36 protein-coding genes (1 of these 36 only partly in view) are annotated in these 49,023 nt (G+C 41.3%); 27 read left to right on the top strand and 9 right to left on the bottom strand.

The annotated features are described in order from the left end of the window. Both V7K79_RS15545 and V7K79_RS15540 read left to right on the top strand, forming a co-directional pair. Positions 1 to 674 (top strand): hypothetical protein (locus V7K79_RS15545; RefSeq protein ID WP_442938940.1); only part of this gene is annotated, 674 nt, incomplete at its 5' end. A 12-nt stretch (positions 675 to 686) separates the two neighbouring features. Beyond that, positions 687 to 1,241 (top strand): hypothetical protein, encoded by a 555-nt coding sequence (locus V7K79_RS15540; protein WP_335048889.1) that lies wholly within the window; start codon positions 687 to 689, stop codon positions 1,239 to 1,241. A 70-nt stretch (positions 1,242 to 1,311) separates the two neighbouring features. Here the strand turns inward: V7K79_RS15540 and glgX are convergent, their stop codons facing one another. After that, positions 1,312 to 3,438 carry a glycogen debranching protein GlgX gene (glgX, locus tag V7K79_RS15535; RefSeq protein ID WP_335048888.1) on the bottom strand — a complete coding sequence of 709 codons (2,127 nt, stop codon included), beginning with the start codon at positions 3,436 to 3,438 and terminating at the stop codon, positions 1,312 to 1,314. Positions 3,439 to 3,970: 532 nt separating this feature from the next. Between glgX and V7K79_RS15530 the strand changes: the two genes are divergently transcribed. The 6 genes from V7K79_RS15530 (at position 3,971) to V7K79_RS15505 (ending at position 8,051) form a co-directional block, all read left to right on the top strand. Beyond that, positions 3,971 to 6,067, top strand: coding sequence for a TonB-dependent receptor plug domain-containing protein (locus V7K79_RS15530; RefSeq protein WP_335048887.1), 2,097 nt, complete (start codon positions 3,971 to 3,973; stop codon positions 6,065 to 6,067). Between the two features lie 224 nt (positions 6,068 to 6,291). Beyond that, positions 6,292 to 6,588: a hypothetical protein gene (locus tag V7K79_RS15525; protein WP_335048886.1), complete on the top strand. Its 297-nt coding sequence runs from the start codon at positions 6,292 to 6,294 to the stop codon at positions 6,586 to 6,588. 107 nt (positions 6,589 to 6,695) lie between these two features. Further along, a complete protein-coding gene (locus V7K79_RS15520; protein ID WP_335048885.1) occupies positions 6,696 to 6,986 on the top strand; it encodes a divalent metal cation transporter in 291 nt (96 codons plus the stop codon). Positions 6,987 to 6,999: 13 nt separating this feature from the next. Continuing rightward, on the top strand, positions 7,000 to 7,329 hold the full coding sequence (locus tag V7K79_RS15515; RefSeq protein WP_335048884.1) for a divalent metal cation transporter: 330 nt from the start codon (positions 7,000 to 7,002) through the stop codon (positions 7,327 to 7,329). A gap of 3 nt (positions 7,330 to 7,332) precedes the next feature. Beyond that, complete coding sequence (locus V7K79_RS15510) at positions 7,333 to 7,713, top strand: hypothetical protein (RefSeq protein ID WP_335048883.1); 381 nt, start codon at positions 7,333 to 7,335, stop codon at positions 7,711 to 7,713. Then, complete coding sequence (locus V7K79_RS15505; protein WP_335048882.1) at positions 7,713 to 8,051, top strand: hypothetical protein; 339 nt, start codon at positions 7,713 to 7,715, stop codon at positions 8,049 to 8,051. Before V7K79_RS15510 ends, V7K79_RS15505 begins: the two co-directional genes overlap by 1 nt. A 229-nt stretch (positions 8,052 to 8,280) precedes the next feature. On the opposite strand, the gene V7K79_RS15500 is transcribed toward V7K79_RS15505, so the two are convergent. Next, entirely contained in the window at positions 8,281 to 9,297 is a 1,017-nt protein-coding gene (locus tag V7K79_RS15500; RefSeq protein WP_335048881.1) for a Vgb family protein, read from the bottom strand. Positions 9,298 to 9,580: 283 nt separating this feature from the next. Between V7K79_RS15500 and V7K79_RS15495 the strand changes: the two genes are divergently transcribed. The 3 genes from V7K79_RS15495 (at position 9,581) to V7K79_RS15485 (ending at position 18,989) form a co-directional block, all read left to right on the top strand. Next, positions 9,581 to 11,956: a glycoside hydrolase family 31 protein gene (locus tag V7K79_RS15495; protein ID WP_335048880.1), complete on the top strand. Its 2,376-nt coding sequence runs from the start codon at positions 9,581 to 9,583 to the stop codon at positions 11,954 to 11,956. Positions 11,957 to 12,201: 245 nt separating this feature from the next. Continuing rightward, positions 12,202 to 16,584: a PAS domain S-box protein gene (locus V7K79_RS15490; RefSeq protein ID WP_335048879.1), complete on the top strand. Its 4,383-nt coding sequence runs from the start codon at positions 12,202 to 12,204 to the stop codon at positions 16,582 to 16,584. 374 nt (positions 16,585 to 16,958) lie between these two features. Beyond that, positions 16,959 to 18,989 carry an FAD-dependent oxidoreductase gene (locus V7K79_RS15485; RefSeq protein WP_335048878.1) on the top strand — a complete coding sequence of 677 codons (2,031 nt, stop codon included), beginning with the start codon at positions 16,959 to 16,961 and terminating at the stop codon, positions 18,987 to 18,989. A 210-nt stretch (positions 18,990 to 19,199) separates the two neighbouring features. Here V7K79_RS15485 and V7K79_RS15480 read toward each other — a convergent pair whose 3' ends face one another. Next, positions 19,200 to 19,400: a hypothetical protein gene (locus V7K79_RS15480; protein WP_335048877.1), complete on the bottom strand. Its 201-nt coding sequence runs from the start codon at positions 19,398 to 19,400 to the stop codon at positions 19,200 to 19,202. Positions 19,401 to 19,458: 58 nt separating this feature from the next. Here V7K79_RS15480 and clpS point away from each other — a divergent pair, with 58 nt between their 5' ends. Both clpS and V7K79_RS15470 read left to right on the top strand, forming a co-directional pair. Next, positions 19,459 to 19,785 carry an ATP-dependent Clp protease adapter ClpS gene (clpS, locus tag V7K79_RS15475; protein WP_335048876.1) on the top strand — a complete coding sequence of 109 codons (327 nt, stop codon included), beginning with the start codon at positions 19,459 to 19,461 and terminating at the stop codon, positions 19,783 to 19,785. Positions 19,786 to 19,790: 5 nt separating this feature from the next. Further along, entirely contained in the window at positions 19,791 to 20,114 is a 324-nt protein-coding gene (locus V7K79_RS15470; protein WP_335048875.1) for a DUF2103 domain-containing protein, read from the top strand. Positions 20,115 to 20,134: 20 nt separating this feature from the next. Here the strand turns inward: V7K79_RS15470 and V7K79_RS15465 are convergent, their stop codons facing one another. Next, the gene (locus V7K79_RS15465; protein WP_335048874.1) at positions 20,135 to 20,455 is read right to left on the bottom strand and encodes a hypothetical protein; all 321 of its coding nucleotides are present in this window, start codon (positions 20,453 to 20,455) and stop codon (positions 20,135 to 20,137) included. A gap of 551 nt (positions 20,456 to 21,006) precedes the next feature. Here V7K79_RS15465 and grxC point away from each other — a divergent pair. Both grxC and gshB read left to right on the top strand, forming a co-directional pair. Continuing rightward, positions 21,007 to 21,279 (top strand): glutaredoxin 3, encoded by a 273-nt coding sequence (grxC, locus tag V7K79_RS15460; RefSeq protein ID WP_335048873.1) that lies wholly within the window; start codon positions 21,007 to 21,009, stop codon positions 21,277 to 21,279. Positions 21,280 to 21,511: 232 nt separating this feature from the next. After that, a complete protein-coding gene (gene gshB, locus V7K79_RS15455) occupies positions 21,512 to 22,486 on the top strand; it encodes a glutathione synthase (protein WP_335048872.1) in 975 nt (324 codons plus the stop codon). Positions 22,487 to 22,723: 237 nt separating this feature from the next. Here gshB and ftsZ read toward each other — a convergent pair whose 3' ends face one another. From ftsZ to V7K79_RS15440, 3 genes are all read right to left on the bottom strand, one after another. Then, complete coding sequence (ftsZ, locus tag V7K79_RS15450) at positions 22,724 to 24,040, bottom strand: cell division protein FtsZ (protein WP_335048871.1); 1,317 nt, start codon at positions 24,038 to 24,040, stop codon at positions 22,724 to 22,726. A 60-nt stretch (positions 24,041 to 24,100) separates the two neighbouring features. Then, positions 24,101 to 24,385 (bottom strand): hypothetical protein, encoded by a 285-nt coding sequence (locus V7K79_RS15445; protein ID WP_335048870.1) that lies wholly within the window; start codon positions 24,383 to 24,385, stop codon positions 24,101 to 24,103. Positions 24,386 to 25,216: 831 nt separating this feature from the next. Next, entirely contained in the window at positions 25,217 to 26,050 is an 834-nt protein-coding gene (locus tag V7K79_RS15440) for a cell division protein FtsQ/DivIB (protein ID WP_335048869.1), read from the bottom strand. 1,105 nt (positions 26,051 to 27,155) lie between these two features. On the opposite strand from V7K79_RS15440, the gene V7K79_RS15435 reads away from it, so the two are divergent. Further along, the gene (locus V7K79_RS15435; RefSeq protein ID WP_335048868.1) at positions 27,156 to 28,487 is read left to right on the top strand and encodes a P-loop NTPase fold protein; all 1,332 of its coding nucleotides are present in this window, start codon (positions 27,156 to 27,158) and stop codon (positions 28,485 to 28,487) included. 105 nt (positions 28,488 to 28,592) lie between these two features. Beyond that, a complete protein-coding gene (locus V7K79_RS15430; RefSeq protein ID WP_335048906.1) occupies positions 28,593 to 33,641 on the top strand; it encodes an nSTAND1 domain-containing NTPase in 5,049 nt (1,682 codons plus the stop codon). Positions 33,642 to 33,751: 110 nt separating this feature from the next. Here V7K79_RS15430 and V7K79_RS15425 read toward each other — a convergent pair whose 3' ends face one another. Next, positions 33,752 to 34,099 carry a hypothetical protein gene (locus V7K79_RS15425; protein ID WP_335048867.1) on the bottom strand — a complete coding sequence of 116 codons (348 nt, stop codon included), beginning with the start codon at positions 34,097 to 34,099 and terminating at the stop codon, positions 33,752 to 33,754. 780 nt (positions 34,100 to 34,879) lie between these two features. Between V7K79_RS15425 and V7K79_RS15420 the strand changes: the two genes are divergently transcribed. The 6 genes from V7K79_RS15420 (at position 34,880) to V7K79_RS15395 (ending at position 41,890) form a co-directional block, all read left to right on the top strand. Next, positions 34,880 to 35,716, top strand: a complete 837-nt coding sequence (locus V7K79_RS15420) for a photosystem II manganese-stabilizing polypeptide (protein ID WP_335048866.1) — start codon at positions 34,880 to 34,882, stop codon at positions 35,714 to 35,716. A gap of 750 nt (positions 35,717 to 36,466) precedes the next feature. Next, positions 36,467 to 37,243, top strand: a complete 777-nt coding sequence (locus V7K79_RS15415) for an RNA polymerase sigma factor SigF (RefSeq protein ID WP_335048865.1) — start codon at positions 36,467 to 36,469, stop codon at positions 37,241 to 37,243. A 159-nt stretch (positions 37,244 to 37,402) separates the two neighbouring features. Next, positions 37,403 to 38,401: a hypothetical protein gene (locus tag V7K79_RS15410; protein WP_335048864.1), complete on the top strand. Its 999-nt coding sequence runs from the start codon at positions 37,403 to 37,405 to the stop codon at positions 38,399 to 38,401. Positions 38,402 to 38,419: 18 nt separating this feature from the next. After that, complete coding sequence (locus V7K79_RS15405) at positions 38,420 to 38,671, top strand: hypothetical protein (RefSeq protein ID WP_335048863.1); 252 nt, start codon at positions 38,420 to 38,422, stop codon at positions 38,669 to 38,671. 378 nt (positions 38,672 to 39,049) lie between these two features. Continuing rightward, a complete protein-coding gene (glyA, locus tag V7K79_RS15400; protein WP_335048862.1) occupies positions 39,050 to 40,333 on the top strand; it encodes a serine hydroxymethyltransferase in 1,284 nt (427 codons plus the stop codon). A gap of 306 nt (positions 40,334 to 40,639) precedes the next feature. Continuing rightward, complete coding sequence (locus V7K79_RS15395) at positions 40,640 to 41,890, top strand: competence/damage-inducible protein A (protein WP_335048861.1); 1,251 nt, start codon at positions 40,640 to 40,642, stop codon at positions 41,888 to 41,890. 364 nt (positions 41,891 to 42,254) lie between these two features. On the opposite strand, the gene hmpF is transcribed toward V7K79_RS15395, so the two are convergent. Further along, complete coding sequence (hmpF, locus tag V7K79_RS15390) at positions 42,255 to 44,015, bottom strand: pilus motility taxis protein HmpF (RefSeq protein WP_335048860.1); 1,761 nt, start codon at positions 44,013 to 44,015, stop codon at positions 42,255 to 42,257. A gap of 383 nt (positions 44,016 to 44,398) precedes the next feature. Here hmpF and V7K79_RS15385 point away from each other — a divergent pair, with 383 nt between their 5' ends. From V7K79_RS15385 to V7K79_RS15370, 4 genes are all read left to right on the top strand, one after another. Further along, positions 44,399 to 45,577, top strand: coding sequence for a response regulator (locus tag V7K79_RS15385; RefSeq protein WP_335048859.1), 1,179 nt, complete (start codon positions 44,399 to 44,401; stop codon positions 45,575 to 45,577). Positions 45,578 to 45,934: 357 nt separating this feature from the next. Then, a complete protein-coding gene (locus V7K79_RS15380; RefSeq protein WP_069073698.1) occupies positions 45,935 to 46,300 on the top strand; it encodes a response regulator transcription factor in 366 nt (121 codons plus the stop codon). 13 nt (positions 46,301 to 46,313) lie between these two features. Then, entirely contained in the window at positions 46,314 to 46,844 is a 531-nt protein-coding gene (locus tag V7K79_RS15375; RefSeq protein WP_334839433.1) for a chemotaxis protein CheW, read from the top strand. Positions 46,845 to 46,858: 14 nt separating this feature from the next. Further along, a protein-coding gene (locus tag V7K79_RS15370; protein ID WP_335048858.1) for a methyl-accepting chemotaxis protein crosses the window boundary here: on the top strand, positions 46,859 to 49,023 show its 5' portion. Its footprint extends 781 nt past the window's final position; 2,165 of the gene's 2,946 nt are visible here — the first part of the coding sequence; it begins with the start codon at positions 46,859 to 46,861; its stop codon lies beyond the right edge, outside the window.

The raw sequence follows: 49,023 nt of genomic DNA, 5'->3' as shown, positions 1-49,023 counted from the left end.
ATGTTCACCAGCGAGAGATTCAAACTTGCCAACTCGAAGCTAATGAGCTAAAAGAACAAGTCACTCAAAATTATCGCTTCTATATTGATGAGCAAGAGAATCATCAAAAGACGCTCTACTTTTACAACGAAGAGAAAGCAAAAATATCCCAGCTAGTTCATGTTCACCAGCGAGAGATTCAAACTTGCCAACTCGAAGCTAATGAGCTAAAAGAACAAGTCACTCAAAATTATCGCTTCTATATTGATGAGCAACAAAGTCATCAACAAATACTCTGTCTCTACAATGAAGAAAAAGCTAGAGCAACTGAATTGCTTACCAAATATGATGCAGCCAACTCTGAACGAGAAATGTATTTGACTTTATACAATGAGGTTAAAGCAGAACTAAAACATGAGCGTCGTTCCAAAGCTAGTATTAAGGGATGGGAAACTCGCCGGAAAGCCGAGAATGAAAAACTGAAACGAGAAATTGCCCAGATGGTTGTGCTATTGCGTGACTCTTTAGCAAGTAAGGATGAAGCAGTAAACAGTCTTTACCTTGTAGCAGAGCGTATGGATAGAATTCAATCTCTAGTTGATTCAGTGGAAGAAGAAACAACTAACAATCCAATGGGGTTGGTACAAAAATTTAAACGCATCTGGCTGGCAATTAAAGACATACTTTCTGAATAAACAAGCATATCCATGAACAAAAAATCACTACCAACCACGCAAAAACAAGGTAAAGCGAGGCTGGGAGATCAAATTCGCAGTATTGCCGATCGCCTTAAACAAGAGACTGATGTACAGATACAAGCAACTTCTCGGATTTTAGGGGCTGCTGCTCAAATTGCCGAAAATCATGACCGACTTATTAATGAAGTAGTTGATATGGTTGAGTCAGACCTAAATGTAGAGAAACAGGTATATCAAAAGCATATTTACACTGTTGATATTCTAAAGCAACAGTTTAAAACATTACGGGATGCAAAGGCTTACTTTAATCTGAAAGTTACTAGTTGGGAATCATTAGCTAATAAATTAAATGCTGCATCTTCCCAAACAACGATAATTCAGAATAAACCTCAATCAAATCAGGGTTTGGCAGAAACTAATATAATAAATAGTGAATATAATTTTAATAATATTGAAAAATTTACAATTTTTTTAGAGCCTGATGTTGCAGAAATGTTTCCCAATTCGGAAGCAGTAAACGAAGCTCTGCGTTTTCTAATTAGAGTTACAATAAAAAATCGTTAAAGCATTTTATCATCTATATAGAAAAAAGATATTTTTATATATAGATGAGCATCTTTTTCTCCTCATACTGCTAACTAATTAGGCGTAACACCATTAGAGAGCGATCTGTAACTGGTACAGTTTGAGAGTTTGAAACTAATTTTCCCCGATCTAAAAAGCGAGGTTCATTAGTGTCAATTACTATCTCCCATACGTTGTCTTTAAAGTCATCGGGTAAAGCAAAATCAATTAACTCGTAGTGAGCGTTAAAAAACAGTAGAAAACTTTCATCAATAATCCGCTCACCACGATCCCCTGGAGTAGCAATTCCCTGCCCATTAAAAAAAATCTCCATTACTTTGGCATAGCTGATAAGCCACTGCTTCTCAGTCATTTCACTGCCATCAGAATTAAACCAAGCAATATCATTAATACCTAAACCGTAAATGGGGCGACCTTGAAACCACTTACGTCGTCGGAATACTGGATGCTGATGGCGAAAATTGATTAGTTCACGTGTAAAGTCTAATAAATCTGCGTTCGCTTTATGCAAATCCCAATGTCGCCAGGAAATTTCATTGTCTTGGCAGTAGACATTATTATTTCCCTTTTGACTACAGCCAATTTCATCCCCCTCTAATAGCATTGGGACACCTTGAGATAGCATTAGGGTTGCTAAAAAGTTTCGTCGTTGCCGTTCGCGCAAACGTATTACTTCTGGATCGTCGGTTTCACCTTCTGCACCACAATTCCAGGATCTATTATGGCTTTCACCATCTCTACTGTCTTCCCCGTTTGCCTCGTTATGCTTTTCGTTGTAGCTGACCAAATCATTCAACGTGAAACCATCATGAGCAGTTATGAAATTAATACTTGCATTTGGGTTGCGCCCATTTGTTTGATAGAGGTCAGGACTACCTGTGAAACAATAAGCAAATTGTCCTAAACTATCATCTGCACCACGCCAAAAATCTCTAACTGTATCCCGATATCTACCATTCCACTCAGACCAACGCAGTGGAAAATTCCCGACTTGATAGCCACCTTCTCCTAAGTCCCAAGGTTCAGCAATCAGCTTCACGTCTGCCAAGATTGGGTCTTGATGAATAATATCAAAGAAAGCTGATAGGTTATCTACTTCATATAATTCCCGCGCCAGTGCCGAGGCCAAATCAAAGCGGAAGCCATCTACATGCATTTCTATTACCCAATAGCGCAGGCTATCCATGATTAACTTCAGAACTTGAGCATGACGCACATTCAGAGAGTTACCGCAGCCTGTAAAGTCCGTGTAGTAGCGAGGGTCATCCTTTTCCAAACGGTAATATACAGAATTATCAATACCTCGCAAAGATAGCGTTGGCCCGAAATGATTTCCTTCGCCAGTATGGTTGTAAACTACATCTAATATCACTTCAATTCCGGCAAAATGTAGTGCCTTGACCATTTGCTTGAATTCGGTGACTTGTTCTCCCCCAGTTCCACTAGCACTGTAACTAGAAAAAGGAGCAAAATAATTGATGGAATCGTAGCCCCAGTAATTGCTTAATCCTTTTCCTTCTAAATGTCCCGGCTGAGATAGAAAGTGATGTACTGGCATCAACTCAACTGCTGTAATTCCTAATTGCAGTAAGTGTTGAATTGCAGCAGGATGCGCCAAACCAGCATAAGTGCCGCGCAACTCTTCTGGAATAGCTGGGTGTAGTTTAGTAAAACCTTTGACGTGAGTTTCATAAATAACAGTTTTATACCAAGGTGTAGCAAGCAGTTTATCGCCATCCCAATCAAAAGATTGATCGACCACAACACACTTGGGCATTATTTTGGCATTATCTAATTCAGAAAAAACTAAGTCTCTATCCTCAGCATCTAGAGAGTAACCAAAGAGAGAAGGATCGTTACTAAATTCACCGTCAATTGCCTTAGTATAGGGGTCAATTAATAGTTTGTTTGGATTAAATCGATGACCAACTTCCGGTGCCCACATTCCATGCACTCTAAACCCATACTTTTGACCTGGAGCAACTCCTGGTAAGTAACCATGCCAAACAAAATTGTTTTTTTCTGTCAAAGGCACACGGATTTCTTCGTCATCATTATCAAATAAACAAAGCTCTACCCCTGTAGCATTTTCCGAAAATAAAGCAAAGTTTGTCCCTTTCCCATCCCAAGTTGCACCTAAAGGATATACACTCCCTGGCCATAAATTTACATACATAAGTAAATCTTGAATAATTAGTTTTTCGACAAATATTATTGACTTCGACCTGTTTGAATAATTAGTTAAAATCTATTATTACTAACTATTCATTAAAATTACTAACATTACAATTTAACTTCTAAATAATATTATTTACTCTATCATTAGTAATAAAAATTTCTATTCCTTAAGTTGGAAAAATTAATGTAAATGACAACAGGCTGATTAAAACCGCTTTAAGTGTAACGCATAGCGCGATTTGCTTCGGTAAAGCGATGTCTATAGGAGCTAAAAAGCAAGGTTTAAAAATCCTTACTGTTGTGTCATCTTCACCGCAAGGCACGGCTCTTTACATGGCTCCAAATCATCCAGGTATCGAATTTCCTTCTGCGTTCTTCAAATGTATTTGCTTTAACAGTTTAACACATAGTGAATTGACAAATAGTTTCATCTGAACTGTGGAAATATGACGGCGTGTCTTTTGACACGATTTTACTATTACAGCAACAATGCTACGTGGTGACTGTTTTTACTTGGTGTGAAAAAGAACGTGAAAAATGATTTTTTGTTGCTAACAGTTGCTTTACCGAGTTTACTGATAGCGTCTCCTAGTTATGCGATTGAAAGTGAAATTGAGCAGATAAATACTAATAAATCAACCGAAGTCATTTTAGATATTCCGAGTTTGAGTGAAATTGAGCTACCTGTCACTAATGCTGAATTATTATCTCAACAATCTGTACCGATTGAAGTTAATTCCGAAAAAACTCAGCCAGAAACAGAACAAACTCCGAGTGATGATGCAGACATTACTATAGAAACGATCGCAGAACCAGATAATCTACCTCAATCTACTCCAACTTACGTCATAGATAAAGAAGAAATTCAAAAACAGGGCGCTACCAGTTTAGCTGATATTTTGAAAAGAATGCCTGGTTTTGCAATCAATGATGTCGGTCATGGTGCAGATACTCACACAGGTACATACTATCGGGGAGCCTCAATTAATCAGTCTGTATTTTTAATTAATGGCAGACCAATTAATAATAATGTCAACACTTATCATGGTGGAACTGATTTAAATAGTATTCCTGTAGAGGCGATTGAACGAGTAGAACTATATAGCGGTACAGCCTCCGCTTTATATGGTTCCTCAGCCTTTGGGGGAGTTGTGAATATTATTACTAAAGAAGGTTATGGCAAACCTAGATTAAGTGGTAGTGCAGAATTTGGCTCATTGAATTTAAATAATCAACAAGTGAGCTATAGTGGTTCATCTGATAAAGTCAAGTACAACTTTAGTTTTGAAAGATTCTTTACAGATAACCGTTATCCCGTTCCTGTAGGTGCAGCAAATCGTGATGAGAAAGGATTTTTATCAAATGCAGATACAGCGACAAGTACTTACTTTGGTAGCATTGGACTAGATTTAGATCAAAAAAATTATTTGAATTTAGATGTTACTAAACTCAGCAGTCGTCGCGGCTTAATTTATTTTGGGTTTCCTCTCCAAAGAGATAGATTAGACCACGATGGTTTGAACGTTGGCTTATCTTGGAAAACTCGGTTAGGTAATGGCGAAAACTCTAATATTACAACCTCAATTGGTTATAACCAAGATTATTTCAGTACTTACGGCCCTACAGGATCATTTTACCGTACAGGCGCTTTAGATACACAACAACTTACAGCTAGGGTAGATCATGAGTGGAAAATTACAGCCAATAATAAGTTGCGCTGGGGATTAGATTTAAAAAATACTGATTTAACTGGTGATGTTTTGAGTACAAATCCTAGTAGTATTGCCAATAACGAAACTGAAAACAGGAGTTTATTTAATGCAGCTTTATTCGCTGTCAATACTTGGAATATTAGCGATAGTTTTCTGATAGATTTAGGACTAAGGCAAAGCTTTGATAGTCAGTTTGGAAATTATTTTAACCCTAGTGTTGGTTTACGTTATGCCGTCACACCAATTGTAGCAGTGCGTGGAAGTTGGGCTGGGGGACAACGCAATCCTGGGTTAGATCAGTTGTATGTTTATGATACAGTTCATGGTTGGCAACCTAATCCTGATTTAAGCCCAGAAATTGGCTCAACTTGGACTGCGGGAGTAGATGTTAATTTCTCTCAAAATCTGATTGGACAGTTTACTTACTTTGGTAGTAGTATAAGCGATCGCTTGGGAGTTATCGCTGGAAAATGGGCAAACATTGGATTAGTAGATACCAATGGTTTAGAAGCTGCATTGCAATTAAAAATTGCGGCTGGCTGGTCAACTTTCCTCAACTATACTTATACAGATTCCCAAATAAAAACAGGGACAGAGAAAGGTTTACAATTAGGTTTGATTCCCTATTCTGTACTTCAAACTGGTGTGGGTTATCAAAATTCAGGTTGGCAAGCTAATTTGTATGTTACCTACAATAGTGGCGCTCGCAGATCCATCTTCGCTAACCCTGGTGACAAGCCTACAGATTTTGCACCGTCTTTTGTGAATTTAGATTTGAGCGGACGTATACCTTTAACTAGCAATTTAGGGCTGACAGTTTACTTAGAAAATCTACTCGGTGAGCAATATGAGCGAGTTAATCGCATATATAGCCCTGGATTTACTTTTCGTGTGGGTTTAAGCGCCAATTTTTAGGTATTGAATGTAGAGATTTTATCATTGCAAAGTCTCTACATTCTTGTGTCTTTTTACATAATTGGTAAAACCTAACATCCTACGAGGGTAGGATGTTAGGTTTTACAGCATTTTTTTGGTAAATATGATGACATATCGCCGTACAACATAGTGCGTTAAGCTAAAGCAATAATCAACCTACTTAAAATTTACTTTTAATCTCAAATCTGAAATTTAAAATTCCTATGAGAGCCAAAATTGAAAACAAAATACTTTTTATCCACCACGAAGATTTACCAGAATTTAAGAAGGGTGGTTCGGTGGTGAGAAACTCTTATTTTTGGGCGTTACGTTCAATTGCTGGTCGAGCTTCGCGTTATCGTGATTGGGAATACGAACCGGAGGTTTGGCTAGCACTTTCGCGAATGCTTTTATCGTTTGCAGAATCTGGATATTTAGGTATTAGAGAAACCTTGCTAGAGTTTCCCTTATCTCAAGGAGAAATTCCTAATTGGCTCCGAGATGTTTCCACTTGGGAGTAGGAATGTATAGCTGTCATTGTTGTTAACAAACTCCCTCAAAAACTTAGATAATTAGCAGTAGAAAAGCGATCGCTAAATAAGCTGAAGAAAAGTAGCAGGGCAAACCAATGAATAAAATTTTGGAAATCGCCCTTGGGTTTATTACCAGTATCGGCGGCTTTTTAGATGTAGGTGCGATCGCAACTGCTGCGGAAGCTGGATCTACTTATAGCTTTCAATTAATCTGGGCGTTTGTCTTAGGGACAATTTGTGTAATCTTTCTGGTGGAAATGTCTGGACGTTTAGCAGCAGTTAGCAAACATACATTAGCTGCGGCGGTGCGAGAACGATTTGGGTTCAACTTTTATATTATTCCAAGGGATTGCTTGCTTTGGTGCAGCACTGGAGGTAAGCCTTGATACAGCGTATATTATGGCTCAAGCTTTTGGTTGGAATTGGGGCGAAAATTTGAAACCAAAAGATGCTGCACGCTTTAGTTTAGTCTACACCGTGTTTGTCTTTCTCGCCTCATTACTGATGGTATTTGGGATCGATCCATTGCAATTGACTTTGTTTTCAATGGCAATTACAGCAGTGATTTTGCCGCCTGTGATTATACCTTTTTTGATTTTGATGAACGATGAATTATACGTTGGTAAGTATCGCAACGGCTGGATTAGTAACGGTGTTGTCATTTTTACAATGGCGCTGACATTTGTGCTCGCGATCGTTGCTATTCCACTGGAAATTATTGGAGGATAGGAAATGGATGTTATTAGAGATGTCCTGGATAACCAATTAGTTGACCGCAATCAACGCAAAATGGGTAAAGTTGATGGCGTAGTCATAGAGTTACACGATGCCTTCGGCGGGCAAAGCCTACGCCAACCACCGCGACTTGCTTATATAGAAGTAGGAGTAACAACCCTTGCCAAACGGCTAAATCCCCGCTTGGCATCTTTGGTAGCAGCAATTGCAAGTAAATGGGGCGCTAAACAAAGTGAACCATTTCGGATTCCCTGGTCAAAAGTGCGAGATATTGGTATTGATGTCGAAGTCGATGTTGAAGCTGAAGCAACACCAGCTTTAGGTTATGAAAAATGGCTGCGCGATCGCATCATCGCCCGAATTCCAGGAGGCAGATAATGGCAACTGGTGAAATTCATTTAGAATTACTGCTAGGTAAATCAGTATTAGACTCAACTGGCAAAGCCATCGGACGCATTGAGGAAGTACGCGCCGAACAACAAGGCGAAGAATGGATTATTAAGGAATATCTTATCGGTTACGCTGCGGTATTAGAACGGCTATCAGCTTGGACAATTGGGTTAAGAATTTTGCATCTATTGGGGGCACACAAAATCTACGGTGGTCATACAGTACCTTGGGATAAGCTAGATTTGACTGATCCTGATCAGCCGCGTTTGCGTTGCAGTCTAGATGCATTAAAGTCATTAGACGAGCAGCCGCAGGATACAGAGTAATATCGTGTCCGATTAAAGACTTATCATTAAGACCGCAGTTCTTAGCAGGGGGCAGGGGGAAAGAGGGTTTTCTGGTTTCTGCATAGATTACGGGAATTATAACTAATTAACCGGACATGATATAACTTGTCTTTTTTGTTAATCTCCTTTTTGACAACTTATAATTTTCATAGAGAATTGCTATAAGCAATGATGGATTGATTAAGGAAAAAGCTTAATTCCTGGATTTTTATGATGTGGCTTTCTGCTTACGGCTAACTACCTTGCCTGCTCCTAGCACAACACCAACCGCCAACACAGCTAGATCCATTCTAGGTTCAGGAACAACAGTGTTGTCTTCAGTGAAAGCTAAAAAGCCAGCCCCATTCAACCCACCTCTACCAGCAGGGATAAAGGTGTCAATAAAAGCTCCTGTCTTGCCGTCGTAACGCAATACATTGTTACTATTTAAACCATTAACGTAGAGGTTGCCGTCGGAACCGAAAATGGCCTTGATAGGATCGTTGAGTCCACCACTGCCAGCTGCGACAAAAGTATCGATAAAGGCTCCTGTCTTACCGTTAAAGCGCGAAATATTGTTAGCCTTAAAGTTAGTAACGTAGAGATTGCCGTCTGGGCCAAAAGTCAAGCCACCAGGTTCCGATCCTTTTTCCTCTATTGCAAAAGTGTCGATAAAAGCTCCGGTTTGCCCATTGTACCTTAAAATACTATCAGTAAGAACACTACTGACGTAGAGGTTCCCGTCTGAACCAAAGCTCAGACCAAAAGGTGCACTGAGTCCGCCGCTACCTGAGGGGACAAAGGCATTCATAAAAGCTCCGGTTTGCCCATTGTAGCGTAGAACACTATTACTAGTGCTGCTGTTAATACTGGTAACGTAGAGATTGCTGTCAGGTCCAAAAACCAAGTCTTCAGGTGAATCTAGTCCACCACTGTTTGAAGGAACGAAGCTACTAATGAAATTCCCTGTTTTTCCGTCGTAACGTTTGACGCTACCGCTCAAAATACTACTAACATAGAGATTTTTATCGGGCCCAATAGTTAAACCAGTTGTTCCCTGTAGTCCGCCACTACCTGAAGGAACAAAGTCATCAATGAATTCTCCCGTTTTTTCGTCGTAGCGCAGAATGGAGTTCTTATAATAACTCCCCACTAAAAGTGCTGCATCAGCTCTTGGGGCTATCCACCCTAGTAATACAAAGCTTATTAGTGGGAGGCTGATATAACCAAAGTTGAAAAATCTCATAATATTATTAGCTCCTACAACCATAATTACTTAGTACAGTTAATCATAAATTTGTAGCCTCTCGTTAGTCTTGCTTCCCCTGCCTCAACAGATAAATTTCCCTAATCCAAGCGTATTGGTCTTTACTGTAGTAACGATACAAGCTTGTGCATTACAGAAAACCACTCTTGCTAAAAAATATCTGCTAATCTTTCACCCAACTTATAGCGAAAGAAAGAGTTTGAGACTAAGTATCTCTGTAATCATGAAATGCGGACAAGTATTAACCTGCTGAATAACTGATATGCCGCAATATTTCGGAAAACTACCTACAACTAATCAACCTTGGACAAGCATCGGCAATGTAAAAGCTGTAACCTGGGACAATAATATTATTAATTTTGACTGTGGCGACTCACGCCTGACCATCAGCGTACTTACTCCGAATTTAATTCGTGTGCGTTTCGCACCGACTGGGGAATTTATGCCTCGCCGCTCTTGGGCAGTGACGCTGGATGATGCAGAATGGGCAATAATACCTTTTACGGTGCAAGAAACTGAAGCAACGATAGAAATTGAAACAGAACAGATTCGTATATGCGTCCAGCGGGAAAAATGTCGCATCGCCTGTTTTGACAAAGCTAATCGTCCCTTTGCTCAAGATGCAGAAATGGGTATAGGTTGGCGGATGGGTGCAGTTGCAGGGTGGAAAGAAATTGCAGCCGATGAGCATTTCTATGGCTTTGGTGAACGCACAGGTTTTCTGGATAAACTCAGCGAAGTAAAAACCAACTGGACAACGGATTCCTTAGATTATGATGCACTGACTGATGAAATGTACCAAGCAATTCCATTTTTTATGGCTTTGCGTCCAGAGGTAAGCTATGGCATCTTTTTCAATACCACTTTTTGGAGTCAGTTCGATATCGGTGCTGAACAACCAGGTATTTGGAAGATGGAAACTCGTGGCGGTGAATTGGATTATTACATTATCTATGGCCCCGAACCAGCCCAAATCCTGGAGACTTATACTCAACTAACTGGGAGAATGCCATTACCGCCGAAATGGGCACTAGGTTATCATCAATGCCGTTGGAGTTACGAATCAGAAACGGTTGTGCGGGAACTAGCAAAGGAATTTCGCCAACGCCGCATTCCCTGCGATGTTATTCACTTGGATATTGACTATATGCGGGGCTTTCGAGTGTTTACTTGGAGTCCTCAACGCTTTGCCAACGCGGCAAAACTCATTAGTGATTTAGCAGAGGATGGTTTTAAAACTGTTACAATTATCGATCCTGGTGTGAAGTATGAACCAGAAGGTAATTATCACGTTTTTGATCAAGGCATAGAAAACGACTATTTTGTGCGTAAAGCTGATGGTACATTGTTCCACGGCTACGTTTGGCCTGAGAAAGCTGTTTTTCCTGATTTTTTACGTCCTGATGTGAGTAACTGGTGGGCTGATTTACACAAAAGCTTAACTGATGTTGGTGTGGCAGGTATTTGGAATGATATGAATGAACCCGCCATAAACGATCGCCCTTTCGGCGATGAAGGTGAAAAAATTTGGTTTCCCCTAGATGCGCCGCAGGGAGGCAAGGGAGCAGAGGGGCAGGGGAGCAGAGGGGCAGAGGAAAATTTACCTACGTCCACTCATCTAGAAGTGCATAACTTGTATGGGTTGATGATGGCTAAAGCTTCCTATGAAGGGTTGGAACGGCATCGAAATTCACAGCGATCTTTTGTGTTAACGCGATCGGGTTATGCTGGTGTGCAACGCTGGTCTTCTGTGTGGATGGGAGATAACCAATCGTTGTGGGAGCATTTAGAAATGTCTCTGCCGATGCTTTGCAACATGGGACTTTCAGGTGTGGGGTTTGTGGGTTGCGATATTGGCGGGTTTGCTGGTAACGCCACTGCTGAATTATTCGCTCGGTGGATGCAAGTAGGAATGCTTTACCCATTGATGCGCGGTCACTCGGCAATGTCTACTGCTCGTCATGAACCTTGGGTATTTGGCGATCGCGTTGAAAATATCTGTCGAGAATACATTAATCTACGTTACCAACTACTTCCCTATATTTACAGTCTTTTCTGGGAAGCCGCAACAACGGGCGCACCGATTTTAAGACCATTATTGTACCATTTCCCTAACGATCCGAAAACCTATAGCCTCTACGATCAAGTATTGCTAGGTGCATCGCTGATGGCTGCACCAATTTACCGCCCTGGAGTTGAGCATCGAGCTGTCTACTTACCCGTTGGCACTTGGTATGATTGGTGGAGTGGCGATCGCTATGAAGGTCCGACTCACATTCTTGCTCATGCACCACTAGAAAGAATGCCACTGTATGTCCGTAGCGGCGCGATCATCCCTATGCAACCTATCAGCCAATACGTTGCTCAAGCCCCACTTGACGAGATCCGATTACGGATTTGGCCTGGTAACAACGAATATCAGTTATTTGAAGATGATGGACAGACAAACAAGTATCAAGACAAAAACTTTTCCATAACAAATATCAGCGTATTCACTGAGTCTAATCAAACAGTGGTGGAAATTGCAGCAAGAGTTGGCGAATGGACACCTCCACTGCGTCAAGTAATTGTAGAACTTGTTGGTGTTGGAGAACAACGCTTCCAAGACGATGGTAAACGTCAAACTCTGCGCTTTTGACAGATTGGGGATTGGACATTGAAAAGAGGCAGAGGGGAAAATTCTTCTTTCTTGCTTCTTTCCCAGTCCCCAGTCCCCAGTCTAACCACGATTATTTCCTATTTTAAATTGTGCAAAGAAAATATGCATAAGGGTAGATGAAAAATCAATCAAGGCGTAACATACAATACAAAGAACATAAATGATCAAATCGTAAGAAATACGTAGTTTTACCACGCTAGATAGATGCGGTTAGAAAACACTCAATGTTAAATATTAACCGCTTGCGGCTGCAAGATAGATTTAAAATTTCTACAAATACACTTGTGGCAAGAGTCGCAAGTGCGATCGCTATTTTTGTCGGTAGCTTGGTATTAGTTGGCTGGTGTTTTGGTATTGAAGTTCTTAAGCGCGGCTTCCCTGATAGTCCTGCCACAATGAAAGTCAACACAGCGCTATGTTTTGTGTTGTGTGGTGTGTCGCTGTGGCTATTTTCAAAAGCAGAGCAGGGGAGCAAGGAAATAGGGGAGCAGAGGAGCACAGGGGAAAGAATAATTCAAAATTATCCGCACAGTTCCACAGCCCCGTTGCCCGTACTTACTCTTCTCATCTCTCAGGTCTGTGCAATAGCTGTCACCACAATTGCAGCACTCACTCTTTGTCAATATCTGTTCGGTTGGAATCTCGGCATTGATGAGCTGGTGTTCCGCGATTCGCAAACTAGTATAGCGACATTGTATCCGGGGCGAATGGGGGTGAACACAGCATTGAACTTTATACTGGTCAGTGTCGCTTTACAGATTTTGATTCATCCAAAAACCCACCGCAGTTATTGGTATGCCCAAATTATCGCTCTGATTGCTACTTTAATTTCCTTTCAAGCGCTGATGGGCTATGCCTACAAAGTGAAAGTTCTCTACAGACTTGCCCCTTATACAACATCAATGGCGTTACACACAGCGATGTTGTTCCTCTTGCTAAGTATGGGTATTCTGTGGGTGCGGGCAGAACAGGGATTAATGAGGGTAGTTACAAGTGATAGTTACGGCGGCTTACTTGCACGTCGTTTACTAGTTGCTGCGATCGCAGTACCTTTTATATTGGGATGGGTAATTGTTGAAGGGCAACAGGCAGGACAATACGATGCCGCATTTGCAGTATCGGTGTTTGCGATCGTTGTGATTGTAATTTTTACTATTTTGATTTGGCAAAGTGCCAGGGTTATCGAACGCCTCAGCGAGCAACATGACCTTGCCCAGAAAGCACTGAGAACCTACGAAGCTAAACTGGGAAGCTTTGCAGATTCTAACGTCATCGGCATTCTGTTTGGCGATGTATATGGTGGTATCCAGCAGGCAAACGACGAATTATTGAGGATGATTGGTTACACGCAGGAGGATTTGTCAGCAGGTAAGTTAAATTGGAGCAATATCACACCACCAGAGTATCTATATTTGGATGAGCGAGGTGTTGCCGAAGCTCAAGGAAACACTAACGCTACTTGTACGCCCTACGAGAAAGAATATATTCACAAGGATGGTAGGCGCATCCCGGTTTTAGTTGGTTACGTACTACTAGGAGAAAACCGCGAAGAGTCAGTAGCCTTTATCCTCGATTTAAGCGATCGCAAACAAGCAGAAGCAGAGCAACAAAAATTAGCATCGCTGGTAGAAAATAGCTCTGACTTTATCAGCATTGCCACCCTTGAGGGTCAATTACTCTACATAAATGATGCAGGTCAAAAGTTGGTAGGGTTTGCCAACTTGAATGAAGTAAAGCAAAAAGCAGTATTAGATTACTTCATGCCCAAAGACAAAGTTTATTTCCAAAAATATATACTGCCGACTGTGCTACTACAAGGGCGTTGGCAAGGAGAATTTTGCTTTCGGCATCTCCAAACAGGTCAACCGATACCAGTTGATTACAACATCTTCACTGTTACAGATAACAAAACAGGTCAGCCAATTGCCTTAGCAACTGTGACTAGCGACATCAGCGAGCAAAAACAGACTCAGGAAAAAATCTTACAGCTAAACAGGGATTTACAGCGCCGCATTACTGAATTACAAACTTTGTTGGAAGTAATTCCTATTGGAATTGGCATTGCCGAAGATCCAGAATGCCAAAATATCAAGGTCAACCCTTCTTTTGGCAAGCAGTTGGGGATATCGTCAGATACAAATGCCTCCCTCAGTACTTCCTTGGAGGAAAGACCAACAAGCTTTAAAATTTACCGCCAGGGAAGGGAACTGTCAGCAGAAGAACTCCCAATGCAGTACTCTGCTACTCATGGTGTGGAAGTTCTCGATTGTGAACTTGATGTCGTTCATGAAAATGGCAAAATTGTCAAGCTGTTAGAGTACGTTGCACCCCTGTTTGACGAAGAAGGTAAAACCAGAGGAAGCATTGGTGCATTTTTAGATATTACGGAGCGCAAACAGGCAGAAGAAGTACTCCTAAATCAGCAAAAATGGCTGGAGGATGTGTTAAATCTGATGCCAAGACCGTTGCTGTTTATCGAACCAGGAACGGCGCGGGTAACTTTTGCCAATCGCTCTGCGGACAAATTAGCTGGGGGCGAATTTCCCAAAGGTATACCCTCCGAAGATTATCACACAGTTTACTACTATACAGATACAGCTGGCGATCGCATCCCCAATGAACTTATGCCAGGAGTGCGGGTTGCTCGTGGCGAACGCCTAAATGGATTGGAGGTGGACTGGCACACCCCCGATGGTGTCCGCTCTCTACTGATATTTGCTGATACCTTGCCAGCAATGCACGGTCATCCGGCTACCTGTATCTTGGTGTTCCAAGAAATCAGCAACTTAAAACGGGTAGAAAAAGCGCTCTCATTAGGTTACAAAAGGCTAAATTTACTATTTGACACAGCCAACGATTTACTATCAAGCCAGGAACCAATACTACTAATCGATAGCGTCTACCAAAAACTAAGAGACCAAATTGGTTTAGATATTTACTTTAACTATTTGGTTGAGGATAACTCTCAGGTAATGCGGCTAGAGTCTTACAGTGGCATTTCCCAGGAAATGGCACAGAAAGTTGAGTGGTTAACATTTGGTCAAGGGGTTTGTGGTGGTGTAGCGCTCTCACGCCATCCCATAGCTGTAGAAAATGTGCAGCAATCAACTGACCCGCAAACAGAATTGATTCGCTCTTTAAGTCTTACTGCTTATTATGCCTACCCATTGATCGCCCAAGGACGGCTATTAGGTACTCTTTCTTTTGGCAGCCGCACTTTATTGAGCTTCACCGACAATCAAAAAGGGATGATACAAGCAGTATGCGACCAAATAGCGATCGCAATGGAACGGGCTAGTTTAATTGCTTCTTTGCAACAACAAACTGAGCAGTTGCAAGAAGTCAACCAAATGAAGGATGAGTTTCTAGGAATATTGTCCCACGAATTGCGATCGCCCCTGAATGCCATCCTTGGCTGGGCGCAATTGCTGCAACGAAGCAAGCTCAGTGATACCCAAATGGCTAGAGCAATGGAGACAATTGAGCGCAACGCTAAAGCGCAAACCCAGTTAATTGAAGACTTGCTGGATATATCGCGGATGAATAGAGGCAAGTTACGTCTCAATGTTAGTACTTGTAATTTAGTTCTCATAATTGAGTCAGCCATCAAGACTGTTAGTTTAGCCGCCCAGTCCAAGGAAATCGATTTGAGATTTTCTCTGATTCCCTCAAAAGAAACGCCATCAGATTCGGGATTAGGAGTTAATCACGAAAATCTGGAATTTTCACCAGCACAATCCCAAACCAATCAACATTCAGAGGACAGCAAACTAAGCGAAAATTCTCAATATTTAGTTTCCGGGGATTTCGAGCGCTTGCAACAAATTATCTGGAATCTGCTATCCAATGCCATCAAATTTACACCCGTTGGAGGAAGGGTAGAGGTGCAATTGTTAGTGGTTAGTGGACAAGAAAAACAACAGACAACGGATAAATATGCCCAAATTCAGGTAATTGATACAGGCATTGGTATCAGCCCTAATTTTCTTACTTACGTCTTTGATCGCTTTCGTCAAGCTGATAGTTCTAACACTAGAACTTATGGTGGATTAGGACTAGGATTAGCGATCGTCCGTCATTTAGTAGAATTACATGGTGGTACTGTCCGCGCAGATAGCCCAGGTAAAGAACAAGGAGCGACGTTTACAGTCAAACTACCACTACTCAAGAGTGCCCACCTCCGTCCTTTTGCCCCTCTGCCCTCCTCTGTGCCTTTGCCTCCCTCCCTACTTGGTGTGCGCGTGCTGGTTGCAGACGAGCAAGCCGATAGCCGTGAATTCATCACCACAGTCCTCGAACAGTACCAAGCCGAAGTTAAAGCTGTAGCATCAGTAAAAGAAGCATTGCAGTTAATTACACAGTGGAAACCAGATGCTTTAGTCAGCGACATCAGTATACTCCAGGAAGATGGTTATTCTTTGATCCGTAAAGTGCGATCGCAATCACCAGAACTAGGGGGAAATATTCCAGCCGCAGCTTTGATAGCTGATACTAGGGCCGAGGATCGGATGCGAGCTATACAAGAGGGTTATCAACTGCATTTACCAAAACCTATTGAAGCAGCTGAGTTAGCTACAGTAGTCGCTAGACTTGTTGGACGGACTTAGAAATGGAGCATTGGGAAATATGAATTAAATTCTGCCTAATGCCTTTTTATCAAGTGAGAATGATCTGAAAAAGAATAGTGATTATACGTAATTCCTGAAGTTATTTTTATATTTATAATAAATTTATCCGTATTTTCAATGTATAGCCGTAGTCACATAGGTTAGGACATTTTAAAAGAGTGAAAGCTAGGAATAGTAATAGTTTTACCTCCAGCATAGCTGCCTCCTGCCTCCTGCCTCCTACTATATTGTCAAAGTGTTAACAAAAACTTAGTATTGGGTATCTATTGCTCTGGAAAATTGCTTGAGTTAGACATTTCCTAAATGCTAACGTCTACAAGGTGACACAGGATTTGGAGTGGTTTTTTTTAACTATGAAGCACAGACACAAAGTAGCTTTTAGCTTGACATCGTTGATCGGTCTCAATTTAATATCTAGCTTAGTTATATTTGATGAGGTGAATGCCGCGCCACCGAGAACCCCAGACAAAAGTGTAAATTGCGAGATTTTAGTTGTGGGTGGTGGACTTTCTGGTGTAGCCACAGCTTATGAGGGTTTGCTAGCAGGGCGAACAGTTTGTTTGACAGAAATTACTGACTGGCTGGGAGGGCAAATTTCTGCTCAAGGAACATCTGCATTAGACGAACGCCCAACTCAACGAGCTTTGAAATTCTATTCTCGCGGCTATCTGGAATTGCGAAACCGCATTGGACGTAAATACGGTAAGCTTAACCCCGGTGACTGCTGGGTAAGTGAATCGTGTTTTCTTCCCCGCGATGCTCACACTATTTTGACCCAGATGCTTAAAGATGCAGAGAAGCAGGGTCAAGGAAAATTGCAATGGTTTCCCAACACAGTAATTAAGGATTTGGAAATCGCTGCTGATGGCAAAATAATTAATAGTGCGATCGCAATTCAACATCAACCACCAAAAGGCGCACCACCTCTCAATACTTTTACGTTATCTCAAAGCATTGAAGATGCTTATCGCTACGAAAACTCGTCTCGGTTTACTAAAACTATTGTCCGTTTCATCCCCAAAGCAACGGAAGGGAATGCTCCTAAATGGTATGTCGTAGACGCTAGCGAAACTGGAGAAATTATCGCCCTTGCTGATGTTCCTTACCGATTAGGTATTGATGCGCGTTCTTACTTAGAACCTTCTGCTTCTAGCACTAACAACGATTCTTATTGTCCTCAAGGCTTTACCTACACCTTTACAATGGAGGCCACTAAGGAACCGCAACCGCAGACAATGCCTGCCTTTTATCCACAATATGCGCCATATTTTAGCTATGAGTTGAAGCGACTGGCTAACTTTGATTTAGTTTTTACCTATCGTCGCATTTGGAGTCCAAACAAAGGGAAATCAGAAAAATTCGGTGGTGTAAGTTTTACTGCACCTACACCAGGGGATATCTCAATGCAAAACTGGACTTGGGGTAACGATTACCGCCCCGGAACAGCTCAGGATAACCTAATTTACAACCGCCAACAGTTACAAGCGACTGGACAGTTAGAGCCAGGAGGGTGGATGGGAGGACTACGGACAGAAGCCCTCCACAAGGCTGAGGAAAATGCTTTATCTTTCTATTATTGGTTGGTAGCTGGGACTACAGATTCTCAACTAGGGGACGGTGTAAAGCAGCAACAACCCAATAACCGCTTTGTTTCCGGTTTAAATTCCCCAATGGGGACAATACATGGTTTATCAAAATATCCTTATATGCGAGAAGGACGGCGGATCATTGGCCGCCCCAGTTGGGGACAAGCTGAAGGCTTTAGTATTGGGGAAATTGATATTTCCCGCCGAGATTATAATGATGAGTATTACTCAAAGACTCTGCCAGCAGATATGTATCGTCAGCTACGAGCAGCAGTTGCAGGTTTAGAAGCAATATCAGTAATTGACGGTAAAGTTCCACCAGATAAAGCAATGCGACGGACTCGTTCTACCATCTTTCCCGATGCTGTGGGTATTGGTCACTACGCCATAGATTTCCATCCTTGCATGGTGAATAGTCCTCCAGAAGCCCCTGGGAATACAGAACGTCCAGGCGAAAGACGTGGTGCTGGTCAAGCTTATCCCTTCCAAATTGCTCTAAGGGCGATGATTCCCCAGAAAATCGATAATTTGCTAGTAGGTGGTAAAAGCATTGCTACTAGTCATATTGCTGCTGCTGCCTATCGAGTACACTCCTTTGAATGGTCATCTGGCGCAGCTGCGGGAACAACTGCTAGTTTTGCACTCAAAAATGCGATCGCACCTTACCAACTAGTTGATGACTTACCTAAACAAGAGCCACAATTAGAAGCACTCAAACGGCTTTTGCAACAAAATGGCAATCCTACTGCTTTCCCAGATACATCTATCTTTAACGAAAACTGGGATAATTGGAAATAGAGACTGTGGACTGGGGACTAGGAATAGAAAATTGAATTCTTACCAATACACAATACCTAACTCCTAATATCAAGTTTGGCTGATTACTTGTAATAAAATCTATCAATGTAGATTAGGTTGTAGCAAGATCCCCCTAGTGGTACAGCAGTGAAACCCAACATGAACAGGGAGCAAATGTTGAGTTTCGTTTCTTAACACAACCTACAAATATTACAAGTGTTTAACTCTTAACTTCTCAATCTCCAGTCCCCAGTCCCCAGTCCCCAGTCCCCAATCCCCAGTCCCCAGTCCCCAATCCCCAGTCCCCAATCCCCAGTCCCCAGTCCCCAGTCCCCAGTCCCCAATACCCAGTCCCCAATACCCAGTCCCCAGTCCCCAGTCCCCAGTCCCCAGTCCCCAATACCCAGACAATGAACTAAACTAATTACTTGTAGTGTAGTTTTGTAAAATTATCTTGACCAATTATTTTATGGTTACGACACTTTCAGCAGATGTTTACGGGATGGCCACAGCCCCAACTGTAGCTCCTGAACGGTCTAATCAAGTCACCCGTAAGACTTATCCGAATTACAAAGTGATTGTATTAAACGATGATTTTAATACATTTCAACACGTATCTGAATGTTTGATGAAATATATACCGGGGATGAGTGGCGATCGCGCGTGGGATCTGACTAATCAGGTACACTATGAAGGTCAAGCGATCGTCTGGGTTGGGCCCCAAGAACCAGCGGAACTCTATCACCAGCAGCTGCGCCGAGCAGGTTTGACAATGGCACCTTTAGAAGCAGCTTAATTATCATGGGCAAACCCACCGCAGATCCTCTCCGCACAACTTCACAAAAAGCCGCCAGACTGGTTTGGAATCACTCAACACACCTTTCTGGTCTTATCCCCATTTTAGAACGTCTTTGTCAGCACGATGGTATCCAAACTGTGACGCCAGGAGTAATTGGGCGGTCAAAAGGTCACTGTCCAAAAATGCAACTGCGCGTTTCAGTACCCATTCGCGGCGGCTATAAAGTCATTGCCCGACAGGGAAAAACGGTACAAGAAGTCTTTATTTTAACAACTTTGCCCCAGGATCAACTAGAAACTGCATTAGCGATCGCTATGAAATGTTAATCATGCCCCATGCCCAATCATTATTCCTCAACCCGATGTACTGCAAATTTGTGTAGCGGCAGACTAACAATACAAGAAAAAGTTAAGAAATATGACAGAGCCGTAGTTATTTTCAAAGTCATGACTACAGATTCCCAACCGGGTAAAACTATTTTTTCTATGCCAAAAGCTACACAGTAAACTAGCCAGTAACTAAAGCTCATTCTAAACAGAATCCGTTCTGTTTCTTCCATTTCATTTGTTTGCTCCTTACTGCTCCACAGTAACAACAGTCCAATAATGCAAGCTACAAAGGAAACAGCAACTACAAATTCGTGACAAAATATATTTAACGAATGCATTTGTGTTTATTCCCACATTTTTCAGTTGAAACTCAGTCTAAAGGAATATTCCTTGCAGAGATACAAATTATTTACAAACCTCAATAGATTCAAGAGCGCTGAGTGAAAAATTTGGTATTGTAACTCAGTACTCATAACTTAATTAACCTTGATAATTAGTTGCCAAAATTAAAGCATTTGCAATAATTATTGCTTCATGTATAAGAAAGGTTTAAGTATTTATCAAAAATATATAACCCTGAAATATTATTAGCTTGTTAGGTCGGATGCAAAATAAAAATAATATATATTTGGTTAGCTTAACTTTGGAGCCGAAATAAAGCTGTGTAAATAATCAAAGGTTTGTAGAGACGCTACGCGTAGCTTGCTTCCCCAAAGGCATACACTACACACTAAATATTAATATTTTTTACATTACTTAATACTACTTTTATTTATTTTTGCCTACTTACATCAACGATTTCTGTAGATTAGGTTATGAAAGGATAAAGCAGCCACAGTCGGTGGCAAAGCTCTAAAATTAAAAAGTATTAAATCAAGTTGAGGACATCATGGCTGCAAAAGTAGAAATTTACACTTGGAGGACTTGCCCGTTTTGCGTTCGTGCTAAAAGTTTGCTGAAAAATAAGGGAGTTGAATTTATCGAATACAGCATTGATGGAGATGAAGCAGCCAGAAACAAAATGGCTCAAAGAGCAAATGGACGCCGTTCTTTACCGCAAATTTTCATCAACGACGATCATGTTGGTGGCTGTGATGATATCCACGCTTTAGAAAGTCAAGGCAAGCTGGATGATCTACTAACTTCTAGCAATAGCGTATAAGTTCAGAAGGTATTGCGCTAGCGACAAACCACTACAAATTACACGGCAGTCGCTATAACTCCAGAAAAACAACGTATTGCTTTATCTACGGGTTTCCTCACAAAACCAATCTGTCCACAAGACTTTACCCTCCAGGTTCTACTCAGCAGTAAATATGTACATCAATTGGTGAGAGCATCAAGAGATAATAATTGAATAACCATTTAATTTCTTGGTGATTGAGGTATAAAGGGTGAAACTGGCTTTTATCATTGATCCTATCCATCTACTTGACCCGTGTCATGATACCAGTGTTGCCCTAATTGAAGCAGCCCAAATCCTGGGACATGAAGTTTGGGTGACTCAAGCAAATCTGCTGAGTGTGGTGGAGGGCAAAGCTTGGGCTGTTTTACAGCGAGTTGAAATTGTACCAGTACAGTTAGTCGAGGGACGTTGGGTAGCGGCGAATCCTTGGTATAAGTTGAGCGATTCCTCCTTAACTTCTTTAGAGACAATGGACGCCGTATTTATGCGGACAGATCCACCTGTCAATGATTCTTACCTATATGCCACCTATATTCTCGATTATATTAACCAAAATAAAACTCTGTTGATTAACAGTGCCAGTGGCATCCGAGGGGCAAATGAAAAAATGTACGCCCTCCAGTTTACCAAAGTGATTCCAGAAACGATTGTCAGTGCTGATAAGCAATTTATCCGGCAATTTGTAGAAGCAAAGGGGGCAGCAGTTCTCAAACCGTTGGGTAACAAAGCTGGCGAAGGAATTTTGTTTTTGCAATCAGGCGATCGCAATTTTAACTCTATTGTTGAACTCAGTACCCTTCAAGGTAAGGTGCCAGTAATGGTGCAAACCTATTTACCACAAGCAAAAGAGGGAGATAAGCGAATTATCCTGCTTAATGGTGAACCAATTGGTGCGCTCAATCGCCTCTCTAGTGGAACTGATTTTCGCAATAATATGGCAACTGGTGGTACAGTCGCTCAAACCGAAATTACCCCAAGAGAGTATGAAATTTGTACCCAAGTAGCTGAACGTTTACGCCAAGATGGCTTAATTTTTGTGGGTATTGACGTTATCGGTGGCTACTTAACTGAAGTTAACGTTACTAGTCCTACTGGAATTCGTGAAATTGACCGCCTAGATGGTACTCGCCTTGGTCATCAGGTTATTCAATGGATTGAACAGACACTAAAAATTCAAAAATAATTTACATTTATTGTTTAGTTTTATGTCCTATTCTTCAACAAACAGACTTCTTTCGGACATGCCCAAATTCATTCTATAAACTAGCGTTGACAAGTTTTTTTACCAATTGGCAAAATTGGGGATGGCAAAAGATTGCTTATCCCTGCCTTTGGTAAAACCCTGGTGGAAGTAGCAGATTTTATACAGCATTCAGCCTGAACTGAGACTGCTAAGTTAATCTAATCAAATCAAAATCTTTCAATTCCTTGGTGTACGTCGGTTTCTCAGAAAATCAGGTATATCTAATCCAGGTTTTTCTTTTGGTTCTGGAATTGGAGTTGGAGTTGGAGTTGGACTTGGAGTTGAGGTTGGGGGATTAACAGGGGGTTGCTGTGTTGTTTGCCGCTTCGAGGTATTAGGCGCTACTCGAACGTTAGGCACACTTTGTTGTACCGCAGCTTGCACTTCACCTGTAAATCCGGTAGCAATTACAGTAATTCTTACCTCACCTTGGAGCCTGTCATCAATTACAGCCCCAAAAATAATATTGGCATTGGGATCAACTACTTCATAGATTGCTTCTGCGGCTGCATTCACTTCATGCAAAGTCAGGTCAGTACCACCTGTGATATTAAATACAACTCCTCTAGCGCCTTCAATAGAACACTCTAATAATGGTGAAGAAATAGCTGCGATCGCTGCTTCTCTAGCTCTGGATTTTCCAGAGCTAACGCCTATTCCCATCAATGCCGAACCCGCATCTGCCATCACAGCTCGGACATCAGCAAAGTCAACATTTACCAAACCGGGGATTGTGATGATATCAGAAATACCTTGCACCCCTTGACGCAGCACATCATCTGCATAGCGAAAAGCTTCTTGCACAGGCGTTTGTTCGGGGATCACTTCCAGCAGTTTGTTGTTGGGAATAATAATCAATGTATCTACTCTACTTTTTAGTCCTTCAATACCTTGTTCTGCTTGACTGGTGCGGCGGCGTCCCTCAAAAACAAATGGACGTGTGACTACACCAACAGTAAGAGCGCCCATTTCTTTGGCCACTTCTGCCACGATTGGTGCTGCACCCGTCCCAGTACCACCCCCCATACCAGCAGTGATAAAGACTAAATCTGCACCCTCTAAAGCTGTGGCAATTTCGTCCCGTGATTCCTCAGCTGCCTTTTGACCAATGGCAGGATTACCACCTGCTCCTAAACCCCGTGTTAACTTCTGTCCAATTTGCAATCGACTTGGAGCACCAGCTAAGGTAAGAGCTTGGGCATCAGTGTTAATTGACCAAAACTCTACCCCAGAGACATCAGACTCGATCATGCGGTTAACAGCATTGCCACCACCACCACCAACACCAATCACTTTGATGTTGGCGACTCGACCAGGAACAATCTCGCCAATTCGGCTATTTTCTGGAGAAATCTTCTTATTATCGTGATTTTGCCCGAAGTTCAGCCCAGAGTTATTAAAGGGATTGGTCGAGTTAACTGCCAGAGAGAACCCCGGCTGTCCCGTAGATTGGGAATTTTTATAGTTAAGTCCTTGGTTATTATCAAGTGTCATTGTATTTGTGAAAGGGTAGATAAACGACTTTTTCAGGTGTTATTCACCTCAGAGTCAACTTTAGTTTGACAATGCCACAATACTATGGCGTTGTTCTTTATTGTTTTCACTACTGCCAAGCCTAACAGAATTGGCGGTGCGAAAATTTGCTATAGGATAAGCTGTTAACACAGCCGATTGCACAGCCAATTCTAGAGAAGTATACCTATATTTATCTAAAATTGACTTGTATAACTTCAACCAGACATTAATCTCTTGATTATTCTCAGCGGCGGGCATAACTTGTAAAGACACACTACAGCGTATCTTCTCTGCCTCAATAATATTGTTAATAGGTTTCATCATTGGGGATGATTGCAACTTTAGATACAAAATTTACCTTCTACTTACTTATCCTTAAGGTTAAACTAAGCCAGAATTGACTTGTCAGACTATACCTGATTAATTTGTTGTTTGGGTGGTCTTAATGGACACTTTGTTGAGCAATAATCTATCCTACAAGAACCCTGACTAGTGCGGCCAATAAATCAAGATTTCCTAAGAGATTTCGTCACCTAATAGGAATTACAGCACAGAGCAGTCCAAACTTATTGCCCAGAAGCAATGCTTACGCAATCGTTGGTTGGCATTTTTCGTTACAGATGGAAACTTCGGTAAACTGTCTTTGGAAGTGTCCTCAACAGACCAAAGTCAGAGCCTTTCGCCTCTACACTTGAATGACGGCGTAAACCGTTCTCATTAGTGCTCTCTGCTCAAAAGTCTGAATCCGAATTAAAAGCTCAAGCAACTTTCTTGTTTTTGGACTGGGTTTAGTCAAAAAATGTCTGGACAGAAGGCGTTTTGCACGCCATAGACCATCATTAAATTGTCTGATATCTTGCACCCTACTATGGGACTTTGATTTGATTTCTGAAAACATACTGAGATTGAAAAGCCTGTTTTATAAAGGTTTTCTCGGAAATATTGTTTAAAAATCAGATATGAGTCCTATATTAGATGTTAGGGTAACAATTAAGGGTCTGTTACTCCCAATGGAGATTTCATGATTGATCTTCTCATTTTAATTAGAAGTTAATGCCGATTTTCGTGTGATTTGCTAAAAAACTGAAAATAATACCTACATTTATCAGCATAAAGCTTCTTAATTTACTAGAAGCTATCAAAATAATAAACTTGCTAAATGTTTTTAGGGATTTTGGGAGTTAATTTTTGGTCCTTTTGGTTCATCTGTACTAATGGAAAATCAGGATTTTTCAGATCAATATACTCTATTTGACTGGAATTAAATTTTGTTGTTAAATGGCGCATTTGGGCAAGTACCTTAATTTGTTCAGATAACTGGGGACCTGGTACACCGAGATGCACGTTTCCTAATTCTGTTTTCAAAATTAAATTTGTTGGATTTTGGCAATCAATTTCTATAACTTTCACGGGACTTTGGCTCACAGCTTCATGGAGTTGAGTCCAGTAAAGGCAGTATTGATTTGGCGAACCAATTACTCTGAGATTGGGTAATTTTTTAGTGGGATTCAGTGATGTATATTTTTCTAAAGGCATCCAGGCCCCACTTGCATCTAGTAAGCCGATTATTACTTTTTTGTTGCCACGTGTTTGAGTTACCGCTACAGGTACTCGTTCTTGGATTTCTATAATTAATCCAGGAGGAAACAGGCGTCGTCTGACGATCGCTTGGGCAATAGTTGGTTGTCTCTTCAAAGAGTTAGCGATCGCTAACGGTTCAATCCGCCACAAAGACTGAGGATAAGACAGCACCAACAATGACTGAGCTGCTTGATCCGACAGTAATTTATTACCTGATTTCATCACTATTTGTTTAGGAGCCTTTAGCACCCACATCGGTTGGACTACCACCCACAACAATCCACCCGCCAAACCAGTAATGGCAAAAGTTCGCCAAATAGCTTGAATAATTCTCATCCGCCGCTGCCGACGCAATTTCTGACGACGCTGGGCTAGATGCGTGCGGGAAACTGATATTATGCCAGCCATTCACACCCCTTTTTGGTTGCAATCTAAATTCCTTGACAAGCTTGTATCATTATTAATTTCAGTAAACACTGCTAGCATCTTTTAGCCGCTCTCCTCAAGACTTTTTTTATTTTTAGTAATACTTTACAGTAACTACGCAAGGATTATGGCGCTATTAAGGAGGCAGGAGGACGAAGACAGGAGGCAGCAGGGTAATCCCTATAAAGAAATTTAGGGATTTAATAAGGACATTGTATTTTTTGTGCTGTGCGTCTCAAAATACATTTTTTTACCTTTGTTCATAAATAAATTTAGGAGCTTGCACCCTAAAGGAAAAAAATCTTTTCTCCTGCCTCCAGCCCTCTGCTTTTCTTCGGTGATTATTCCTATTAAAGTTTACGGTGTCCATTTTTAACTGACTGTAGTCTTTTTGACAAGTTATTTTTGAAGATTTTCCCTAGAATATTACAAAATATTAATTGAGATGTATGGAATTTTGTATTGTTGACAAATAGAATGTTAAATGATATACCAATATTCCTATATCTCTGTATACCTTGCTATAATTCATACCAGTTAGGTTCGTTACCTATCCAAACTGAGAACCATGAATTTTTGTAGCTTTTTTTACTCACTTACTAGTCCATATAATTTTGTGGCAGGTCAAACAGAAGCGAAAGATTGTCAAAACTTAAATAGTAGGTGTAAAAAGGACAGATATGCTTAAAGACTGAACGGTCGAATGGTACGAATAAAAGATGAAATCCTTACCAGGCAAAGGTATAGGGGATAAGGTGTAGGTTCAAAAAAAATCAAGAAAAGTAAAAATAAGTGTGAACATAAATAAATTTTTTTGCTACGCGACGCTGGCGCGAACGTCACTATACCCCACACCCTACACCCCACACCCAAGAGCTTTGCAGATAATGGGTTTGCATTATCTTAGTACCATTCGTTATTAGGGTCAATTAAATCTCTACCATACTACTGACAGTAATCTGGTAATAAGTGCTGTCTTTTGCAAGACACTACTACCTTGCGAGTTAATCCTGTGTCTACATCCTAGATCAGGATTAATTGTATAGAAAATCCAAACTAAACTGCATCTACATAAACCTCTACATACATGAAAACGACATTAAATCTGTCACGTTTTTATAAAGCATGTAACCCTAGCTACACGCTAAATATAAGTAACGTACTAGATCAGCAGTATTACATAGATTTTGCTGATGTACGTGGTTGCAAGATTGTCGAAGAATTGCAACGAACGATCATTCGTATTTCTCCTGACGAGCCAACCTGTCAGTTATTTACGGGTCATATCGGCTGCGGTAAGTCAACGGAATTGCAGCGCCTCAAAACAGAACTAGAATTGGCAGGATTTCATGTGGTTTATTTTGAGTCCAGTCAAGACTTAGATATGGCAGATATTGATATCAGCGATATTTTGCTGAGTGTAGCCCGTCAAGTCAGTGCCAGTTTAGAAGGGATTAGCATCAAACTCAAACCTGGCTACTTTACCAATTTGTTTAAAGAAGTAGGCGATTTTTTGCAAAGCCCCATAGAGCTTTCTGGACAAGCAGAGTTGTCCTTGGGTATTGCCAAAATTACCGCGAAAACTAAAGATAGCACCCAGATGCGGAATCAACTGAGGCAATATCTGGAACCACGTACCAATAGTATTTTGCAGGCGATTAACGAAGAGATTTTAGAAAAGGCTGTTGAACAGCTAAAACTAAGGGGTCAAAAAGGACTGGTAGTGATTGTGGATAATTTGGATCGAGTGGATATGCGTCCCTTAGCATCGGGGCGATCGCAACCAGAATATCTGTTCATTGACCGAGGCGAACAGTTACGCCGACTTAAATGCCACCTAGTTTACACAATTCCCCTAACGTTAATTTTCTCCAATGAGTATGAGACATTGAAAAATCGTTTGGGGGGAGGAATTGCACCAAAAGTACTACCGATGGTATTACTGCGACAAAGAGATGGCAGTGACTATGAACCAGGAATGTCACTAGTGCGCCAGTTAGTTCTAGCTAGAGCTTTTCCAGAAGTTCCTTTGAATAGCAGACTGTTATTAATTACAGAATTATTCGATCACTCCCAAACCTTGGATCGTCTATGTCGTGTTAGTGGTGGTCACATTCGTAACTTATTAGGCTTACTTTATAGCTGCCTGCAACGACAAGATCCGCCTTTTTCTAGGGATTGCTTAGAAGCAGTGATTAAGGACTACCGTGACGATCTGCTATTAGCTATTGATGAGTCCCAGTGGGAATTATTGTTTGAAGTGGTACAGCAACAGAGAGTTAAAGGTGAGTCCGACTATCAAAGCTTACTAAGAAGCATGTATCTGTTTGAATATCGCGATCCTGTAGGGCGTTGGTTTGGCATCAGTCCAGCCTTGGCAGAAACAGAAAAAGTTTTGGCTTGGCAACAAAAGAAATAATAGTCAATTGTCATTTGTTATTGGTCATTTGTTAGTGAACTAATGACCAATGCCCCATATCCAATGCTCAATGCCCCATATCCAATGCTCAATGCTCCATATCCAATGACTAATGACAAACAGCTACACGTCTACACCAAAGAAAATCAGCATACTTTGCAAAGACTGATCAGAGCGATCGCACTTTCTGAAGGTCAATTTGCTCTGATTTTAGTTAGATGCAACTATAGGCAATTACGTGAGCAAATGTTAGAAAATATTCGCTCGAACACCAAAGAAATTAATATCAGAGAAATCGTTCTCAATCCATCGACTACTTCTTTACACAGCACAGTAATTTCAGACCTATCTTTAGATAATCCTGCTGTCCTTACAGACTCTTTACCGTCTGCTGTAATGATTTTCGGTATTGAGTCAATTACCGACTTAGAAAACTTACTTACAGGTATCAACCAAGCACGAGATATCTATGCTGCTACTTTTCCATTTCCAGTAGTATTGTGGCTACAAGATGATGTGGCATCATTGCTTTCAAGATTAGCGCCTGATTTCAAAAGCTGGGCTGTAACCACTATTAAATTTGAAATGGCCAAAGCAGATTTAATTGCTTTGATCTCTCAAGAGGAAGAATCTCTATTTGACAAAGTTTTAGAAGCAGGTGCTGAAACGTTTTTATCTAATGCCTTCCTAAATTTAGATCCCAAATCCCAACACCGCCACGAAATAGAATCAGCCCGTAATGATTTACTCCGCCTGTATAACGTTAAATTAACACCAGGATTAGAAGCTAGTTTAGAATTTGTGTTGGGGCGAGATAAATACGCTAACGATCAAATTAATGGTGCTTTAGCTAATTATCAAAGAAGCCTAGCATTATGGCAGCAGGAAACAAGGAGACTAGCAGAGTGGGAGAGTAATTCTTCTTTGCCCCTCTTATGTCCTCAACCTATGCCCCCCTCATCTTTACTCAAGCAAGCAATAGTACTATTCCACCTGGGGCTTTGTTATCACCGAATGGCAGACTTATACCACAATACTAGTAGCTATTGCGAACATGCTCTGTCGTGGTTTAAACAATGCTTGGAGCTATTAGAGGAGGTACAAAGAGAAGACTTAGTTGCTAAATTCATTTTGCCTGCTTGTGAAATGCTGCAACGTCTACAAGCCTGGGATGACTTAAAAGAATTAGCTCAAAAGTCATTACAGTTACATAAAACTTATGGAACTCCTGCACAAGTTGCTCAAAATTATGGTTTTTTGGCAAATGTGGCGGCTTCAGAATCGAATTGGGTACTGGCTCATGAATTAGCAAATACAGCACTTTCTATCTCCGAAGAAGTAACACAAGTTTCTCTGCAAGACGCTTTGCAAAGACGACGACAAGAAAGTTGGCATCTTCTGTTGCTAGCACGTACACAACGGCATTTGGGTGAGTGCGAGGAAGCTATCAATAACTTAGAATGGGCGAGGGTAGTTTGTGAGCTACAACATCAGCCATTACTTTACTTAGAGATTTTAGAAGAACTGCGATCGCTTTACTTTTTTGAGTGTCATAACTATACAGAAGCCTTTAAGCTGAAGCAAGAAAAAATTAAAATAGAACATCAGTATGGCTTTCGTGCCTTTATCGGAGCAAGTCAATTACAGCCACAACGTCCCAGAATTAATCCAGTACTAGAACCTCACAAAATACCGTTTATTCCTGAAGAAATTGCTCAAGAAATATCTGCTTCTGGACGGCAACAAGATGTCAATCGCTTCATTGAAAGAATTGCCCGCGCTGACTACAAACTCACAGTTATTTATGGACCATCTGGTGTAGGTAAAAGTTCAATACTCAAAGCTGGTTTAGTCCCAGCACTCAAGGGAAAAGTTATCGGTGAACGCATTCCTATACCAATTGTTTTATCTGTTTATACTGATTGGATAACAATTTTGAGCAGCAGTATCAACCAAGCACTAGCATACACGGGAATATCGGTTAATATTGACTCTACACCCACCATAATACTAGAAAGAATCCGGTTAGCATCTGAGCGCAATTATACAATAGTTATCATATTAGATCAGTTTGAAGAATTTTTCTTTATTAGTAATCCTTCAACACAAAGAATAGAATTTTATAAATTTTTTAGTGAATGTTTAAATATTTCTTATGTCAAAATTATTCTTTCATTACGAGAAGATTACTTACACCATTTATTAGAATTTGAACGTTTGAGTCAGAAAAATAGTACTGGTTTCTATGACTTAGGAGTGATTAATAAAAATATTCTTGATAAGGATATTCGCTATTATTTAGGAAAATTCTCTAGCCAAGATGCCAAAGCCATAATTCACAGTCTTACTCAACGTTCACATTATGAACTAAGTGAGGAATTAGTTAACCGATTAGTCCAGGATTTGACAGGAGAGCTAGACGAAGTACATCCAATTGAATTACAAATAGTCGGCGCTCAACTACAAATAGAAAACATTACGACACTTGCAGAATATAAGCTTTGTGGTGGCTCGGCAAAATTGGTGGAACGCTGGTTGGGGGAAGTTATCAAAGACTGCGGTCAAGAGAACGAAGAGTTAAGTTGGAAATTATTATTTGAGTTAACAGATGAAAAGGGGACACGGCCTTTAAAAACTAAAGCTGATTTAGCGGCTGCATTAGTTAATAATTATGATATAGATACGATATCAAGTTTTGACAAAGTTGGAGAACTGATTTTAGAAATATTGGTAGGTTCAGGATTGGTATTGCGAGTCAGAGAAGAGTTAGGCGATCGCTACCAGTTGGTTCATGATTATTTAGTTGAACCAATTCGCCAAAAGAACAACTATGGTATGCTCGTCGAATTAGAAAAAATCAAACTTGAAAAAACTAGAGCGGAAGCAGCTCAACAACTTAGTCAAAAGCAACTCAATTTGGTATTGCAACGACGACTGCGGGAAGCACGGATAGCAGGTGCAATCCTAGCAATTATGGGGGGAACAATAGCAGCGTTATGGTGGCAAGCCGACTTACAAAAAAGAGCAGCAGTCCGCCAAACTCTGCGAGCTGAACAAAGTGAAACCAACCTGAAAATTAGTGGAATCGCTGCTGCTAGCGAAGCTTTGTTTGCCTCTAATAAAGAATTTGATGCTCTATTAGAAGGTTTGCGGGCTTGGAGAGGACTTAAACAAGCAGAGATCGTGCAGCCAGATACCCGAATGCGGGTAGTGACAGCCTTGCAACAAGCAGTTTATGGGGTAACGGAGGTTAACCGCCTGGAAGGGCACACTGATGTTGTCTGGGGAGTAACTTTCAGCCCGGATGGTCAAACTCTAGCATCAGGTAGCCTAGATCAAACAGTGAAACTTTGGCGTCCTGATGGAACTTTACTCCAAACCCTCAAAGGTCACACTGATGCTGTTAATTGTGTAAGTTTCAGCCCTGATGGTCAAACCCTAGCGTCGGCCAGTCTCGATAAAACAGTGCAAATCTGGCACAAAAACCCGATTACAGGTGAATTTGACCCCAAGCCATATCAAACCCTGAAAGGTGACGGTGATTGGGTTTATAGTGTTAATTTCAGTCCTGATGGCGAATTGTTAGCTACTGCCAGTAAGGATAAAACCGTAAAACTCTGGCGCAAAGATGGTAGCTTAGTAAAAATACTGAGAGGACATCAAGGGTCTGTTAACTGGGTCAACTTCAGTCCTGATAGTCAATTCATTGCCTCGGCCAGCGACGACAAGACAGTAAAAATCTGGCGACGCGACGGTAGCCTTGTCACAACTTTGCAGGGACATCAGAAAGCTGTGACTGTAGCTGTTTTCAGCCCAGACGGTAAATTTTTGGCGTCAACAGGTTTAGATAAGACAGTGAAACTTTGGCAAAGGGAAAGTAACAGCACTAAAGACGGTTTTGACTTTCGTCCTTACAAAACTTTACGACAGCATAGCAGGCCTGTGTGGAGTTTGAGCTTTAGTTCCGATAGTAAAAAGTTAGCTTCCGCAGGTGAAGATAAAACTATAAACCTCTGGAGTATTACTGGTACTTTACTCAAAACCTTCAAAGGACACAGCGATTATGTTGTCAGTTTAGCTTTCAGTCCAAATAACAAATTACTAGCCTCAGGAAGTTACGACAAAAACGTGAAACTATGGAGTTTAGATGCGCCAACACCGTCTATTCTTCAAGGGCATCAAAAGCGAGTTTTGAGCGTTGCTTGGAGTCCCGATGGCCGGATGCTAGCTTCTGGTAGTCGCGATCGCACTGTCAAACTTTGGCAACGATACACCAGTGATGGCGAGGTTAAAACCCGACTTTACAAAACTTTAATGGGGCATAAAAATGAAGTTAGTAGTGTCAGTTTTGACCCCAAAGGTGAAATGCTGGCTTCCGGAAGTTTTGACAAAACAGTGAAACTTTGGCGGTTGGACGGTACTTTAATCATGACTCTCCACGGGCATAGCAACAGTGTGATGAGCGTGAATTTTAGTCCTGATGGTCAGTTTTTGGCATCAGCTAGCAAAGATAAAACAGTGAAACTTTGGAACCGTGAGGGCAAGTTGCTCAAAACTTTAGTGGGGCATCAAGATTCGGTAAATAGCGTCAACTTCAGCCATAATAGTCAGGTTCTAGCCTCTGCCAGTGATGACCAAACTGTTAAACTTTGGCGGTTGGACGGTACATTGTTAAAAACTTTCTCACCCCATGACAGCAGGGTGACAGGTATCAGCTTTAGTCCAACTGATGAGTTACTGGCTTCTGCCAGCTGGGATAACACCGTAAAACTGTGGCGACGGGATGGGACGTTATTAAAAACCTTATTAAAAGGGTACAGCGATAGCGTCAATGCCGTGACTTTTAGCCCCAATGGTGAATTACTCGCTGCCGCTAGTTGGGACAGTACAGTGAAACTCTGGAGTCCTGAAGGCAAGTTAATTAAAAGTCTTAATGGACATCGCGCTGGAGTATTAAGTGTCAGTTTTAGCCCAGATGGTCAAACATTAGCATCAGCAAGTACTGACAACACGATAATTCTGTGGAATTTAAATCTTGACGATCTGCTTGTTCGTGGTTGCGACTGGGTGGGCGATTACCTCAAACACAACCGCAATCTTGAGGAGCGCGATCGCCTTCTTTGTGATGGCATAACCCGGACAAACCCTTTTTAATTACAAATTACGAATTAGGTTGAAGCCTCAATGAGCAACCGCTCTTGGTTTAGCGGTTGATGAGGCGATCAAAATTATTAATTCAGAACTAGAAATAAATTTCGAGCTAATCAGCCGCATGAGCGATCACTCTCTAAAAGTTCATGGCTATTTTCTTCGGGAGCCTCTTGTGGCAAATTCGCTAAAAAGGCTTGTAGCCTCATGCGCTCAATATAAGGCCAGCCTCCCTCAGACTCAATATCTTTCAACAGTGAGTAAAGTTGGCGGCGGTTAACAGGCAAACTCTCTTGAAAAACACCATCCCGGATCTCTCGGTGTAACTGCTCTAATTGCCGCAGCAAAGCCAAAAGAGCTACAGTATCGCCTTCACAAGCTGTAGTGGCATCATACACTACAGTTGCGATCGCTTGCAGTTTCCCAGACAACTTCTCTAATTCAATATTTTTGTGAGCGTTCATGCCATCCTTTGCGTATAAATGAGGTCAACTCAAATTTACCGGAGATTTTTAATTTTCCCTAATTTGTTCAGTTGTCTCCCTGTTACCGCATCTCCCATTTGTCCTAGTTAGGGGTGAATATAACTAGATTTGTATCTTTATCAAAAGCAATTGCGATCGCTCCAAAAAGAGCGTAGTAACCTTTAGCATAGGCTTTACAGAAGCTAGATGCGATCAAACGAGACTTTCTTTGATTTTGAGAACTTTGATTTTGAGTTAAAAAAAATCGTATGATCTGGCTGATTTACCTATCCAAAAATGGCCTGTATGTAGTGGCGTCACATACATGATACAAAAAGACTTGGGCGACGCTTTTGCTGATGGCAAAAGCAAAGTGCGAAGCAGACACCCCTATTCGCACTTTTCGAGGCAAGCATTTATGCAGCTCTGTATGAGACTTCCTCATCCACCCGTCCAACTCTAACAAATGCCACCAACAGTAAAACTGCTGGTTTTTTGCTTTCCTAGTGACATACATCCAAAATGGATGCAGTGTGCTAGTTAGTCTGGGGTTTACACCCCAAGCTCAAGAGAGCGACACGTTTAACTACGTTTAGCAGAGAAAAGTTTGAGCAGCAGCTGACAACTAGATACCCGAACACTTGCTTCAACTGGTTTAATCAGAGTAAAGCCGTGTCCGAACAAAGGTAGCTTTTCGCAGAGTAGCGGCTTCTCATCAGAGATCAAAGCTTCAATGCAGTTTTACAACTTAGATATTAATTTTTGAGATTGAGGTTGACCATGAGGTATCGCGCTTTAATTGTTGCATTCTTGGCTTTGTGCCTGGGGCTAATAACCGCTTGTAGTGATGCTCCTGCTAGCAGTAGTGGTAGAGATGTACTCACTTACGATCAAATTCGCGGCACTGGCTTGGCTAACAAATGCCCCCAACTAACAGAAACAAGCCGTGGTTCCATTCCTATTGATTCTAGCCAGTCTTATACCATCAAAGAACTTTGCTTGGAACCAACTAGCTTCTTCATTAAAGAAGAACCTGCGAATAAACGCCAAGAAGCAGAATTTGTTGCCGGCAAATTGTTGACCAGATACACTTCCACCATTGACCAGGTGCAAGGTAATCTAAAAGTCAATGCAGATAATAGCCTGACCTTTAAGGAAACTGATGGTCTTGACTTTCAAGCGATCACTGTGCAACTTCCTGGTGGTGAGCGAGTACCTTTTCTCTTCACCATCAAAAACTTGGTTGCTCAAAGCCAACCTAGCTTGACCAGTATTAACACCTCTACGGACTTTGAAGGCAGCTTCAAAGTTCCTTCCTATCGTGGTGCTGCTTTCCTAGATCCCAAAGGTCGTGGTGTCGTTAGTGGCTACGATAATGCTGTGGCTCTCCCCGCCCAAGCAGATGATGAAGAACTTACTCGCACTAACGTCAAGCGGGCTGAGAATCTCAATGGTAAGATTTCTCTGCAAATCGCTAAAATAGACAGTTCTAGCGGTGAAATTGCTGGCACTTTCCAGAGTGACCAGCCATCTGATACAGATTTAGGTGCTGGCGAACCTAAAGAAGTCAAGATTCGTGGTCTATTTTATGGACGGGTTGAATTGACTCGTGGCTAAATCCTTGAAAGTAAAGCAACTGACTGGCACTCAAAACGACAATTCTGTAGTTATCAGACTTGATCGCAAAAGTTAACTTATCTACCCTCTTTTTTCAAGAGGGTAGATAGGTTTTTTACAAAAATCGGGAAAAGTTAAATCTGAGCAAAATAGCTCTGGCAATTGGGAAAATTTTTATCTCTCAGTCTTATGGGTGACTTGATTCATCCTTTAACCTTTTCCCTTTCATTAAAAAAATATAGACTTCATTACAAAAAAGGGTAAGATGCCCTTTTTTTATTGGCTTGCGTAAATATACATAAGATTTTTGGAAATTATTAGTGATTTTTAACTATTGGATAAATTTTAGTTGAAAGAGCACGTAATTTCACTGTAAATCTAACTTTTACTCATTAAACAAAAGCTCAACTACAGTTGTTTTGTTTCTCTAAATTAACTTCACTATTAAATAATTCAAGTTAAGTACAATTTCGGTTTTATATTTAGTGATTAATTTTATATTTTATTTTTATGTGGTTCTAAAACAGCTACAGGTCATACCAAAGATAGAAAACTAACTAAATAGCGATTTCGCCCATTTAAATTTTGCTCGATTATCAAGTAACCTATGGAATTTGAAAAGGAAGTCTTTTTTATCTTCCATAGTATTTACTAGAAAATATAGCGCAATATTTCCTTTGATATCGTGCGATCGCAGCTGAATTTAAAAGAGAATAATTGATTCTTTATTTGCTCAATAAACCGGGTGCTATGCCTACCACAGTCACCACTGAACTAAAACACGAAATTTGGCAGCTGTTGCGAGAATATCAGCAATCTCCGTCAGAAAACATCCGCAATCAACTGGTAAAACTCAATTTTGGACTGGTGAGAAAAGAAGCTCACTACTGGACAAATCAATGTCATGAAACCTACGATGATTTGCTCCAGGTTGGATGTTTGGGTTTAATCAGAGCCATTGAAAGATTTGAAATTTCTAAGGGACATGCCTTCAGTTCTTACGCTCTTCCCTATATTCGGGGTGAAATTCAACACTATCTCCGAGATAAAGGTGTCACTGTGCGAATTCCTCGGAGATGGTTAGCACTCCAACAGCAAGCAATAGGAGTATCACGTTCTTGGCGTGAAAAACACAATCGTCAACCAACCGACTCGGAATTAGCCGCTGCACTAAAAATTTCTCCAAATGAATGGCAAGAAATTAAATTAGCATGGGTAAATCGCGCTCCTTTGAGTCTTGATGTGCCAATCCAAGATGGAGAAGAAGGTTCTACCTGCTTGGGAGAATTGGTTCCGGATCCTCACTATCGCAGCTTTCAACTGGCACAAGAAGACCAACTTCGCTTACAACAAGCGTTGGTTCAGCTAGAAAAACGTACCCGCGATGTGTTGGAATGTGTATTTTTGCAAGATTTGACCCAAAAACAAGTTGCAGAACATCTGGGCATCAGTGTAGTAACAGTTTCCCGTAGAGTCAAGAAAGGACTGGATTTGATGAAAGAGCTTATGGGTGTGGCAGAAGATTGACTTCTAGCAAACACTAAACCGCAGTTATACTGGCTAGGCAGTGCTAAAAATAACCCTTAAAATGTAAAAAATTAGGTTATAAAGGGAACATACTTTGCCTTAGATCCAAATTTTAGGCATGTTGATTTCCAATTTTCCAATGGCTTTTGAGAAAGGTTCATGGGTAGAACTTCAAAAATTACAATTGCAGCTATTTTAACTTTGGCGATCGCTGGATGTGCTTCTGAAGATACACAACAAGCTATCAATCCCGTGCCAATTCCCAAAATAGCCAAAAAGTCGCCACCAGCGGCTCAATCATTTAAGAATCCAGTGATACCTGCCAAACAGGTCTCACAAGTTAATCTTGCATCTGTTAACTTGATTCAATCCACTAATGCTACAGAGCGGGCACGGTTAGTTCAGGTATCAAAAAATCGAAGCGATCCTTTTGCCCAACTTTTCGAGCAGACGGTTCTTGGAATGCCTAAAACATTTGGAAGACCAGTTCCCGTGTTGCCGAAGCTACCTACTGCATCAATAGCAGGACGAAAACTTCCAACACGCAGCATAGCTTTAAACAGACCTGTTACCGTATCGCCGAAGCTACCTACTGCATCAATAGCAGGACGAAAACTTCCAACACGCAGCATAGCTTTAAACAGACCTGTTACCGTATCGCCGAAGCTATCTACTGCATCATTAGCAGGACGAAAACTTCCAACACGTAGCATAGCTTTAAATCCAAAGAAAAATAACGTTTCTTCTGTACCAAAAAAAGTCAATCCTACCTTGACTTCAATGTTGCCTAAAGTTTTGCCTCAAGTTGTCCCCAACCCCACTTTAGTCTCTGTATTGCCACCGCCAGCACAGCCTGAGTTAGCAAGGGCAGTAGTTGTGACTGGTGTAGTTCTAATTAGCAAGGAACCACAAGCAATCATCAAAGTACCCGATGAGCCGACAAGTCGGTACGTACAGGCGGGACAGCGATTAGCAAATGGCGTACTGATTAAACGTATTGAAATGAATCAGGGCTACAATCCCGTTGTGATTTTGGAACAATATGGTATTGAAGTTGCCAAAATGGTAGGGGAAGGGGCTGTAAAATCAACGCCGTCAGCTGCATCTGCTAGCGGCAATTCTATTTCAGCGACAACACCCCCCCCAAAATACCTTTAATGTGGGAGCTTCATAAAGATGGAGACTAAGGAAAAAGTCGAATTCCCTGGTTTGCCTTTAGCTGTATATAGAGAAATAGCAGCTCATTTACGTCAAGTTGAAGGGGTGGAAGTGGATTTAATTCCTCAGTCATCCCAACAGTTTGATTACAATCAAAGTCAAATTGCTGGCTTGAGCCTTTCGTGGACAGCAAACTCTAGCTTAGAAAATCGGCAACGAGTTAACCAGATTTTGGCTTACTATCAAAATCGCTATATGAATTCTATTTGATTTGTGAGAATTGCAACCCGCAGAACCCCGACTTCTTTAATAAGTGGGGGTTCTTGTTGTTCGCGAATCATTCTAAAATTCATTCCACAGAGCAGCGATCGCAGTAAGCATTATTTCACACAAGTTCATAAAAATACTGTCTAACGCCCTCACAACACGCAGCAAGGTGAGGATTTTAAAAAGCAACGTTATGATAATTAATGCATTAATCGAGCTTGGGTCTAATAATAAATAAGTTGGCGCAAATAAACTTTCAGAGTACGGAGACAATTAATTGCCTCTCTAAAGCAGTCAAAAACCATTGCTCTTGACTGTATATTTAGGTGCTGCGTCCAACCAAAATCAGCCGTTGTACAAATTTCCATAAGGATAATTGAAGTGACTAGGACTAATTCAGACTTTCTTTCTTCCAGCGATCCGGCGATCGCAGGGTTAATCAATGACGAACTACAGCGTCAGCGAGACCATTTGGAGTTGATTGCTAGTGAAAACTTTACGTCTGCTGCTGTACTGGCGGCTCAAGGTTCGGTACTGACAAATAAATATGCTGAGGGATTACCTGGTAAACGCTACTATGGCGGTTGTGAGTTTATCGATAAAATTGAACAACTAGCGATCAACCGTGCTAAACAGATATTTGGCGCTGCTCATGCGAATGTGCAACCTCATTCTGGTGCACAGGCCAATTTTGCTGTGTTCCTGTCGCTGCTGGAACCAGGAGACAAAATTATGGGAATGGATTTGTCTCATGGGGGACATCTCACCCACGGTTCCCCTGTAAATTTCTCAGGTAAGTGGTTCCAAGTTAGCCACTATGGTGTTAGTCAACAAACAGAACAACTTGACTATGACCAAATTCGGGAGCTGGCGCTGAGGGAGCGTCCTAAGCTGCTGATTTGTGGTTATTCAGCTTATCCCCGTGTAATTGACTTTGAAAAGTTCCGTAGTATTGCTGATGAAATCGGCGCTTACTTACTTGCCGATATTGCTCACATTGCTGGTTTAGTTGCTAGTGGTCTTCATCCCGATCCCATTCCTCATTGTCATGTAGTAACAACAACTACCCATAAGACTTTACGCGGCCCTAGAGGTGGTTTAATTTTGACAGGTGACGCAGAACTAGGTAAAAAGTTAGATAAATCTGTTTTTCCTGGCAGCCAAGGCGGACCATTGGAACACGTTATTGCTGCTAAAGCAGTAGCTTTTGGAGAAGCCCTCAAGCCTGAATTCAAAACTTATTCTGCCCAAGTGATTGAAAATGCTCGTGCTTTGGCCGAACAATTGCAAAATCGTGGTCTAAAGTTAGTATCTAACGGCACTGATAATCATTTAATACTGGTAGATTTACGTTCTGTGAGTCTAACTGGTAAGCAGGCAGATCAGCTAGTAAGTACTGTGAATATTACTGCTAACAAGAATACTATTCCCTTTGATCCGCAGTCGCCATTTGTGACTAGTGGTCTGAGGTTAGGTTCGCCAGCAATGACAACGCGAGGCTTGGGAGTAGCAGAATTTACCGAGATTGGAAATATTATTGCTGATCGCCTGCTTTCTCCAAATTCCGACGTAGTAACCCAAGATTGTCGGCAACGGGTAGCGGCTTTATGCGATCGCTTTCCCTTATATCCTCACTTAGAAATTCCTGTACCAGCCCTAGCATAATTGGGTATAGGGAAGAGACAAAAAGACAAGGGAGAAGGGGAAAGACAAGGAAAAAACTTGTTCAATAATTCTCCCTTGCTCTCTCATCTTCCCCTGCTCTCCCTCTTTCAAGGGTAGGGATTTTTTATTTGGTTATTTTTTGACTGTTTCAGCCAATGCTTAAATCCTGAAACGACCAAACCACGTTAAACAGTTGAGAAAATTCTCAACTATTTTCGAGATTCTAAAAAACCTACTCTTGAAAGCTACTCCCCCTACCTCCCCTGCTCCCTCATCCCCCACTCCATACTTCCCTTCCCCAATCCAATGAGTGCAGAAATTATTTGTGTTGGTACTGAACTATTGCTAGGAGATATCCTCAACGGCAATGCTCAATTTTTAGCGCAGCAATTAGCGCAGTTAGGTATTCCCCACTACTATCAAACAGTGGTTGGGGATAATCCAGAACGGTTGAAGCAAGTTATAGAAATTGCTATTTCCAGAGCACAAATTCTCATTTTCACTGGTGGACTCGGCCCAACACCAGATGATCTAACTTGCGAAACGATCGCCGATTTTTTTGAAGTCCCGTTGGTAGAACGTTCTGACATCATTGAAGACATAACCCAGAAATTCGCAGGGCGAGGTCGGGTTATGTCACCAAGTAACCGCAAGCAGGCTTTGATTCCCCAAGGTGCAGAAATTCTCCCCAACCCCACTGGAACAGCACCCGGTATCATTTGGCAACCTCGTCCTGAAATCACGATTTTTACCTTTCCCGGTGTTCCCAGTGAAATGCACCTGATGTGGGAAGAAACAGCTGTGCCATTTCTCAAAAGTCAAGGTTGGGGTAAAGAAATTATTTACAGTCGAAGTTTAAAGTTTTGGGGTATTGGTGAATCTGCTTTGGCGGAAAAAGTTACTTCCTATTTGAAATTGCCAAATCCCACAGTTGCCCCTTATGCAGGTAAAGGGGAAGTAAGATTGCGAGTTTCTGCCAAAGCAACTTCCGAAGCAGCAGCAGAAGAATTAATTACGCCCATTGAAAAACAACTTACAGAAATCGCCGGACTGGATTTCTACGGAGTTAATAATGATACTCTTGCTTCCGTAGTGGGTCAGTTATTGCGGGCATCAAAAGAAACGCTTTCGGTGGCAGAATCTTGTACTGGTGGCGGTTTAGGGCAAATGTTGACTGAGATTTCTGGGAGTTCTGATTATTTCTGGGGTGGAGTAATTTCTTATGACAATTCGGTGAAGGTTGGACTATTGGGGGTTAACCCAGAAGATTTAGATAAATTTGGGGCTGTAAGTGCTACTGTTGCAGAGCAAATGGCTGTTGGAGTCAAAACCCGCCTTGCAACAACTTGGGGATTGAGTATCACTGGTATTGCTGGCCCAACTGGAGGGACAGATACAAAGCCAGTGGGTTTGGTTTATGTCGGTTTGGCTGGACCAAAGGATGAAGTAGCAAGTTTTGAGTATCAGTTTGGCACAATGCGAGGACGCACTCTAATTCGTCATGTGAGTGCGAATGCAGCGTTGGATAATTTACGCCGGAAGTTGTTGATGAGGTAGCAGGTATATTATGTTTGTCATACAGATTGTATGACAAACGAACCTAACAATGCGAATTAATGCGCGATTAGATAGCGAGTATGCTGACAAACTAGCCTTTATTCAACAGCAGACTAATCAGGTAATAACGGATGTGATTAAGTCTGCTCTTGAATTGTATTACCAATTGTAGAGATGATTTAGTATCAGTTTTAGGGACAAAAGATTTGGTTGATAATATTTTAAATGGACAAGAGAAGATAAATACAGAACAAGCTCGTAAGCTAGGAGAGCTTTTTAATGTAGACTCTAGTTTATTTATAGAGTAATAACTAAGCTCATAGTTCGTAATTGGACTTTAGCTAGGCTAAAGCCCAAGGACTGGTTAAGACGCTAGTAATTCTGGCTGAGGTATTAAACTTTGGAGAGTATGACGCAACTGAGCGATCGCTTGGATTTGATAATCAGTAGTTTCCTGGAATTGACCCAAAGATTCTCCTATTTCTTGCAGCTTTTGCCGTAATCCATCTAGAGAATCCTGAATTGGTTGTAGTGCTTCTTGATAAAGATTCACTCGACCATAGTATTCAGCAGTTGTTCTTCGTAGGGATAGCAAATTCTCCTCGATCGCTTTCAATTCTTGGCGCTTTTCATCTAGATTGTGAGTTTGATTGTCAATCATTCCCTGATTTAGCTCAACACCAGAACGAATCTGCTCAATTTCACGTTCTAGCTTTTGAATTTCCTGTGAATATTGTTGTCGCTGGGTTTCAATTTGTAACAGAATCGGTTCTAAATTAATTTTGTTGTTACTTTCTTCTTCAGTAACAATATGCCCTTGCCGCCGTTGCAGTACAGTTTGATGTTGTTTAAGAAACTTCTGGTGCTGTAGCATATTGCGGCGTTGTCCCACCAAACTGGAATTTAGCATCTGATAAAAATCTTTTTCATCAGTTAGTTCTAGTTCCAAATTAATGTGGTCATGGTCAGATGCGTGATTTAATTTAGTTTGAAGTTCTTCTATACCTTCTTGTTTATATTTCAGTTCTTGTTCTTGATCGTGAACAAAGCTAGCGTCGATTTCTAACTTATGCTGCAAGTCTTGCACTATCTTTTGTAGTTCTTCTAAAGGCATTTTATTCAAAGCCTCCACATCAGCTTGCTTACCGAGAACTACATCACCAGATGTTGCAGCTAAAGAGTGGATTTGTTGATATAATTCTTCAGCGTTTCGTAACTGCTCTTTGAGGAGCCGAGCATACTCTTGCTTGCTGGTAAGGTCTGCTGTATTTATTTTTAGTTGGGCTGTTTGCTGAACTAAAGAATTTTGTGCTTGTTGCAATGCATTTTGGCGATCGCTAAAAGTTTGTGATAAGCACTCAACTTCTTCTTGCTGTTGGGTGATCGCACTTTTATGCTCCTCCAGTTTTTGCCAGTGCGGGGTAAGAGTCGTTTGCTGCTTTTCGACCAATTCAAAGGCTAGATGCAGGTGTTCTCTAACCGTTTCCGTAGGAGTAACACGACTAGACAAGCGATTGAGTAACTCACTGATTACTCGACTTTGCTCCTCATCCAAAACCGTCCCTTGTTGAAAATCTGCTTGGCGTTCTTCCAGGCGACGCTGCTCACCCCGTAAATGCTCCCAAGCGCCTTCCAACTCTTGGCGGTTGCGCTCAATTTCTCCTTGTAATCGTTCAATTTCCTGGCGGGAGGTGTCAACTTCCTGTTTTTGCTCCTCTAGGTGTTGTACCTCATCCTCCAATTGTTGCAGCTGTTCTAAGCGTACCTCCATGTCCATTTCACGGCGGTTCAACTCTTGCGCCTGAAACGTTAGTGATTGTTTCCACTGATCGATCTCATCTTCCTTGAGCTTAAATTTCTCCAACTGGCGGGAAAAATTCTGCAAAATGTTGACGAGTGGACGCCCTGCTTCTTGAATTCGCTGCACTTGACGATTCGGATTCAGTTCAACCAATACCAAAGCACCATCATTTAATTTGCTTGCCTCTTCAGCAGCAATCACCTCTTCCGACACAGTACTCCAATTCTGGTCAGTTCGCTGACAAGCTAGCAGTTTCAATTCAGTTTTGCCACCGCCACTGAGTAAACCACCTTTCTGTTTTTGTACTTCTGCTAAATACAGCACACCGTTAGTCCTTTATTGATGCACTTAAAGTTCGTGTTTTGAGATATACCTTAAATAATTCTGTTAACTTGTCTTACTGAACCAGGGTTTCAAAAAACAAGACAGACAAAACTATAGACGCAAGATGTCACGTCTTGATACTTATGGAAGCGATCTGATCGCGCCTTTATATTTTGTACTGATGACAATGATGATGACTTCCGTGTTAACACTAGCTTTGTCAAAGTGTATTACGAAAGATAAAGGTTTATAGCTTAATGTATTCCCTAATGAAAATCAGAATAAAGTAAAAATCTTTTCAATACTCCATAATCAATACTTAAAGAAGAAGTCATAATTCACGATTTGGAATTCAGCAATACTAAGGAGTACTTTTTAGCTAAATGCAGGGAAATTTAAATGAAATTGATATTTGCAGTATTCTGCAATTGATTGAATTGGGACAGCGAACTGGGCAACTATGGGTGGAAGCTTATAGCTCTCACCATAACAACAAACTGGGCAAAGATGGAGCAAACATTTATCGTCCTAAACAACAGTCTTGGTTCGTTTTTTTCCTTAATGGTCAAATTATCTATTGCCAAGAAGGCGAGAGTAGTTTATCCAGAATTAGCGATTATTTACGTCATTATCGAGTTGAAATGCAACTCACCGACAAACAAATTGCCTCCCTACCACCAACCGACGCGCCAGAGTACGCCTATCTTTGGGCACTTTTGGAGCGGAATATCATCAACCCAAAAATAGCTGGTAGTATCATTTACGGTTTGGTGCATGAAACTCTCTTTGACCTGCTGAGTTTACGCCAAGGTAACTTCATTTTCCATCAAGGTGCGGCACTTGCTCCGCAATTAAACACTTTTGAGATTGCTCCATTTGTGACAAAAATTACCAAGCAGCTGCAAGAATGGAAGCAACTCTATCCACACATTCAGTCTCCAGAACAATTGCCAGTGCTATCTGACAAAGTTCAGCTACAATCTTCTTTACCAGAAGCAACCGTGAATAAGCTACAACATTGGGCTGATCGTAAAACATCTTTGCGACAACTGGCTCGCCATCTCAACCGAGACATTTTGACCGTCGCTAAGGCAATATATCCTTATGTACAACAAAGTTGGCTACAACTAGTATATTCAGAGACTAATCAACCAGATATATACACGGATAGCTGGAAATTGCAGGGAAAACCGACGGGGCGGATAGTATGTATTGACGATGCGATCGCCATCGGTGAGACTATAAATTCCATCTTACAACCACAAGGTTATGAAGCGATCACTCTCACCAATCCGTTAGAGGCACTGAGTCTGGTTTTTCAAATCAAACCTGATTTAATTTTATGCGACATTGCCATGTCGGAATTGGAAGGGTACGAGGTTTGCGCCATGCTGCGACATTCAACAGCATTTCGGCTCACACCGATTATCATGCTTACTGGGAAAGATGGGTTCATGGATCGAGTCAAAGCTAAGATGGTTGGGGCAACAGATTATTTAACAAAACCGTTTACAGACACTGAGTTACTGATGCTCGTAGATAAATATATCAATAACCAATGAAAATTGGGCATTGGGGAGCCAGTGCGTTGGGCAGGCAATGCCCGACTTATTCGCGTAGCGTCTCCCCTTCTCCCAAAGGGAGAGGCTAGCGCCAAGGGAGAAGCAACTGGCGTCATGGGGCATTAATTATTTTTCCCTTATCTCTGGAGTTTCTGGGGCATATAAAGAGATCAAAGATTTGTTGATCTACTAAAAGATGAGTAAAAAGATGTTATCACAGAGTCAGCTAACTCAGTGAAACGTCAACAACCAGGAAAATAGTGAGAACCTAAAACTAATTTATACAGTTAATACTCGCAAAGGAGTCAGGGAATGTTCCAATTAGGAACGTCTAAATCAGGAGGTAAATAAACACTTATGAGCACAGTTCTGATTGTGGAAGACAGTATCGCGCAAAGGGAGATGATTACAGACCTCCTGAAAGCAACTGGCCTAACAGTTACCCATGCTAGTGATGGATTAGAAGCATTAGAGGCAATTCAAATAGCACCTCCAGATTTAGTGGTATTAGATATTGTCATGCCCCGGATGAACGGCTACGAAGTTTGTCGGCGGTTAAAATCCGATCCAAAAACCCAAAATGTCCCAGTGGTTATGTGTTCTTCTAAAGGTGAAGAATTCGATCGCTATTGGGGCATGAAGCAGGGTGCAGACGCTTACATAGCCAAACCCTTTCAACCAACTGAGTTGGTAGGAACAGTCAAACAACTGCTGCGAGGATAAGGATAAAAACAACATGGTCAGCAAACCGGACTTTTTAAGTGGCAGCGGTCAAGACCACTTTCGACCAGAATTACAAGTAGAAAGTCCTGAAGGTGAGTTACATTTGAGGTTTTACATTCCCTCGCATCAGGAGTTTGCACTACAAGCAACTGGCATCCGGGAGGTAATTGAACTAAGTCCTGATAGAATCACTCCGATTCCTAATGCTTCTCCTTTACTTTTGGGTACTCTAAATTTACGAGGTCGAGTTATTTGGGTGGCTGATTTGGGTCAATTTCTGGGGGAAGCAGGTGCATTAAACACGGATAGGGCTGAAATTTCGGTGATTGCCATTGAAGAGCAAGACACAATAGTGGGTTTAGCAGTAGAGGAAATCGGTGGTATGGACTGGTTGGATGTCCAGAATCTTATGCCACCAACTAGTGTTCCAGATACTATGGCTCCCTTTTTACGTGGAGAATGGTCATTAGGAGCTAAAAGCAACCAGTGTCTACGACTGCTCGATCAAATGGCAATTGTACGGAGTGCTAGGTGGGCAGGATGAAATTGGAGGAGGAAATGGCAGCAAGTATTGATAATTACGAGCCAACATATCAACAGGCGATGACCGCCTATATTCAAAGAAATTATGAGGTTGCGGCCACTTTAGTTGACCAAGTGGTACAAAATTTACCAAATGACCCCAATACCCATTTATTGCGGGGTCACATCTACTATGTTTTACAGCAGTACGATGTAGCAAAAGAAGAATATCAACAAGTATTAAGCTTGACTAACGATCTAGAAGTTATTGGTTTTGCCAAGAATGGAATTGACAATATCAATCAATATTTACAGTCATTCAGTGGGCAAATCGAGCCACCAGAAAGTCAAGAAGAAATAAATTCCTCAGAGATATCTGATGTACTAACATATAGCGAATCAGAATTAGAAGATTTAGGTGCTAATCAGGAGTTTGACAGCGGTCGCCTTGATTTGAACTTTTTTGGAGAGCATCAAGAAAGTGTAAATGGTATTGAGGAGATATCTTCAAAAACTCCATTTGATATACCCACAGAAGATAGTATCAGAACAGAAAAAATATCAGATTCTTCTATAGCTTTTGGTGACGATCCTTTTGCTATGAATGAAGAATCACAAGAACAAAAATTAAATACAAACTGGGAGGATAATACAGAATTAGAGTTACCTGCTTTTTGGCAAGAAGGTATATCAGAAGATATTTCCGAAGAATCATTAGCAAGTAGCCCCTTCTCAGATAATGGGATATCTGCTTACGGAAATTCAAATATTGACAATAATAACTATTCATCTTCTAATTTACAAACTGGTAATAGCGAGAGTAACTCTCCTGATTTATTGTTGAGTGAGCCAAAGCTTCCAGAGGAGAGGAATGGAAATTTAGAATATAAAAAATCTCCTTTTGGAGACGAAACTTTACTGATTGTTGCAGAAGACCTGAGAAATGATTCGTCAACAACAAATAAGTTGGAATCCGGCAATCAAGATAATGTGTCTGAAACCGAATCCAATAACTGGTTATTAGCAAAAAAAGTAAAGGCGGAATCAGCTTTTCAGCCGAGTTTACCTGATAAAGAATCATCTTTTAATAGTAATTCACCGCGTCAGGAAAAGCAGTTTCAATCAGGCGAATTAATCGGTAAAAATAGCTTCGATGACGATGATAATTTTGATATGGAAGCATTTGAGTCTGCCTTTGGCTCAGAGAGTTTAAACTCTTATGAAGATTCAAGCAATATACTGAATGCAGAAAATTCTAAGAGCAATATCGAGTTTTTAGATGACTTTGAGGAATTTGATGATTTAGGCAATATTCCAGGGTTTGACTTGATCGAAGGAGATTCTAACTTCGGTAATGCAGCAATGGATTCTGCTCCAGCAGAAACTAATCACACTGGATGCCTTCAAAGCGCAGAGGCTTTTTTAAATAATGCACCTCCTAGCGATCGCGAAGAAGAACTGTTCTCAATGACTGGTTCTCATGAAGCCGTTCCAGTCTTTACCCAAACAGATGTCTCCAAACTAGAACCCAACGTCAGCGTCGAGCAAGGATGGTTAGCACCATTAGAAAATGCTTCTATCGAACGGAAACAATGGCTAATTGCTGGAAGTGTAGGCATTGTCTCAGCGCTGGTTGTAGCCACAGTTAGCTTTGTCGCTACCACATTTTCGCCACCCCAACAGCGAGAATCAGTACGAAACACAGGTTGGGCAATGTCACTAGCAGCAGGGATTGCAGGTTTTGCTACCGCAGGCTTCATGGGAAATCTGGCGCTTAAACAAATTCGGCGCACAACTAATGACCTCCAAGCTCAGTTTGAAGCTGTACGTCAAGGAAATCTGAATGCTCAAGCCACAGTGTTTTCCGAAGATGAATTGGGGCATTTAGCTACTGGCTTTAATGAAATGGCGCGGGTAATTTTCACAACCACAAGTGAAGCCCAACGCAAAGCCGATGAACAAGAGGAAGCTAAAGAAAATCTGCAACGTCAAGTGATTCGGCTCTTAGATGATGTGGAAGGAGCTGCTAGAGGCGATTTAACAGTCCAAGCGGAAGTGACAGCCGACGTACTAGGAGCCGTAGCCGACGCATTTAACCTGACAATTCAAAACCTGCGGGATATCGTTCAACAGGTAAAAGTGGCGGCGAAGGATGTGACAAAAGGTGCAACCAACTCCGAAACCTTTGCCAGAGCTTTATC

Origin of the sequence: Nostoc sp. (genome assembly GCF_036917575.1) — a bacterium.
Lineage (GTDB): Bacteria > Cyanobacteriota > Cyanobacteriia > Cyanobacteriales > Nostocaceae > Nostoc.
Note: the sequence above shows the minus strand (reverse complement) of the source record. Positions and strands in the feature narration are given on the sequence as shown.

Bases quoted from the DNA above. Each gene is read 5' to 3' on its own strand.
- V7K79_RS15520 (WP_335048885.1), top strand. From the start codon at position 6,696: ATGAATAAAATTTTGGAAATCGCCCTTGGGTTTATTACCAGTATCGGC.
- V7K79_RS15495 (WP_335048880.1), top strand. From the start codon at position 9,581: ATGCCGCAATATTTCGGAAAACTACCTACAACTAATCAACCTTGGACA.
- V7K79_RS15430 (WP_335048906.1), top strand. From the start codon at position 28,593: ATGACTAATGACAAACAGCTACACGTCTACACCAAAGAAAATCAGCAT.
- V7K79_RS15410 (WP_335048864.1), top strand. From the start codon at position 37,403: ATGGGTAGAACTTCAAAAATTACAATTGCAGCTATTTTAACTTTGGCG.
- V7K79_RS15525 (WP_335048886.1), top strand. From the start codon at position 6,292: ATGAGAGCCAAAATTGAAAACAAAATACTTTTTATCCACCACGAAGAT.
- V7K79_RS15445 (WP_335048870.1), bottom strand. From the start codon at position 24,385: ATGATGAAACCTATTAACAATATTATTGAGGCAGAGAAGATACGCTGT.
- V7K79_RS15415 (WP_335048865.1), top strand. From the start codon at position 36,467: ATGCCTACCACAGTCACCACTGAACTAAAACACGAAATTTGGCAGCTG.
- V7K79_RS15510 (WP_335048883.1), top strand. From the start codon at position 7,333: ATGGATGTTATTAGAGATGTCCTGGATAACCAATTAGTTGACCGCAAT.
- V7K79_RS15465 (WP_335048874.1), bottom strand. From the start codon at position 20,455: ATGCATTCGTTAAATATATTTTGTCACGAATTTGTAGTTGCTGTTTCC.
- ftsZ (WP_335048871.1), bottom strand. From the start codon at position 24,040: ATGACACTTGATAATAACCAAGGACTTAACTATAAAAATTCCCAATCT.
- V7K79_RS15420 (WP_335048866.1), top strand. From the start codon at position 34,880: ATGAGGTATCGCGCTTTAATTGTTGCATTCTTGGCTTTGTGCCTGGGG.
- glgX (WP_335048888.1), bottom strand. From the start codon at position 3,438: ATGTATGTAAATTTATGGCCAGGGAGTGTATATCCTTTAGGTGCAACT.
- grxC (WP_335048873.1), top strand. From the start codon at position 21,007: ATGGCTGCAAAAGTAGAAATTTACACTTGGAGGACTTGCCCGTTTTGC.
- V7K79_RS15540 (WP_335048889.1), top strand. From the start codon at position 687: ATGAACAAAAAATCACTACCAACCACGCAAAAACAAGGTAAAGCGAGG.
- V7K79_RS15440 (WP_335048869.1), bottom strand. From the start codon at position 26,050: ATGGCTGGCATAATATCAGTTTCCCGCACGCATCTAGCCCAGCGTCGT.
- V7K79_RS15435 (WP_335048868.1), top strand. From the start codon at position 27,156: ATGAAAACGACATTAAATCTGTCACGTTTTTATAAAGCATGTAACCCT.
- V7K79_RS15515 (WP_335048884.1), top strand. From the start codon at position 7,000: ATGGCTCAAGCTTTTGGTTGGAATTGGGGCGAAAATTTGAAACCAAAA.
- V7K79_RS15375 (WP_334839433.1), top strand. From the start codon at position 46,314: ATGGTCAGCAAACCGGACTTTTTAAGTGGCAGCGGTCAAGACCACTTT.
- clpS (WP_335048876.1), top strand. From the start codon at position 19,459: ATGGTTACGACACTTTCAGCAGATGTTTACGGGATGGCCACAGCCCCA.
- V7K79_RS15490 (WP_335048879.1), top strand. From the start codon at position 12,202: ATGTTAAATATTAACCGCTTGCGGCTGCAAGATAGATTTAAAATTTCT.
- V7K79_RS15500 (WP_335048881.1), bottom strand. From the start codon at position 9,297: ATGAGATTTTTCAACTTTGGTTATATCAGCCTCCCACTAATAAGCTTT.
- V7K79_RS15395 (WP_335048861.1), top strand. From the start codon at position 40,640: ATGAGTGCAGAAATTATTTGTGTTGGTACTGAACTATTGCTAGGAGAT.
- V7K79_RS15380 (WP_069073698.1), top strand. From the start codon at position 45,935: ATGAGCACAGTTCTGATTGTGGAAGACAGTATCGCGCAAAGGGAGATG.
- V7K79_RS15425 (WP_335048867.1), bottom strand. From the start codon at position 34,099: ATGAACGCTCACAAAAATATTGAATTAGAGAAGTTGTCTGGGAAACTG.
- V7K79_RS15470 (WP_335048875.1), top strand. From the start codon at position 19,791: ATGGGCAAACCCACCGCAGATCCTCTCCGCACAACTTCACAAAAAGCC.
- V7K79_RS15385 (WP_335048859.1), top strand. From the start codon at position 44,399: ATGCAGGGAAATTTAAATGAAATTGATATTTGCAGTATTCTGCAATTG.
- V7K79_RS15485 (WP_335048878.1), top strand. From the start codon at position 16,959: ATGAAGCACAGACACAAAGTAGCTTTTAGCTTGACATCGTTGATCGGT.
- V7K79_RS15405 (WP_335048863.1), top strand. From the start codon at position 38,420: ATGGAGACTAAGGAAAAAGTCGAATTCCCTGGTTTGCCTTTAGCTGTA.
- V7K79_RS15505 (WP_335048882.1), top strand. From the start codon at position 7,713: ATGGCAACTGGTGAAATTCATTTAGAATTACTGCTAGGTAAATCAGTA.